At 51.9% G+C, this 55,377-nt stretch carries 57 protein-coding genes (1 of these 57 only partly in view); 27 read left to right on the top strand and 30 right to left on the bottom strand.

The genetic code is table 11. The features are described from left to right. The 9 genes from fliJ to rlmD form a co-directional block, all read right to left on the bottom strand. Positions 1-360, bottom strand: the 5' portion of a protein-coding gene (gene fliJ, locus ACK5LI_RS14765) for a flagellar export protein FliJ (protein WP_416950736.1). 84 nt of this gene lie to the left of the window's left edge; the window shows 360 of its 444 coding nt (coding positions 1-360); it begins with the start codon at positions 358-360; its stop codon lies beyond the left edge, outside the window. A gap of 97 nt (positions 361-457) precedes the next feature. Beyond that, positions 458-1,237: an adenosylcobinamide-GDP ribazoletransferase gene (locus ACK5LI_RS14760; RefSeq protein ID WP_416950733.1), complete on the bottom strand. Its 780-nt coding sequence runs from the start codon at positions 1,235-1,237 to the stop codon at positions 458-460. A 2-nt stretch (positions 1,238-1,239) separates the two neighbouring features. Then, positions 1,240-2,460, bottom strand: coding sequence for an SAM hydrolase/SAM-dependent halogenase family protein (locus ACK5LI_RS14755; RefSeq protein ID WP_416950731.1), 1,221 nt, complete (start codon positions 2,458-2,460; stop codon positions 1,240-1,242). Between the two features lie 219 nt (positions 2,461-2,679). Beyond that, complete coding sequence (locus ACK5LI_RS14750) at positions 2,680-3,321, bottom strand: redox-sensing transcriptional repressor Rex (protein ID WP_416950729.1); 642 nt, start codon at positions 3,319-3,321, stop codon at positions 2,680-2,682. A 111-nt stretch (positions 3,322-3,432) separates the two neighbouring features. After that, on the bottom strand, positions 3,433-3,741 hold the full coding sequence (locus tag ACK5LI_RS14745; RefSeq protein WP_416950727.1) for an ATP synthase F0 subunit C: 309 nt from the start codon (positions 3,739-3,741) through the stop codon (positions 3,433-3,435). 59 nt (positions 3,742-3,800) lie between these two features. Further along, a complete protein-coding gene (gene atpB / locus ACK5LI_RS14740; protein ID WP_416950725.1) occupies positions 3,801-4,502 on the bottom strand; it encodes a F0F1 ATP synthase subunit A in 702 nt (233 codons plus the stop codon). 4 nt (positions 4,503-4,506) lie between these two features. Next, a complete protein-coding gene (locus tag ACK5LI_RS14735; protein ID WP_416950723.1) occupies positions 4,507-4,941 on the bottom strand; it encodes an ATP synthase subunit I in 435 nt (144 codons plus the stop codon). Next, complete coding sequence (locus ACK5LI_RS14730; RefSeq protein WP_416950721.1) at positions 4,913-5,188, bottom strand: AtpZ/AtpI family protein; 276 nt, start codon at positions 5,186-5,188, stop codon at positions 4,913-4,915. Before ACK5LI_RS14730 ends, ACK5LI_RS14735 begins: the two co-directional genes overlap by 29 nt. Positions 5,189-5,466: 278 nt before the next feature. Then, positions 5,467-6,837, bottom strand: a complete 1,371-nt coding sequence (rlmD, locus tag ACK5LI_RS14725) for a 23S rRNA (uracil(1939)-C(5))-methyltransferase RlmD (RefSeq protein ID WP_416950719.1) — start codon at positions 6,835-6,837, stop codon at positions 5,467-5,469. 178 nt (positions 6,838-7,015) lie between these two features. Between rlmD and ACK5LI_RS14720 the strand changes: the two genes are divergently transcribed. Next, positions 7,016-7,159, top strand: a complete 144-nt coding sequence (locus ACK5LI_RS14720) for a hypothetical protein (protein ID WP_416950717.1) — start codon at positions 7,016-7,018, stop codon at positions 7,157-7,159. 599 nt (positions 7,160-7,758) lie between these two features. On the opposite strand, the gene rfbA is transcribed toward ACK5LI_RS14720, so the two are convergent. Continuing rightward, positions 7,759-8,634, bottom strand: a complete 876-nt coding sequence (gene rfbA / locus ACK5LI_RS14715; RefSeq protein WP_416950715.1) for a glucose-1-phosphate thymidylyltransferase RfbA — start codon at positions 8,632-8,634, stop codon at positions 7,759-7,761. Positions 8,635-9,106: 472 nt separating this feature from the next. On the opposite strand from rfbA, the gene rplU reads away from it, so the two are divergent. The 6 genes from rplU to ACK5LI_RS14685 all read left to right on the top strand — a co-directional run bounded on the left by rplU (position 9,107) and on the right by ACK5LI_RS14685 (position 14,480). Further along, positions 9,107-9,415, top strand: coding sequence for a 50S ribosomal protein L21 (rplU, locus tag ACK5LI_RS14710; RefSeq protein WP_416950713.1), 309 nt, complete (start codon positions 9,107-9,109; stop codon positions 9,413-9,415). A 21-nt stretch (positions 9,416-9,436) separates the two neighbouring features. Next, positions 9,437-9,706, top strand: coding sequence for a 50S ribosomal protein L27 (rpmA, locus tag ACK5LI_RS14705; protein ID WP_416950711.1), 270 nt, complete (start codon positions 9,437-9,439; stop codon positions 9,704-9,706). Positions 9,707-10,044: 338 nt separating this feature from the next. Then, positions 10,045-11,145 (top strand): GTPase ObgE, encoded by a 1,101-nt coding sequence (obgE, locus tag ACK5LI_RS14700; protein WP_416950709.1) that lies wholly within the window; start codon positions 10,045-10,047, stop codon positions 11,143-11,145. A gap of 37 nt (positions 11,146-11,182) precedes the next feature. After that, entirely contained in the window at positions 11,183-12,322 is a 1,140-nt protein-coding gene (gene proB, locus ACK5LI_RS14695; RefSeq protein ID WP_416950707.1) for a glutamate 5-kinase, read from the top strand. Between the two features lie 41 nt (positions 12,323-12,363). After that, a complete protein-coding gene (gene thiD / locus ACK5LI_RS14690) occupies positions 12,364-13,185 on the top strand; it encodes a bifunctional hydroxymethylpyrimidine kinase/phosphomethylpyrimidine kinase (RefSeq protein ID WP_416950705.1) in 822 nt (273 codons plus the stop codon). 152 nt (positions 13,186-13,337) lie between these two features. Beyond that, a complete protein-coding gene (locus ACK5LI_RS14685; RefSeq protein ID WP_416950703.1) occupies positions 13,338-14,480 on the top strand; it encodes a sensor histidine kinase in 1,143 nt (380 codons plus the stop codon). 302 nt (positions 14,481-14,782) lie between these two features. Here ACK5LI_RS14685 and ACK5LI_RS14680 read toward each other — a convergent pair whose 3' ends face one another. Further along, positions 14,783-15,175: a hypothetical protein gene (locus ACK5LI_RS14680; RefSeq protein ID WP_416950701.1), complete on the bottom strand. Its 393-nt coding sequence runs from the start codon at positions 15,173-15,175 to the stop codon at positions 14,783-14,785. A 14-nt stretch (positions 15,176-15,189) separates the two neighbouring features. Beyond that, the gene (locus ACK5LI_RS14675) at positions 15,190-15,477 is read right to left on the bottom strand and encodes a helix-turn-helix domain-containing protein (protein ID WP_416950699.1); all 288 of its coding nucleotides are present in this window, start codon (positions 15,475-15,477) and stop codon (positions 15,190-15,192) included. Positions 15,478-15,898: 421 nt separating this feature from the next. Between ACK5LI_RS14675 and ACK5LI_RS14670 the strand changes: the two genes are divergently transcribed. The 7 genes from ACK5LI_RS14670 (at position 15,899) to ACK5LI_RS14640 (ending at position 23,327) form a co-directional block, all read left to right on the top strand. Beyond that, entirely contained in the window at positions 15,899-16,207 is a 309-nt protein-coding gene (locus tag ACK5LI_RS14670; RefSeq protein ID WP_416950697.1) for an isoamylase early set domain-containing protein, read from the top strand. Positions 16,208-16,415: 208 nt separating this feature from the next. Next, positions 16,416-17,162, top strand: coding sequence for a hypothetical protein (locus ACK5LI_RS14665; RefSeq protein WP_416950695.1), 747 nt, complete (start codon positions 16,416-16,418; stop codon positions 17,160-17,162). Positions 17,163-17,213: 51 nt separating this feature from the next. Next, a complete protein-coding gene (locus ACK5LI_RS14660) occupies positions 17,214-17,999 on the top strand; it encodes a GGDEF domain-containing protein (protein WP_416950693.1) in 786 nt (261 codons plus the stop codon). Continuing rightward, positions 17,980-18,756, top strand: coding sequence for an Hpt domain-containing protein (locus tag ACK5LI_RS14655; protein WP_416950691.1), 777 nt, complete (start codon positions 17,980-17,982; stop codon positions 18,754-18,756). Before ACK5LI_RS14660 ends, ACK5LI_RS14655 begins: the two co-directional genes overlap by 20 nt. A 658-nt stretch (positions 18,757-19,414) precedes the next feature. Continuing rightward, a complete protein-coding gene (locus ACK5LI_RS14650) occupies positions 19,415-22,309 on the top strand; it encodes an insulinase family protein (protein ID WP_416950689.1) in 2,895 nt (964 codons plus the stop codon). A 68-nt stretch (positions 22,310-22,377) separates the two neighbouring features. Beyond that, complete coding sequence (locus ACK5LI_RS14645) at positions 22,378-22,818, top strand: Fur family transcriptional regulator (RefSeq protein WP_416950687.1); 441 nt, start codon at positions 22,378-22,380, stop codon at positions 22,816-22,818. A 158-nt stretch (positions 22,819-22,976) separates the two neighbouring features. After that, positions 22,977-23,327, top strand: a complete 351-nt coding sequence (locus tag ACK5LI_RS14640; RefSeq protein WP_416950685.1) for an Hpt domain-containing protein — start codon at positions 22,977-22,979, stop codon at positions 23,325-23,327. A gap of 273 nt (positions 23,328-23,600) precedes the next feature. Here the strand turns inward: ACK5LI_RS14640 and ACK5LI_RS14635 are convergent, their stop codons facing one another. After that, the gene (locus tag ACK5LI_RS14635) at positions 23,601-24,248 is read right to left on the bottom strand and encodes a response regulator (protein WP_416950683.1); all 648 of its coding nucleotides are present in this window, start codon (positions 24,246-24,248) and stop codon (positions 23,601-23,603) included. Between the two features lie 159 nt (positions 24,249-24,407). Here ACK5LI_RS14635 and ACK5LI_RS14630 point away from each other — a divergent pair, with 159 nt between their 5' ends. From ACK5LI_RS14630 to feoB, 4 genes are all read left to right on the top strand, one after another. After that, positions 24,408-24,680, top strand: coding sequence for a FeoA family protein (locus ACK5LI_RS14630; protein WP_416950681.1), 273 nt, complete (start codon positions 24,408-24,410; stop codon positions 24,678-24,680). Between the two features lie 11 nt (positions 24,681-24,691). Then, positions 24,692-24,889 (top strand): hypothetical protein, encoded by a 198-nt coding sequence (locus ACK5LI_RS14625; protein WP_416950679.1) that lies wholly within the window; start codon positions 24,692-24,694, stop codon positions 24,887-24,889. A gap of 128 nt (positions 24,890-25,017) precedes the next feature. Continuing rightward, on the top strand, positions 25,018-25,254 hold the full coding sequence (locus ACK5LI_RS14620) for a FeoA family protein (RefSeq protein ID WP_416950677.1): 237 nt from the start codon (positions 25,018-25,020) through the stop codon (positions 25,252-25,254). Between the two features lie 153 nt (positions 25,255-25,407). Continuing rightward, positions 25,408-27,585 (top strand): ferrous iron transport protein B, encoded by a 2,178-nt coding sequence (gene feoB / locus ACK5LI_RS14615; protein ID WP_416950675.1) that lies wholly within the window; start codon positions 25,408-25,410, stop codon positions 27,583-27,585. Between the two features lie 201 nt (positions 27,586-27,786). Here the strand turns inward: feoB and ACK5LI_RS14610 are convergent, their stop codons facing one another. Then, positions 27,787-28,437 carry a flavodoxin family protein gene (locus tag ACK5LI_RS14610; RefSeq protein WP_416950673.1) on the bottom strand — a complete coding sequence of 217 codons (651 nt, stop codon included), beginning with the start codon at positions 28,435-28,437 and terminating at the stop codon, positions 27,787-27,789. 148 nt (positions 28,438-28,585) lie between these two features. Between ACK5LI_RS14610 and ACK5LI_RS14605 the strand changes: the two genes are divergently transcribed. Beyond that, a complete protein-coding gene (locus tag ACK5LI_RS14605) occupies positions 28,586-28,972 on the top strand; it encodes a winged helix-turn-helix transcriptional regulator (RefSeq protein WP_416950671.1) in 387 nt (128 codons plus the stop codon). 107 nt (positions 28,973-29,079) lie between these two features. On the opposite strand, the gene ACK5LI_RS14600 is transcribed toward ACK5LI_RS14605, so the two are convergent. Next, positions 29,080-29,502 carry an FKBP-type peptidyl-prolyl cis-trans isomerase gene (locus ACK5LI_RS14600; RefSeq protein ID WP_416950668.1) on the bottom strand — a complete coding sequence of 141 codons (423 nt, stop codon included), beginning with the start codon at positions 29,500-29,502 and terminating at the stop codon, positions 29,080-29,082. Positions 29,503-29,653: 151 nt separating this feature from the next. Next, complete coding sequence (locus ACK5LI_RS14595; protein ID WP_416950666.1) at positions 29,654-30,856, bottom strand: M20 metallopeptidase family protein; 1,203 nt, start codon at positions 30,854-30,856, stop codon at positions 29,654-29,656. A gap of 332 nt (positions 30,857-31,188) precedes the next feature. On the opposite strand from ACK5LI_RS14595, the gene ACK5LI_RS14590 reads away from it, so the two are divergent. Then, on the top strand, positions 31,189-31,926 hold the full coding sequence (locus ACK5LI_RS14590) for a TrmB family transcriptional regulator (protein WP_416950664.1): 738 nt from the start codon (positions 31,189-31,191) through the stop codon (positions 31,924-31,926). 21 nt (positions 31,927-31,947) lie between these two features. Next, entirely contained in the window at positions 31,948-33,246 is a 1,299-nt protein-coding gene (gene lysA / locus ACK5LI_RS14585; RefSeq protein ID WP_416950662.1) for a diaminopimelate decarboxylase, read from the top strand. 45 nt (positions 33,247-33,291) lie between these two features. Here the strand turns inward: lysA and bioD are convergent, their stop codons facing one another. The 9 genes from bioD to bioB all read right to left on the bottom strand — a co-directional run bounded on the left by bioD (position 33,292) and on the right by bioB (position 41,673). Continuing rightward, positions 33,292-34,005: a dethiobiotin synthase gene (gene bioD, locus ACK5LI_RS14580; protein WP_416950660.1), complete on the bottom strand. Its 714-nt coding sequence runs from the start codon at positions 34,003-34,005 to the stop codon at positions 33,292-33,294. After that, positions 34,002-35,162, bottom strand: a complete 1,161-nt coding sequence (locus tag ACK5LI_RS14575) for an aminotransferase class I/II-fold pyridoxal phosphate-dependent enzyme (RefSeq protein WP_416950658.1) — start codon at positions 35,160-35,162, stop codon at positions 34,002-34,004. Before ACK5LI_RS14575 ends, bioD begins: the two co-directional genes overlap by 4 nt. Beyond that, positions 35,144-35,899: a hypothetical protein gene (locus ACK5LI_RS14570; protein ID WP_416950656.1), complete on the bottom strand. Its 756-nt coding sequence runs from the start codon at positions 35,897-35,899 to the stop codon at positions 35,144-35,146. The genes ACK5LI_RS14575 and ACK5LI_RS14570 overlap by 19 nt, the downstream gene beginning before the upstream one ends. A gap of 177 nt (positions 35,900-36,076) precedes the next feature. After that, positions 36,077-37,495, bottom strand: a complete 1,419-nt coding sequence (locus ACK5LI_RS14565; protein ID WP_416950654.1) for a beta-ketoacyl-[acyl-carrier-protein] synthase family protein — start codon at positions 37,493-37,495, stop codon at positions 36,077-36,079. Next, positions 37,485-37,898 (bottom strand): acyl carrier protein, encoded by a 414-nt coding sequence (locus ACK5LI_RS14560; protein ID WP_416950652.1) that lies wholly within the window; start codon positions 37,896-37,898, stop codon positions 37,485-37,487. Before ACK5LI_RS14560 ends, ACK5LI_RS14565 begins: the two co-directional genes overlap by 11 nt. An 82-nt stretch (positions 37,899-37,980) precedes the next feature. Continuing rightward, positions 37,981-38,769, bottom strand: a complete 789-nt coding sequence (locus ACK5LI_RS14555; protein ID WP_416950650.1) for an SDR family NAD(P)-dependent oxidoreductase — start codon at positions 38,767-38,769, stop codon at positions 37,981-37,983. Beyond that, positions 38,760-39,119, bottom strand: coding sequence for a hypothetical protein (locus tag ACK5LI_RS14550; RefSeq protein ID WP_416950648.1), 360 nt, complete (start codon positions 39,117-39,119; stop codon positions 38,760-38,762). The genes ACK5LI_RS14555 and ACK5LI_RS14550 overlap by 10 nt, the downstream gene beginning before the upstream one ends. A gap of 215 nt (positions 39,120-39,334) precedes the next feature. After that, entirely contained in the window at positions 39,335-40,702 is a 1,368-nt protein-coding gene (gene bioA, locus ACK5LI_RS14545) for an adenosylmethionine--8-amino-7-oxononanoate transaminase (protein ID WP_416950646.1), read from the bottom strand. Further along, positions 40,702-41,673, bottom strand: coding sequence for a biotin synthase BioB (bioB, locus tag ACK5LI_RS14540; RefSeq protein WP_416950644.1), 972 nt, complete (start codon positions 41,671-41,673; stop codon positions 40,702-40,704). The genes bioA and bioB overlap by 1 nt, the downstream gene beginning before the upstream one ends. An 87-nt stretch (positions 41,674-41,760) precedes the next feature. Between bioB and ACK5LI_RS14535 the strand changes: the two genes are divergently transcribed. Beyond that, positions 41,761-43,062 (top strand): biotin--[acetyl-CoA-carboxylase] ligase, encoded by a 1,302-nt coding sequence (locus tag ACK5LI_RS14535; RefSeq protein ID WP_416950642.1) that lies wholly within the window; start codon positions 41,761-41,763, stop codon positions 43,060-43,062. 256 nt (positions 43,063-43,318) lie between these two features. On the opposite strand, the gene ACK5LI_RS14530 is transcribed toward ACK5LI_RS14535, so the two are convergent. Both ACK5LI_RS14530 and ACK5LI_RS14525 read right to left on the bottom strand, forming a co-directional pair. Then, entirely contained in the window at positions 43,319-45,766 is a 2,448-nt protein-coding gene (locus ACK5LI_RS14530) for a methyl-accepting chemotaxis protein (RefSeq protein ID WP_416950640.1), read from the bottom strand. Between the two features lie 366 nt (positions 45,767-46,132). Further along, the gene (locus ACK5LI_RS14525; protein WP_416950638.1) at positions 46,133-46,501 is read right to left on the bottom strand and encodes a hypothetical protein; all 369 of its coding nucleotides are present in this window, start codon (positions 46,499-46,501) and stop codon (positions 46,133-46,135) included. Positions 46,502-46,603: 102 nt separating this feature from the next. Between ACK5LI_RS14525 and ACK5LI_RS14520 the strand changes: the two genes are divergently transcribed. Then, the gene (locus ACK5LI_RS14520) at positions 46,604-47,020 is read left to right on the top strand and encodes a hypothetical protein (RefSeq protein ID WP_416950636.1); all 417 of its coding nucleotides are present in this window, start codon (positions 46,604-46,606) and stop codon (positions 47,018-47,020) included. Positions 47,021-47,190: 170 nt separating this feature from the next. Here the strand turns inward: ACK5LI_RS14520 and ACK5LI_RS14515 are convergent, their stop codons facing one another. From ACK5LI_RS14515 to ACK5LI_RS14505, 3 genes are all read right to left on the bottom strand, one after another. Then, positions 47,191-48,033 (bottom strand): class I SAM-dependent methyltransferase, encoded by an 843-nt coding sequence (locus ACK5LI_RS14515; protein ID WP_416950634.1) that lies wholly within the window; start codon positions 48,031-48,033, stop codon positions 47,191-47,193. 798 nt (positions 48,034-48,831) lie between these two features. Beyond that, on the bottom strand, positions 48,832-50,238 hold the full coding sequence (locus ACK5LI_RS14510) for an ArnT family glycosyltransferase (protein WP_416950632.1): 1,407 nt from the start codon (positions 50,236-50,238) through the stop codon (positions 48,832-48,834). Positions 50,239-50,518: 280 nt separating this feature from the next. Beyond that, the gene (locus ACK5LI_RS14505; protein WP_416950630.1) at positions 50,519-50,851 is read right to left on the bottom strand and encodes a hypothetical protein; all 333 of its coding nucleotides are present in this window, start codon (positions 50,849-50,851) and stop codon (positions 50,519-50,521) included. A 315-nt stretch (positions 50,852-51,166) separates the two neighbouring features. On the opposite strand from ACK5LI_RS14505, the gene ACK5LI_RS14500 reads away from it, so the two are divergent. The 4 genes from ACK5LI_RS14500 to ACK5LI_RS14485 form a co-directional block, all read left to right on the top strand. Beyond that, positions 51,167-52,546 carry an MATE family efflux transporter gene (locus tag ACK5LI_RS14500; RefSeq protein ID WP_416950867.1) on the top strand — a complete coding sequence of 460 codons (1,380 nt, stop codon included), beginning with the start codon at positions 51,167-51,169 and terminating at the stop codon, positions 52,544-52,546. Further along, complete coding sequence (locus ACK5LI_RS14495; RefSeq protein ID WP_416950628.1) at positions 52,527-53,408, top strand: DUF2156 domain-containing protein; 882 nt, start codon at positions 52,527-52,529, stop codon at positions 53,406-53,408. Before ACK5LI_RS14500 ends, ACK5LI_RS14495 begins: the two co-directional genes overlap by 20 nt. A gap of 271 nt (positions 53,409-53,679) precedes the next feature. Further along, on the top strand, positions 53,680-55,074 hold the full coding sequence (gene gltX / locus ACK5LI_RS14490; protein WP_416950627.1) for a glutamate--tRNA ligase: 1,395 nt from the start codon (positions 53,680-53,682) through the stop codon (positions 55,072-55,074). Positions 55,075-55,272: 198 nt separating this feature from the next. Further along, the coding region (locus ACK5LI_RS14485) for a transposase (RefSeq protein WP_416948049.1) at positions 55,273-55,377 on the top strand (105 nt) is incomplete at its 3' end.

Below are 55,377 nucleotides of genomic sequence, written 5' to 3'. Positions count from 1 at the left end.
CTGTGCCTGTTTTTCTTTCAACTTATCCAGCAGTTTTCTGTCCTGAGCCCGTTGGATGAGTTGTTGCCTTGCGCGGGTCAGTTCCTGCGCGTAGGTGAGCAGTCGCTGTTCGGCATTTTGTATATCTTGCTTGAGCGCCTGGATATAATTATGTGCCAGCCAGCGGTCTGCCTGTGTCATTGTCGGAGTAGCATACAGCTGCTGCAGTTGCATCTCAAGTCTGCGCCGCAACGCCTCAACCAGTTGCACCTGTTGTTTGTACTGCTGTTGCGCTTTGGCAAAGACCATTTTGGTTTGTTCTTCCAGCTGCGCTCTGTAGTCCAGAACCTGCTGCAATTTGAATTTAAACGGCCCTGCCATGTATTTCTCCTGACGGCAATGATGATTTTTTAGCCTGCCTTTGCGCGCATGTGTCGGCAAAGTGCCGGACCGTGCGCTGTAACGAGTAAAGCAAAGATCAGGCCAGTATTGCTCCAAGGAGTGCGGCAATTTCGCCCCAGATGATAATTGCCCCCATAAAGTCGCCATTAAGGCCGTTTTGCCTACGCGCAAGGCGTACAAGAGCTATGATGGCGGGGATAAGTACCACAAACGAAAGTATCAGAATTCTGACACCTGCAAGCCATATCCCCGTGCCGATGCAGATAGTCATGCTGACAGCAAGAGCGGCAGGGGTGGCGCCTTCCAGAAATTGTTTGCCAAGTGACGAACAGGATGCCTTGGTGCCGAAAAATGAAAGAAGCACGCAGGCTGTTCTGCCAAGTGCCGGAGCCCAGACGAGCACAGCAACGGCCTGATGTACGGGCATGCTGGAGAGGACGGCAGCAGCACATACAATTTGGCCGCCCATTCCCATCACAAGACCTATCACACCAAAGGCCCCGATGTGGCTGTCCTTCATGATCTGCCAGAAGCGTTCACCTTGTGCACAACTGCCCCATGCATCCCATAGGTCCGCCCAGCCGTCCCAGTGCAGAGCCCGAGTCAGCCAAACGCAAAGGCCAACATAAATCCAGCTTTGAACAAAGGGATGCCCCTCTGTAAGGCCCGCAACAAGAGGAAGGGTTGCCAGCAGCCCTATGACAAAGCCGTATAGGGGCATCTGGCGCATGGTTGCAGCAAGTGCTCCCGCCGCAATCATGCGGGCAGGGCATAGGCGGGTCATAAAAGCCATACCGTCAAGAAAGACGCTGGCTTCAGTTTTTAATAAACCTGTTATGCGAAAAAGTTTGCTCATGATCAGTTGTGATGAAAGGTGATGGTGATGGTATCACCAATGCTGAGCGATAATGCTGCCGCAGCGGAAGAACAGTTGCAGGCGATTTCAAGGTAGCCCTGACTAGAAGCGAGTAGTCCGAAGTGGCTGCTACTTGCTTGCGTAGCGGAAGCAGGAGATTGCTTTTTCTGGTTTTGAGATGTTGAAGCATCTGACGCTACGGCAGCTCCGTTGCAGGTAATATCTCTTGCCGCGCAAGAAGCTGGGATAGCAGGAATTTGCTCATAGGTGCTTACCAGTGCTACAGAGCAGGTTGAGCTTGCACATTGAAGGCTCGCGCCGTCACATAATGATAGAGTGGCCTGCCATTCGGCTGTCGGGGCATTGAGGATAATGTTGCCGAAGCGGTCTATATGGAGCACCTGCGCGCAAATCTTGCTGTTGTCGCCGGTGGCGTAGCTCCAGTCTGATTGACAAATGGACGCGGCAGTCGCTGGCGCTCCCAAAAGATCAGGAGAAGCTCCGGCCCATATCATTGCCGCAAGAGGGGCAAAAATATCTCTGCCATGAAATGTGGCGCTAGTTGTTAGAGCCTGCTGATTTTGGCTGGTTAACCCTGCGGTGCTCAACCCGTCAGACGGGCAGGCAAAGGGCAGCCTGTGCTGTAGGCAAGGTGCATCGACAGCTTGATCAGGTTTTCTGTGATCTGTTGGATAAGCGGGACCTGCGGAATCGATGGAATTCCGGGATGATGACGTGCCAGAAGGTCGGTGCGATAGGGTTAGAGGGATTTCATCCCCGCACTCAGGATTCGGAACAGTAGCGGTTGACGTAAAGAATTTTGCTGCCGGACAGAGATTTTTTGCGCGAACACAAGCAAAGGCTGTCTGAGTTGCAGCGGGACTGATGCGTCTGATGCTGGCCTTATCAAGGGGAAGAGCTCCCAGAAGGCCGTTGTCAGGGGCCAGAAACCGGTATCCGTTCAGCTCAGCATAAAGGATATTCCGCTCAGTCCCGACGCCGGGGTCGACAACTGCAACAAAGATGGTACCCGCAGGAAAGTAGCCGGCACTGGAGGCAAGAAAAAAGCCCGCCTGCCGGATGTTTTGCGGTGTAATTTCGTGCGTTATGTCCATGGCTTTGGCTTGTGGTGCCAATGTAGCGATAACAGCCTTCATCTGCGCTACATATGCATCCTGAGTGCCAAAGTCAGTGAGCAACGTTATGGGTGAAGATGCGGGCATCAGATTGTACCTGTAGAAAAATACAAAAAGGCCGCCCGTATCTGGTGCTGTTTTCAGCACAAAGACACACCGACCTGATTGAGCCGTTTACTGCCAGCAAAGTCGCCCGCCTGATACACTGTCCAGAGCCGCCGGTTCTTGGCACAAAACAAAAGCTTTGTACCGGCGCTACCCGCCATGTGTAATGGCTGTGTTATGACTTGTCTGCCAGTATTGGTGCTACTTGTTTTTATTGAAGGTGATATTGAACGACAAAGCGTAGAGATGGTGGAAGAAATCCACATACTCTACTGAAACATCGTCCGGCACGGTAATTCTGGCCGGAGCATAGTTTAAAATGCCTTTGATACCAGCTTCGATCAAGTGATTTGCAGCACGTTGAGCACGTTCAGGCGGAGTTGTGATAATGCCGATTTCTACGCCAAGATCACCGACTCTTTCTTTCAGGCGCTTGGTGCAGACCACTTCAAGTCCGGATATTTCTTCACCGATTTTAAATGGATCGCAGTCGAAGGCTCCTACAATGTGAAAGCCACGAAGCTTGAATTCCTTGTGGTTCAGAAGCGCACGGCCAAGGTTGCCAACGCCGATCAACACTGTTTTCCATTCTCTGTCCACGCCAAGGGCGCTTGTAATGGAAGCGATGAGGCTTTTGACGTAGTACCCGACACCGCGAACCCCAAATTCACCGAAATACGCTAGATCTTTCCGGATTTGAGATGCATTGACATTACATGCCTTTGCCAAAGGTTCAGACGAGATGACCTCGGTTCCTTCCCGCTGCAGGCTTTCCAGCACCTGTACGTATACAGCCAGACGCTGGATAGTCGCACGGGGTATGTGTTCGCTTTTTACGCTCATAATTGTGACGATACTACAAGTTGAGGTGAATGTGAAATAAATAACGATCAAAAACTACAAAAGGAGGCCGGGGAAAACCCGGCCTCCTCGAAATTACCTGAGGTATCCTGATTAGCGGAAAAGCAGCATCAGGTTAACAACCAGGGCGTAAATTGCCAGAGATTCAACAAAGGCAAGGCCCAGAATCAGGGTAACCATGATTTTACCACCGGCTTCGGGGTTGCGGGCGGTGCCTTCACAAGCAGCCTTCAGACCCATGCCCTGACCGATACCGCAACCTGCAGCGGCAATAGCCATGCCGATAGCAGCACCGAAGAGTACGAGGCCGTCGCCGGCAGCGGCGCCGTCAGCAGCGAATGCCAGGCTGGCAACAGACAGAATTGCCAGGGTGTTCAGGGCGATCATAAGAAACTTGCGCATGATAACTCCTTCCTACGTGTAAGTTAGGTTATGTTGTTGGTCTAAGACCATTTCCCCTATTAGTGGGCGTGTTCCAGCGAGCCTTTTAGGTAGATAGTGGCGAGCATAAAGAAGATGAACGCCTGCAGTACCTTGGCAAGAGAGAACAGGAAGTAAATCGGAATCGTACCAACCAGCGGTGCCAGCATAAAGAAGAGAACCAGCACGATTTCTTCACCGCGGATGTTACCGAACAGACGCAGAGTAAGCGAAAGCGGACGTGCGGTGTGGCTGATCAGTTCCAGCGGCAGCATAAGCGGAGACAACCACCACATGGGACCCATGAAGTGCTTGATGTAGCCCGCGCCCCATCGCTGAATACCGATGTAGTTGTAGTAAATGAAACAGACCAGTGCCAGAGCGGCGGTCGTGTTGATGTTCGCGGTCGGCGCGTCGAAACCGGGCACAAGGCCGCTCAGGTTCAAGCAGAGAATGAAAAGGAAGAAGACGATGAGCATGGGGTAAACTTTGCGCCCGTCTTCGCCCGTAATGCCCACTACAAAATCCTCAAGTCCGCCGATAATGACTTCAAAGACGTTTTGTAGTTTGCCGGGTACCATTTTGATCTTGCCGCGGACGATGTAGGCGACCGCGAACATGAGCGCCATGATTACCCATGTGTAAAAAACGTGTTTAAACTCGACGGTCTGTCCGCCGACGTTGATGTAACCTAGTCCAACCAGGTCACTGAGGAGTACCGGATGCGGCAACCCACCTGCCATTCTCTCATGCCTCCTTGACTTTATGCCCGGCCAGTTTGGAGAGACCCCATACCAGCATCGTAGCCACCATCGTTGAAAAACCTGCAATCAACGGGATAGGCGACACTTCGAGCCAAACAATCAGACCGGCGATTACTAAGCCGGTCACCCCGAGCCTGCCGTAAAATCTGAGCAGCATTCCCAGAACCATGTCCTTCGTGAAAGTACGTAGAACAAGGTGCTGAATGAACTGCGCCAGAGAGTAGAAGTTCCAGAGTGCTAAACCGGTGCTGATGGCAACCCAGTACAGCCATTGAAATTTCCACCCCAGCACTGCTGCTGCCAGTGCCACAAAAAGCGTGAGAAGAATCTGGTTTCGAGCAATCGTCCGGACTTCATGCGCTTTGAACCCTTTGGCCCAAAGGTGTGCATCAATCCTTTGTTTTAAACTTTTCAGCATCGCTCTTCGCCTGATTTCTTGTCAGTCTCCTCGTGTCCTGAAACACACTTCTGAAGCCGGCTATAATACCGAGAATCAAAAATGTTATAAGCAGCCAAGGTTTGGTCCCTAACCATTCATCAAGATAGTACCCTGCTACTCCCCCCACGAGAGTGTGCGTGACCATATGCAGTCCCATAGAGCCTGCGATGGACAGCGCATCAAAGTACGATCTGTCTTTGACCTTGAATAGATTCTTAAAGAGCATTGCGAATGCAGTCCTCCCACTCATCAAGGCCCACTTAGTGAGATGGAAGTTCGTGCATTCCTTCACAAGTGGAAACCGATTTATCACGGCTCATAGGCCAAGTCAACGAATTAGCTTGGTTGTGACGGCCCTTTTTTGAAATTTTTCACAAGCTCCCCTGCAAAGCCTTAGCTTGCCGTGTTTTTTGCATTTTTAGAACATCAAGCTCTACAAAAAGTGCTGAAGAGCAGGCGCAGTTTACGCAGAAAAGCCCGTTACGGCAATGCTGTCGTTACCGGCTACCGGCGGATCAGCAAGGCCACCGACTCTATATGGGCAGAGTGCGGAAACATGTCCACGGGCTGTACACACTGCAACTGGTACGTATCTTTTAATAAAGACAGATCGCGGGCTTGAGTGACCGGATCGCATGAAACATACACAATGCGGCGCGGATTTCTATCTGCAATGGCAGCGACAACATCGGGGTGCATGCCTGCCCGCGGGGGGTCGACAATGATGATGTCGGGATCATCCTTTTGTTTGGCAAGTAACTTGCGTACGTCTCCGGCTATAAACGAAATGTTATGAATATCCTGCAGGTTGGCGTTTTCGGTGGCAAACGCGATTCCATCCTGTGAGATTTCAATGCCGGTAACGTGATCAGCTCTTGAGGCCATCGGCAGCCCCATTGTGCCTACACCGCAGTATAAATCCCATATTATGCCTTCCGGTTGTGCAAAGTCTGCTGCCACTTTGGTCAGCACTTCTGTCGCGGCAGTGTTTGTCTGAAAAAAAGCATCGGGGGCAAGTTTGAAGAACCGCTCGCCAAGGCGTTCTGTCAGAAATCGTTCTCCGGAAATGTGCAGGGTCTTTTCTGCGTATGCTACCTGTGTCTTGCTGCTGCGTTCTGCATGGATATATGTGGTGATGCCTTCAATGGTGTCACGCAAGATTTCGCCGAGTTCCTTTCCGAGGGCGAGGCCTGTTTTATGTCTTGAGTTGTCCGGACCGGTGATAAGCTGAACCATGCACTGATCGGTATAAAGCGTTTCACGTACAACAAGGTAGCGGAAGAATCCTGTTCCGGTTGCCGGGTCCCATGCATTTTGCGGTGCTTCATTTGCCCATTGCCGGGCCGCATCTACAATGCGGACTGAGCGTTCGGACTGAAGGTGGCATTCGCAGATGTCAATGACGCTGTGCGAGCCTTTGGCGCGCAGACCTAGTTTGATGTTTCCTGTAAAATCCGCTTCAAAGGCGAATTCCATCTTGTTTCTGTAAAACGTCTGCCGCGGTGAAGCTAGCGGATCATTAACAGGAGGGTTTTCAAAGCGTCCGATCCGTGCAAGCGCATCATGTACAATCTGTTTTTTCCATTTCAGCTGGATGTCATAAGGCATGTGTTGCCAGCTGCAGCCGCCGCATTCCGTAAAATGCTTGCAGAACGGTTGGATTTCGTACGGGGCCTTGCGCAAAACCGAGAGCAGTTCTGCTTCCGCAAAATTCTTTTTGCGTTTCGTGATGCGAGCGGAGGCTCGTTGCTCCGGCAGCGCACCGTCGATGAATACTGCGAGATTTTCTATGCGCCCGAGTGCGCGGCCTCCTGCCGTAAGCGTGGTTATTTCCAGTTCGACAATGTCGCCTTTTTGCAATGTGTCTTTGTTCATGATGGGCGCTCTAAGAATCTGGTGTGGTTGCTCGACCTGGAAAGGTCAGCAATTTATAGTAAATAGAAAAGCATTGTGCCTGAAATCACAAATCTGACCTTGACTTTTCGGCTTGTTTTCCGGCAAGTATTCATCAGTCGTCTGATTTCGGCAATGCCGAGTAACAAGGAGCTGTGACATGGTTACCGAGCTGTTCAACAACATGATGCATTCCACGCCGCAGGGCTTTGTGGGTGTAAGTCTGATCTTCATCTACTTTGCAATCATCCTGTACACTGCGTTTTACCGCATCCGTAAAGGCGAACACCTCGATCATCACTAGGAGTAACCGTATCGGCTTTTGTTGGGGCGGTATACGCGTTTTTTCTGCGTAGGTCACCAGCAAAAGGGGTACTGCTTCGGGCATGATCTGCTTGCGCGGTGGCGCAACTGCATTGTGTGGGCTCTGTGGTTGCAGTGTCTTTAAAGAAGGCACAAACGTGCTGCTGTGTGAAGCAAGAGAACGAATTTTTATCAGGTTATCCTGAGTTCGTGGTGTTTGTATGCCGGTCTTCTGTATTTCAGAAGGCCGGTTTTTTTGTGGTCAAAAAAGAATGGAGGCGTTGTAGATACGCGGCAGGATTGGCCTGTGCGCGAGAATGTGTGCAAGTCGGTGTGCTATAGGTTTTTCAGAGAGCCACCTAAGGGAATGTGCTCATGCCGCATACCTTAAGTCGTTGTTGTGGATTAGTGCAGGGTGGTGTCACGGCTACATCGCAAGCCGGAATAAAGATGGACATGCTTTTTGAGTCAGCTTTGCTGTAACCCTTGCTGATGTAGGTGGTGCAAGGGGGCTGCGGAATTGTGCCTGCAAAGCGAACAAGCCGGTACGCTGTGAGTTTGCGTACCGGCTTGTTGTAAATTCAGGTTGTTGCAGGCAGATTACGGCGTTGTGTCGTCAGCAATTTCCATAAGATATTTGCCGTATTCATTTTTAAGCATCGGCTGTGCCAGTGACCGCAACTGGTCGGCGCTGATATAGCCCTTGCGGAAGGCGATTTCCTCGATGCAGGCAATTTTTAATCCCTGCCTGTCTTGTACGGCTCTTACAAATGACGAAGCCTGATGGAGGGATTCGAAGGTGCCTGTGTCGAGCCATGCAATGCCGCGACCGAAAAATTCAACCTGTAGTTTTCCTTCCTGCAGGTAGCGGTTGTTCAGGTCTGTTATTTCCAGTTCGCCTCGTGCAGAGGGTTTCAGGCTGGCAGCAATATCTGCAACCCTGCCGTCATAAAAATAAAGACCTGTCACGGCATAACGGGATTTGGGAACGGCTGGTTTTTCTTCAATGCTGATAACCCTAGCATTGTGGTCAAACTCAACCACGCCATATCGTTCCGGGTCGCGCACTTTGTAGCCAAATACAATTCCGCCTTCAGTAAGGTCGGCAGAACGCTCCAGCAGGTCGGCAAGGCCGGTACCATAAAAAAGGTTGTCGCCAAGAATCAGGCACACCGGCTTGCTGTCGATGAACTCCCGCGCAAGCACAAATGCCTGTGCAAGGCCATCAGGGCTTGGTTGCTCTATATAGGATAGTGTTAATCCCAGTGCGGCCCCATCTCCCAGAATATCCTGAAAGCGCGGACGGTCGGACGGCGTTGAAATTATGCATATTTCCCGTATTCCTGCCAGCATAAGCACAGAAAGCGGGTAGTAGATCATGGGTTTATCATAGACAGGCAGCAGCTGTTTACATGCGCCGCGTGTTATCGGATAAAGGCGTGTGCCGGAACCGCCGGCTAGAATGATGCCCTTCACTCTTTGTCCTCACGTGATTTGGAAGCTGTTTTTAAAGAAACAACATACGCAAAACATCGTTTGGAATAAAGTAGATATTTCTGAGAGGAGGAGAAGGAAAAGGGGTCCGGGGAGAACAAGCCTTGGGGGAGGGCCTTGGTGCGGTGCTTCTCCCCGGACACGAGATGAGACACACTCAGGTGTAGGAATATAGAGTCTTGCATCTTGTGTCAGTTATAAAATAACTTTTCCGAGTGATGTCTGATTGTTGCTTTGTGTATATTTTGTTAAAATAGATAGTTACTGGTGTTTTTTTGTAGTGCGTAAGCAGAAAGTTGTTTGCAGTGTCTGCAAAAAAAGTGGTTGCAAAAGCATTTCGTGATGAGTAGAAAGGGGGGTTGGTTGGCGGCGAGATCGGCTGTGGAATTTGTTGTTGACTCCCGCTGGAAAAGAGGATAACTCTGCCTCTCCCCATTTCATTGGAGGTTTTGAAATGTACGCGATTATCGAAACGGGTGGCAAGCAGTTCCGCGTCGAGGAAGGCAGCAAGATCTTCGTCGAGAAGTTGGCCGCCGATGCCGGTAGCGAAATTGCTATTGATAAAGTTCTTATGCTCGGCGGCGACAAGTTCGCTGTTGGCGCTCCTTACGTGGACAACGCTAAAGTGACTGCCGAAGTTATCGAGCATGGCCGTGGTGAAAAGGTCATCACCTTCCGTAAGTGGCGTCGTAACGACTCCCGCAAGAAGCAGGGCCATCGTCAGGATTACACCGCCCTGAAGATCAAAGCTATTACGGCCTAATTAAGTTAAGGAGTCCGAGTCATGGCACATAAAAAGGCAGGCGGCAGTTCCAAGAACGGTCGCGACTCAAACGCCCAACGGCGCGGCGTAAAGCGCTTTGGTGGTCAGGAAGTTCTGGCTGGCAACATCCTTGTTCGTCAGGTAGGCACCAAGATTCACCCCGGCAACAACGTGGGTCTGGGTAAAGACTTCACTCTGTTCGCAAAATGCGACGGCGTGGTGGCCTACGAAAAATTTACCCGTAAGAGACGGACCCTTACCCGCGTGCACATCGTGCCCACGGAGCAGTAAGCCCGAATCTTTCCCGACGAAATGTCTAAGGGCGAAAGTCGCAATGCGTCTTTCGCCCTGTTTTTCGTTGGTGCACTGGTGAACTTTTCATCGTATAAATAATTACACTACGCACGGGATTTTTTGTCCTTTGGCGATCATGCAAAAAACTAACGCCGCCTCAGCAGCGCGGAGATAACTCCGAATTTATACTGCAGGGCAGGCTGTCCGGCATACACAGGCAGATGATTATGCCATAAGTGTGACCGGATAATAGGAACGCAGCACCAGTGCTGCGGGCTTTTGCTACCGGATTCCGGTGGCTCATTTTTTAATACAATTTCTGGCAGGCAAGTACCATGCGTTTTGTAGACGAAGCAGTAATCAAAGCAGTTTCGGGCAATGGCGGACACGGCTGTGTATCGTTTCGCCGTGAAAAATTTATCCCTAGAGGCGGCCCGGACGGCGGTGACGGTGGAAACGGCGGTAATGTTGTTTTCAAAGGTACGACCCGCCTGCTCAGCTTGTACGACTTCCGTTTGAAACGGGTATATCAGGCCGAAAACGGACGCCCCGGTCAGGGCAGCCAGATGCACGGCAGAGGTGGTAAGGATCTTCTCGTCGAACTGCCCGTTGGCACGCTGGTTTTTGAGCGTGACGAAAACGGCTCTGAGGTTCTGATAGCCGACTTGTCTGACCCTGAAAAAGAGATCATCGTCGTTAACGGTGGCCGTGGCGGTAAGGGGAACGAGCATTTCAAGTCCTCTACCAATCAGGCACCTAAATTTGCTCAGCCCGGCGAACCCGGTGAAGAAAAGTCCCTGCGCCTTGAACTGAAGATTCTTGCGGATGCAGGTCTGCTGGGTCTGCCTAACGCCGGCAAGTCGACGTTTATCTCTCAGGTATCTGCTGCCAAGCCGAAGATCGCCGCGTATCCCTTTACCACGCTGGTGCCCAACCTTGGTGTTATGATGGATGAGTACGATCCGGACAGACGCATGGTAATAGCGGACATCCCCGGCCTGATTGAAGGCGCCCATGAAGGGCAGGGGCTTGGCCACCGGTTCCTCAAACACGTAGAGCGTACCCGTTTTCTGGTGCACATACTCAGCATTGAAGACGTGGATCTGGAAAATCCGTGGGCAGGCTTTGACCTGATTAACGACGAACTGCAGCGCTTTGACGAGACTCTGGGCAGCCGCGAGCAGATTCAGGTAATTAACAAGATTGACCTTCGCGCTCCTGAAGAAGTTGACGAACTACGCGCCAAGGCAGAAGCTGAAGGTCGCAAGGTGTTTTTTATCTCTGCGCTTGAAGGCGAAGGCCTTGAGGCTGTTGTTACTGAAATGTGGCGTATGCTTGAATCCCTTGGTACCAATGCCCCGCTTGATTCTTCGAAGCACGTAGAGCCGGAGCCGGAAGAAGAATTCGAGATGGAAGTTGTCTGGGTTCGCGAATAATCATTTTCTCTCTATTTAGCGGAGGCGTCTGAAAGCCATGGATTGGCAGGCAGAGCGCGGGCATATACTTGATAATGCCCGTAGAGTTGTTGTTAAAGTCGGTAGCGCAGTGCTTACATCAGGTCTCGGGCTTGATATCAGCGTTGTTAAAAACCTCGTGGCGCAGATAGCGCAGTTGCATGAACGTGGTACTGATGTGGTGCTGGTTTCTTCCGGTGCTGTTTCTGCCGGTCGTGCTGTGCTCAGGCGCTGTTGCGAAATCAAGGGCATGCCGCACAAGCAGGCTGCTTCTGCCGTCGGGCAGAGCCGCCTTATGCATTATTACGATGACGAGTTCGGCAAGCACGGTATTATTTCTGCCCAGATTCTGCTTACCAAGGACGATCTGCGAAGCAGGCACCGTTTTTTGAACGCCAGAAACACGTTTGGCGCATTGATGGACTGGCATGCTGTTCCTATTGTAAATGAAAACGATACAGTAGCCGTACGCGAGCTTGAATTCGGGGATAATGACAGCCTTGCCAGTCTGCTGCTGAACGTGGTGGACGCAGACCTGTTTATCAATCTGACATCCGCAGGCGGGGTGTATGCTGACAACCCCGATACGAATCCGGACGCCAAAATCCTTGAGTGTATCGAGGATGTGCACAGTCTGAATCTGGACACTATGTGCGGCGGCAAAACATCGGTCGGTTCTGGCGGTATGTATTCCAAGCTTCTTGCCGCCCGCAGGGCTGCGCAACTGGGTGTGCCTACGTTGATTCTGCCCGGCAGAAAGCCCGATGCCATGGTGAGAGCATTTGCCGGAGAAGAACCCGGAACATGGGTCCGGCCTGAGAAGAAGACCGTGTCGAGCCGTAAGTTCTGGCTGGCGTACCATGCTGACCCTTCCGGCGCTGTTGTTGTGGATGACGGCGCGGTAAAAGCGCTGGAAGCGGGTAAAAGCCTGCTGCCTGCAGGAATTGTCGGCGTTGATGGCGGATTCGGACGTGGCGCTCTGGTTCGTGTGACATCTACAAGCGGGGCTGTTATTGCCTTGGGGCTTACCAATTACCCCGCAGCAGATATGCGTCGTATCATGGGCCATCGAACGGCTGAACTGGAAGCCATTCTTGGTGACAACCAGTATCCGGAGGCGATTCATCGGGACAATCTGTTGATGGACGCTGTTGTCTGATTTTTCTGCACGCGATCTGCATAACTTTGAAGCGAGGACCCATGACTGAGAATCCCTGTGTGCTTACCATAGCCGGTTCAGACTCCGGCGGCGGTGCCGGAATTCAGGCTGACCTGAAGACCATGACCGTGCTGGGTAGTTTCGGCATGAGCGTTATTACCGCTCTTACCGCACAGAATGGCCTTGGCGTAACTGGTATCCATGCTCCCGATGCAGCGTTTGTAGCGCAGCAACTGCGGACAGTGCTTGACGGGTTTCCAGTAAAGGCTGCCAAAACGGGGATGCTTTTCTCTGCTGGAATTATTGAAGCCGTCGCCGATGTGCTTGAAGAAATTCCGCTCGAAGAACGTTTCCCGCTGGTTGTTGATCCTGTGTGCGTAAGTCAGAGCGGGCATCAGCTGTTGCAGGAAGATGCCGTAGATGCGCTGAAAAAGCGGATGCTTCCTCTTGCCTCTCTGCTTACTCCCAACAGACCGGAAGCAGAGCTTCTGGCCGGCATGAGCATTACTACTGAAGAAGAAGTGGCAGAAGCCATTGAACGCCTGCTTGCTATGGGCGCGTGCGCGGTATTGCTGAAAGGCGGACATTTTGATGGTGACGATACTTTGATAGACTGGCTGGGACTGCCGGGAAGGGCTCCCGTTGCTCTGTCACAGAAAAAAGTAGACACCCCGAATAATCATGGTACCGGCTGTACTCTTTCTGCTGCCATTGCCACTATGCTTGCCAAGGGATATGCCCTTCAAGATTCAATAGTAAAAGCTCAAGGTTACCTGAATTTTTGCCTGCGCAAAGGGTATGCTCCCGGTCAGGGATTCGGTCCGCCGAACCATGCTGCACCTATTGCAGGGCTTCTGTTGTAGAGCAGATGCTGCCCTCTTTATTGCTGTGTTCGCAATTGCTATAAATCCCAACGGCCCGTAGTTGCGGGCCTTATTTTGTTCTTTCGTACAACACTTGGAAAGAACTGTTATTTGTTGTAGTCGTTACTGCATATTCTTTAAAGGAGGAGTGCATGAGCGCGGCGACACACTTTGCCCCTGCCGAGCGGGCTTCGCGGGACGAACTGACACGGCAGCGGTCTTTATTCTCTGACCAGATACTTGTCACATTGCTTGATTCTGTGACGGACATTGTTGCTGTCCTGAACGGAAACCGGCAGATTGTTTTTGCAAACCGCAATCTGCTGCAATTACTGGACGATGATGATGCCGAGTGCATTGTCGGCCTGCGCCCCGGTGAGCTGCTTTTGTGCGAACATTCTTTGTGCGCCGAGAATGGTTGCGGAACATCGGCTGCCTGTCGCAGCTGTGAGGCTGTTAATGCAATTCTGTGCGGGCTTGGCGGTTCACGTAAAGAAGCAGAGTGCCGTATTACCAAGCGTCAGGAAGACGTCTTAGTCGCTCTTGATCTTAAGGTTTGTGCATCTCCTCTCGACCTTCAGGGTGAACGCTTCGTGTTGTTTGCCATCCATGACATCAGCAGCGAAAAGCGCCGTCGTGCGCTCGAACGGATTTTTTTTCACGATATTCTTAATACTGCCGGCGGGCTGCAGAATCTGGCACAGATGATTCTGGAGGAAGTGCCATTGGACCTGAAAGGCGAAACGCTGATGATGCATCGTTTTTCAAAGGATCTTGTGGACGAGATAATGGCGCAACGCTTATTGCTGGCAGCAGAATCTGATGAGCTGAGCGTCCGCCCTGCCATGTGCATACTTGATGATATGGTGCGTGATGTCGCGGACTGCGTTGCTCAGCTTGAAATTGCCCAGAAGATAGAAATGGACGTTCTGCCTTCACCTGACGACGTGCTGTTGTTTACTGATCCGGCTCTGTTGCGCAGGGTGTTGCTCAATATGCTTAAAAACGCGGTTGAAGCATCCCCGCAAGGAGGGCGTGTTCAGGTGCGCTGCTATGAGAAAGACGGAGGAGTGGAATTTGCCACTCATAACACAGCAGTAATACCTGATGCGTATAAGTGGCTTATTTTTCAGCGGTCATTTACTACAAAAGGAGCAGGCCGCGGCCTGGGAACATACAGCATGAAACTGCTGACCAATAATTACCTGAAGGGGCAGGTTCGTTTCAGAAGCGGAGAGGGCGAAGGGACAACATTCTACCTCTGGTTGCCGTTCACGTTGGAGTCTGTTCATTAACGTATTTGCTACGCCCTTTTGTTTTTCCGGCGCCGTGCATCTTTATGCAGGGCGCTTTTTTGTCGGCCTGCGGTAGAAAGCTGTGCTACGGGGCAGTGTGAAGGTGGCGTGAAAGATACACATAAGAGCAGCATTGCCTGCGTTGCAGAAAAGAGTGGACGCGTAGAGCAATATTAAGAGAGAATGGGCATGAGAAAAGCAAATGCCATTGTTTGATAGGCGATTGTAGGTGCTGCCTTGCAAACAGGTGTTTTTTCAGCCGCCGCAGTATGCTCCGGCGGCTGAGTCATTCAAAATCAGGGCTATGCATTTGCTGCTGTAAGCGATTCTTCCAGCGTGGCAATAAAATTGTCGCCTTGCTCACGCCCTGTGACGCCGCACAGGCCGCGCACAGCGAGCATAAGAAGCTCAATGGGAACAGTCACGTCAAATAATCCGTTGCTGATGCGGCATTGATCGCCTTCGGGTTTCAGCATGTAGACGCGACGTTCTTTCTGGGTGCCGTTACTGGTGACGATGGTGTAAACCTGATGATTCTGGTCTGTCACGTACAGACGTTGACGAGTCATTGAGCCCGTCTCTTCATCAAAGTATGAGCTTTCGGAAAACAGGCGTCCCTTAAAGCTCATGTCCTCACCGACGTCATTTTTCAGGATGATCTGTTCCATAACACCGTTGCCTTGGGTTGTGCTCATGCCGCTGCCTCCTGCTACGAAGTGGGCAGTGTAAGCTGCTCCGGCCCTTTGGGCTTTTTAGGCTTTTCCTTCTGCACTTCCGGCTGCGGAACCGATTCCGCAGTCGGGTGGGAGTCTTGCTCAAAAAGAGAGCCTCCGCCTTTTGATGTCCAGAAGGCTTCTAGGTCGGCTCTGGATATACGGTATCCGCGCCCCAGCTGTGCCGCTTGCAGGCTGCCGTCTTTTATGGCGCGCCTGATGGTTTCCTTGTGGCAGCTCAGTAGTTCTGCGGCTTCGCTTACTGTGAAGGTTGTCTTCTTCATTGTCAGAGTTACCGGACTCAGTCTAAGCGCAGCAGCGCAGTGCGGGAAAAGGCGGATACCTGTTATTCATAGGAGCGTTACCACCGTAAGTTAACTGGTGTCAACACAGGGCAACATAAGCGGGTTACAATCAGGCCCTGCTGACTTATGCAAAGTATGGCTTAGCACAATACAACCACCGTTAGTTACACCATGTTTAGGCGGCAATGCGCGACTGCTGGCTATCATGATTTTTTTCATGCTGACAGAGCCCAGTACCGATCGCTTATCAAGGTTTGAGCCGGTTTTGTTCCATCCTGACGCACATGCGTATTTTCCATAGGCAAGAGCAGTCGGACGGTGTTGGTAAAAAAATAATTATTCCACCGGAGGCTGCATGGTACAAAAGTACACACCACTCTCACGAAATCCGGAGGTCCTAATGTCTCTGAACAAACAATTCTTAAAGTCCAAACCTGTATGTAAGGTGAAGTTTCGTCTGGACAAAAGCACAGCCCCGGGTATCGAGTCTGTCTACCTGGTGGGTGATTTTAATGACTGGAATGAAAACTCAACGCCCATGAAGCGCCTGAAAGACGGTTCTTTTTCAGCGGAATTGACTTTGGAGACCGGCCGCCAATACCATTTCCGTTACTTGGCGGACGGCTCTGCGTGGCTTAATGATGATGGAGCAGATGCGTACAGCTGGTGCGAGTTTGCGCAGGCAGATAATTCGGTGGTCGAAGTTTAGGCTTTTGCCTGTGGCGGAATTGCGTCAGCCGCATGTTGTTGACAATGAAAAGGTGCTCTGGGGCACCTTTTTGCATTGTAGATAGCTGAAACTGCTTGAAAGAGTGTCTGCCAGCAGCTATTCTGACCGTATACGCCCTTTTTTTTGTTTTTAAAGAAAAATGATAAGTTGTTGTCTTATAGCGATAAAAGCCTGAGGTGCGGGCACGATGCACGAACATCCCGATATAGATATTTTGCAGATGCCTTTAGAGGGCGTGGCAGCCTATTGGCTTGCCTTAAAAAAGCTGGTGGGGACCAAGCGAAACTTTAAAGCTTTGCACGATGAGGCGCAGCACACATCGGAACCATTTGTCCGGCATCTTCTTGAAATCTGTTTCGGCTCCATGGGCGAATCCCGCATCCGCATTCTTGCTGCAGCCCGTGAGGAGACGGTTCTTTCAGAAGTCGAACGACGCTATGATCTGATGCGTATCGCCCTGCTGGATATTGCACAGTCGGAAAACCCCCGCAAAACTATGGCAAAGATGGCTGCCCGCTTTCCCCGTTGTCCCCTGACAGAGCAACGGGCTTTGACGCTGGCACATGAACTCATAAAACTGATCCCCGAACGCGGGGCAGTAAAAGACCATTATTTTGATGTCAGCCACAGACAACAGGATGACAAGTTGATGGTTACTCTGCTGTTTTATGTGCTGCTTGCCCGCCAGCAAGGTAAAGATGCTTGCCAGCCTTACCTTCCTATTATTTCTTCTCACTACTTTGTTGACGGACTCGCGCTTGTTATTGACGGCATGGATGCGCCTTTTGTGCGCAAGTGGCTGCGTGAACATAAAAATGTCTTACTGCGGGATGTGCAGGATAAGATGCGTATGTCCACAGAGCTATGTCTGGGAATACGCGACAGACTTGATTACGATGATGTTTTCCGCATAGCCCGATCATGGATGCGATGAACTAGGTTAACTGGTTATGATTCAGCAGCAGTGTTTACTGTAGGAGACTCTATGACGCCGATCAGCCGCTTTGCTTTGTTTGTGTATTCCGCACGCAGGTTGTTGCAAGGGGCTGCACTTGGCTTCGGTGCTCCTCTCGGCTGGTTCGGTCTTTCGTGGCTTCTGGGCATCACACCGAACGACCCCGACTATCAGCGTTGGCTTTTCGGCTACATGTTGCTCGGTTCTGTCTTTGTCTTTTCTCTTTTCGGTTTCATTATCGGCCGCCACGAGCAGCGTTTTGCCGGTCTCTGTCTGATCGATTCGCTTACCTCGCTTTATAATAAACGCCATTTCCAGCTTCGCCTGTCGCAGGAATTCGCACGCCGCAAGCGTGAGAAGACGACTCTCTGCCTTATCATGCTCGATCTTGATCACTTTAAAGTAGTGAACGACACTCTGGGGCATCAGGCCGGAGACGTCGTGCTGATGGTCGTTGCCGCCACATTGCGGGCGTGTGTGCGTTCCGGTGATGTGCTTGCCCGTGTTGGGGGAGAAGAGTTTGCTGTCCTGGTACCGCGTGAAGGTTTGAACGGTTCAGTAGCCTTGGCGGAGCGTATCCGTGCTTCTGTTGAAGCGCAGGTGATACCTGTCGGGGGTGGTCGGGAAACACAGATCCGGGTTTCTCTGGGAGTAGCATGTTGTGACGGACTTCAGGGAGGTGGAAGCCCCGAGGCATTAGTCGAACAGGCTGACAAGGCGCTGTATAAAGCGAAAGCCAACGGGCGGAACAGAGTGGAGATTGCAGACGGATCCGCATGTCTGCAGGAGGATACTGGTGCCGCAGAAAGAACATAGCGTGCTGGTACTGGGAGAAGGTGCCGCGGTGCAGACCGTTTGCAGAATTTTTTCTGAATCCGGTGCTGCCGTGAAGTTTGTTTCAGATCTGAAAACTGCAGTACCAGCATTGCTGGATTGCGCCCCTCAACTGATTATTCTGGACTTTGTTTCCGCCACGGATGCTGCTCTACATTTTTATTCGGCATTGCGGTCGGTTTCTGTCCGCGGGGTGGATTCCCGTATCCCCGTTGTTGCTTTGTTGCCTGAAGTCAATTCAGACATACAAGATGAGATTGCTCAGGCTGCGCCTCAGGGGTTTGATGTTGTTCTGGAAACGCCGTTGAATGACCAGAGCGCCATCGTGCTACGCCGGTTTTACAAAAAGTTGTCGGGTGAACATATCCCCGACGTAGATTATGATGGCAGGCAGGCTGCAGACTGCCAGATATACCCAGAGAAGCATCTCGCCGACGAGTATGGCCTTGATGCCGACGATGTTGCTGTTTTGTATGAGCGGTTTGTCCGTTCAATGCCGGAAGAGCTGGAGCAACTTGCGGCGGCCGTACGAAGCGGAGAACTGAATCTGGTAGCCCGCCTTGCCCATAGTATAGCAGGGTCGTTTCTGGATATGATCGCGCACGGACCGGCGCAGACTGCGCGGAGCATCGAGCACCATGCGCGGGCAGGAGATACGGCTTTGCTGGACAGCTTGCTGAGTGAGTTGAACCGCCAATGTCTCTATGTGACACGAGAAATCAGGCGCAGACAGCGCTGATGGTATCTTGTCGGGCTGATGCTCTTCTTTTTCACTCTGCCTGATGCTGCTGATGAAAACTATGGGTGCCTGTAGAAGCTGGTGGGCCGCGTGGATTTTGTAGTCCCGCGGCTTCATTTATGGTGGCGGGAGGTTTCGGGCTGCCGGCGATTACGCGTGTCAGCAATTACGCCTGCGACTACGCGTTTTCAGTCTGGCGGTCTTGGTTCCGGTTGCCTTGGCTTCCGCTGCCTTTGTTTTTGTGCGGTAACATTTTTTTATGTTCAGGGTTGGTGCGTGGTTGGTGCGTGGTTGTTGTGGGTGATGTTGCGGGTGGTTATGAGTGCCTGTCCCCATATTCGCAATTGCAGGAAGCGTTTTTGACGTATTGACAATATGTTGCAGAGTTGGTTTTCATTATCAACGCTTTCGTTTATACTTGCCGCAATGGGCCGCCTGGCGAACGAACTGTCTGTCTGCAACTGACGCTACGTTTGTTTTTGTGCATGCCGGTTGCCTTTTAAAGGCAGGTGCCTATATAGGCATATTGTACACTCATTTATATGCCAGAGAGTATTTTGCTCCGCCCTGTTTGATCTGATTGTTTTTTTGCGGAGCGTATTATCTGAAAGCTTGCAGCCTTTATGGCGCAACAATATATCCGTATTCGGAGGTTCCCTTGCAACAGCACGGTTTTACATTGATTGAAGAGCGGCAGATACCGGAACTATCCAGCAGGGCACGGTTATGGAAGCACAACGCAACAGGTGCGCAACTGCTTTCCATGTGCAATGCGGATGAGAACAAAGTGTTCGGGGTCAGCTTCCGTACTCCGCCGTACGATTCCACAGGTGTTGCCCATATTCTGGAACACTCTGTATTGTGCGGTTCTGCAAAATATCCTGTCAAAGAGCCTTTTGTGGAACTGCTGAAAGGCTCTCTTCAGACTTTTCTTAATGCGTTCACCTATCCGGATAAGACTTGCTATCCGGTGGCAAGCACGAATCTGGCAGATTTTTACAATCTGATTGACGTTTATATTGATGCGGCCTTTTTCCCGCGTATCACGCCGGAGATTTTTCAGCAGGAAGGTTGGCATTACGAGACGGAAGAAGACGGCTCACTGACGTATAAGGGCGTTGTTTTTAACGAGATGAAGGGCGTGTACTCTTCTCCGGAAAGCATCCTTGCCGAGCGTTCGCAGCAGTCCATTTTCCCTGACATCACTTACGGTCTGGATTCCGGCGGTAATCCGGAACATATTCCGGACCTGACGTATGAAGCGTTTAAGGCGTTTCATGAAACTTACTACCATCCTGCCAATGGCCGTTTTTATTTCTGGGGTGATGATCCGGAAGAAAAGCGTCTTGAGATTCTGGCAGAGCTGCTTGAAAAGTTCGGGCCGCTTGCAGTGCAGTCCGAAGTTCCTTTGCAGCCGTTTTTTGATGCGCCTCGCAGAGAGGAGGTGGGATATGCGGCTGGCGAAGGCGATAATCGCGGCATGATGACAATAAACTGGCTGATGCCTGAAACGTCAGATGCTGAGCTGAACTTTGCCATGCAGATGCTGGACCATATTCTGGTGGGGCTGCCTGCATCGCCGCTACGTAAAGCGCTTATCGAGTCCGGCCTTGGTGAAGATCTTGCCGGAGGCGGTCTGGAAAACGAGTTGCGCCAGCTCTTTTTTTCCACAGGCCTGAAAGGTATCAACCCCGCTGATGAAACCAAGGTTGAAGAACTTGTCTTTTCGGTGCTGAGCGACCTTGTTGATAACGGTATCTCCAAGGACAGTATTGAAGCTGCCTTGAACAGCATCGAGTTTGACCTGCGTGAGAATAACACTGGACGCTTCCCTGTGGGGCTTGCAGTCATGACGCGGGCTCTTACCACATGGCTGTACGATGCGGACCCGTTTTCGCAGCTGGCATTTGAAAAGCCCCTCGGCTCCATCAAGGCGCGTCTGGCAAGCGGTGAAAAACTGTTTGAAGACCTTATCCGCAAGTGGCTGCTTGACAACCCGCACCGCTCCACCGTGGTACTGGTACCCGACGCCAGCGAACAGAAAGCCCGTGCGGAAAAAGAAAAGGCCCGTCTTGCCGGAGTGCGCGAAGGGCTGGATGACGCCGGCTTTGCGCAGGTCAAAGCCCATGCGGAGGAACTGCGCCGCCTGCAGGAAGAACCTGATTCGGCAGAGGCTCTGGCTACCATCCCCCGCCTGACGCTGGAAGACTTGCCGAAACAGAATACACCTATCCCCGCAGAACAGGGCGAAGTGGAAGGTATGTCGCTGCTGACGCACGATATTGATGCCAAGGGAATCATCTATGTCGATGCCGGTTTCAGCCTGAACAGCGTATCAGGCAGCATGATGCCTCTTGTCCCGCTGCTGGGGCGTGCCATGGTTGAAATGGGCACCTCGAAGTATGACTTTGTTGAATTAGGCATGCGCATTGCCCGCAAAACAGGCGGCATTGATGCGGACAGCGTAGTACTTACACGTATTGCCGAGCGCACCCCTGATGTCCGGCTGTTTATTCAGGGAAAGGCAACCACGGATAAAGCAGAAGCGTTGTTCGAGTTGATGCGTGATGTTTTGCTTGATTGTGTGCTGGACCAGAAAGAACGCTTCAAGTCTATCCTGCTGGAAGAAAAAGCCCGTATGGAACACCGTCTTGTTCCTTCCGGACATCTGGTGGTCATGTCGCGTCTGCGCTCTCATTTCGGGGCTTCCGGCTGGTTGTCGGAGCAGATGGACGGACTGGCTGCACTTGAATACATGCGGGAACTTATTGAACGGGTGGACAACGACTGGCAGTCTGTTCTGGCAGACCTGACTACCTTGCGTGAAGCTGTTGTGGGCCGCGCCGGTGGCATTCTTAACCTGACTGGCGGTGAGGACACTTTGGCCGCTGTGATGCCGCATGCACAGGCTTTTGCGGCAGCGTTGCCGCAAGGGCAGGATGTGACAGCGGCATGGTATACTGATGCGGCTCCGCAGCATGAGGCGATGGTTGTACCTTCCCAGGTCAATTATGTGGGCAAGGCGGCCAATCTGTACGACCTCGGCTACAGCTATCATGGTTCTGCCAATGTTATTTTCAAGCACCTGCGCATGGCGTGGTTGTGGGACAAAGTGCGGGTGCAGGGCGGCGCATATGGCGCTTTCTGCGCATTCGACCGCGCCAGTGGTGTTCTTGCACAGGTTTCGTATCGTGACCCCAACCTTGAATCTACGCTGGATGTTTACGACAGGAGTGCAGACTATCTGCGTCACCTGAAACTGACACGCGAAGAACTCGTTACTTCAATTGTGGGTGCCATAGGCGAGATGGACGCGCACATGCTGCCGCATGCCAAAGGCATGTCTTCTCTGGCACGTTTGCTCACAGGTGACACCGAAGAGCGACGCCAGCAGATGCGGGATGATATTCTGTCTACCCGTCCAGAACACTTTACGCAGTTTGCGGATATTCTGGCCGAAGTTGCCAGAACCGGCACCATATGTGTGCTGGGCGGCGAAAGTGTGGAAGAAGTTGCCGGGCGCAACGGCTGGGTTGTGAATAGGGTTATGTAATCCGCAAGGTTGCGCATTGTTACTGTTGTAGCTAGGGTGATGCTCATACAGAGATTCTGGAGTCATTTATGAAAGATCCGTTGCAGGTGTTTTCGGACTATGTTGCCGCCAATGGTTTAAAAATGACCCCTCAGCGAATGCTGATTGTGGATGTTTTTTTACGCGAAGAAGGGCACCTTACAACTGAAGAGTTGTACGAAAAGGTGAAGAAAGAAGACCCTTCTGTAGGGCAGGCGACTGTATACCGGACGATGAAGCTGCTCAGTGAATCGGGCATTGCCAAAGAAGTTCGTTTTGGTGACGGTGTTGCCCGCTACGAGCAGAAGTACGGCAGCAAGCATCACGACCATTTAATCTGCGAATGTTGCGGAAAGAATATCGAAGTGCTTGATGAACAGATTGAGCTGTTGCAGGAAGAGCTGGCTGCGAGGCACGGCTTTGTGCTGACCAGCCACAGGATGTACCTGTACGGCGAATGCAACGAATGCCGTGACGCCAAAAAAAAGTAACTGACCGCGCCTTGTGCGCACCCGGATGATAACGGGCGGGCTGGTTTGACCGGCCCGCTTTTTTATGCATGTTTCGCAAGGCGCATCCTTTGTTTTGCTGGAGCGTGAAGCAGCGACAGGATTTAAGCCTGTATCTGTTGCCTGCGTGCAGGCCTCCAATGCTGCGGGAAAATACTAAAGCTGATGTGAGACCCGAGGCTATGAGTCTGGACGCGAAGATTTCTCCTGAATTAAGGCACCTGATTCCGTCTCTGCTTACGGCTGTTGATGAGCTGTACAACCAGCTTGTTGGGGATTTGGAAAGCGGTAGGCATGAAACTGCAATAGATATTGCCCACGGACTGAAAGGGGTAGGCATGCAGTATGGCTGGCTTGATATTGCTCAGGCCGCTTTTGAATTGGAACAGGCATTGCTGGCACAAAATACGGTACAGGCATTTCAGGCTCTTGCTTCTATCGGGGCGCAGCTGGATGTTGCGAGGCAAAGTGCATACACGCGTTTTTATTGAGGCTAGCCTGAGGACCCGCGTGAGGTTTTTTGTTTTTCATGCACGCTGCGGTGTCACTATCGGATACCTGTGGGAGGTGAACGGGTGCTGCAAGGGAAGCTGGGGCAGGATAGTCAGTGGCCGTGATATCGGTGTGATGGCAGGGGCGGGGACATTATCATCCCATGCCGGACTCTATAATGAAAGCGGCTGCAAAGTTGCCTTCGCAGCCGGAACGTACTTGTCGGGCGTTGAAACTGTATTGAGGCACAACAGCATCGTTGACACTGAAGGCTAATTGTCAAGCAGGCCGTATTCCACTGATAATGTTGCCAGCTCGGCATTACTGTGTACGCCGAGTTTGTTTTTCAGATTCGCTTTGTGCTTTTCAACCGTTTTGTGGCTTATGCACAGGGCGGAAGCAATATCAATGTTACTTTTTCCTTCTGCCACCAGCTTGAGCACTTGCTGTTCTCTTGCGGACAGCAGATCAAGCGGTGTGCTGCCCTCTTTGTGTCCGAACTTCAGAAAGCCGTCTATCAGCGTTTCTGATATGTCGGGGCTGATGTAGCGTTTGCCGTTGCTTACCGAGTCAAGAGCCTGCAGCAAAGCCTCACTGTTGCTGTTTTTCAGTATGTATCCGTCTGCTCCGGCTTGAAGCGTGCGGAATACCAGTGTGTCTTTTTTGTGTGCGGTAAGTGCTATGATTTTGGTTTGCGGCGTACAGGCTTTTATTTCGCGTATGGCTTCTGTGCCGTCCATTTTGGGCAGACTTAGATCCATCAGTACAATATCTGGGGTGAGCGTGGCGACCACACGCAACGCTTCAACACCATCCGCAGCTTCGCCGATAATAACATAGTTCGTGAATCCGTTGAACAGGGCGCGTAGCCCTTCGCGGACAATTTCCATGTCTTCTACAAGTACTACAGTTTTTGCCATGTGGTTTCCTAACATCAGAAAGATAGGCGAACGTATGGCAAATACGATTAGTTTGTAAAGGCATGTCCGGATACAAGGTGAGATGTTTCAAAAATTGAAAAGGAACTTGACAATCATTCTCATGCAGGGGTAGAAAAACTCATCTAGGGGGAAATACCTATGCCTTGTCAGTGTAAGCTTAATCAGGTGCCGGTAGGAAAGAAAGTCCGTGTAAGCGGTTTCGGAGATTGTGCCAGAGCGCGAGGCCGATTGTGCGCGCTGGGGCTTACTCCGGGAACAGAAGTGGAAGTTTGTTCCTTTAACGGTGGCCCTTGCAATATCAAGGTGCGCGATTGCTGCGTAGTCTTGGGGCAGGGGATGGCTGATCAGGTGTTGTGCGAACCCTTGGCTGATGCTGCTGAAGCTGATTGCAGCGTAGCAAGGCATTATTAAGGAGAGAATTTATGAGCTGGGACACCTTGGGTGTAATTGCCATAGTAGCGGTAGCTGCTGTGTACCTTGTGTACCGTTATGCGCGCAAAAAGCCTTCCGGCTGCGGCTGCGGTTGCAGTGGCGGATGTGGTGGTAGCGGACAGATAAAAGACCTGAAAGGGCAGCGCTCCGGTGAGCATGTATGTTGCGGCGGGGCTAACCACAAATAGCGGTTTCAGACCGGGTTAGTAATGACGTGTGGCTTTGCTGCGCTTTTTTTACGACACCGTGCTGAGAAAGATTTTCAATTTCACGCTGGTTAGTCCGGCGGCAGAGTAACTTTCAAAGGGGAATATTAATGAGTCAGCCGATTCCTTTGCGCCAGCTCAAAGTAGGGCAGAAAGCCCGTATTGTTTCTGTCAGTGCCGGAGGCGAACTGGGCCGCCGTATTCGTGACATGGGGCTGGTAGCTGGTGCAGAGCTGGAAGTAATGGGCAAAGCTCCCTTGCAGGACCCTGTGGCACTGCGCCTTAAAGGCTTTACACTTTCGCTTCGTAACAACGAAGCAGACTATATTTCAGTAGAGGCACAGTAGGGCTGCCCTCGCAGGCTTTACGCAGATCTGGTTTAATTTTTTTATTGCCTTCCGTGGATGCGCCGCGGCCGGACAGACAGAACCCGGCTGCCCAAGGGGTGTTTTTTGCGCCTGCGGTCTGGCTGAAAAGTATGGGGAAACAGGAATTCACACATGAAGATGACCACCATCGCCCTTGCCGGTAACCCGAACTCCGGTAAGACCACAGCGTTCAACGCACTGACCGGAGCGCGCCAGCATGTAGGTAACTATCCGGGAATTACAGTAGATAAAAAAGAAGGCCGCGTGCGTCTGGATGGACGTGAGGTTCATATTATCGACCTGCCCGGAACATACTCTCTTACCGCTTATACTCAGGAAGAACTGGTTGCCCGAAACTACGTGGTGGACGAACGTCCTGACGTTGTACTGGATGTTGTAAATGCAGGAGCGCTTGAGCGTAACCTGTATCTTGCCGTGCAGTTTCTTGAAATGGGTGTTCCGGTTGCCCTTGGCCTGAATATGATGGACGAGGCACGTAAGCAGGGAATCGAAATCAACACCGCAAAGCTTTCTGCCATTATGGGCATTCCTGTGACTGAAACAGTAGCCCGTACCGGTGAAGGTGTCACCGAGATGCTGGAAAAGGCAGTTAAGCACGCCGATGCCACCAAGGACAAGCCTTGGCAGCCTCTTGTAATTTCTTACGGTGCGGACATCGACCCTGTTCTTTCGGTTATGAGCCAGCGCATTGAAAGTGAAGGTTTTCTGAATAAGTATCCTGCCCGTTGGGTTGCCATCAAGTACATTGAAGGCGACGAAGAAATGATGCGCATCGGCCGCGAAGAAGGTCCGCTGGCACTTGAACTGGAAGATCAGGTGAAAGAGCTTGCAGACCATCTGAAGCGTACCCTGAATACTTACCCCGAAGCTGTAATTGCAGATTATCGTTACGGATTTATTGCTTCTGCTCTTCGTGACGGCGTTATAAAGCGCCGAGATGAGATGGCGGAGCGTATGCAGCTTTCTGACAAGCTGGACAAGGTGCTTACGCATCAGTTGTTCGGACCTGCCATTATGCTGGGTCTTTTGTACCTTATTTATCACGTCACCTTTGCCATCGGTGAAATTCCCATGGGCTGGGTGGAAGAATTTTTCGGCTGGATGAATGAAGCTGCTTCTGCCGCACTGCCTGACGGGCTGCTCAAGTCCCTTATAGTCTCGGGTATTATTGACGGTGTGGGCGGTGTTATGGGCTTTGTGCCGCTTATCATGTTCATGTTCTTCCAGATCGCGTTTCTGGAAGATTCAGGCTACATGGCCCGTATCGCCTACATGCTGGACAGAGTGTTCCGTATGTTCGGCCTGCACGGCTGCTCGGTAATGCCCTTTATCGTCTCCGGCGGTATCGCAGGCGGCTGCGCTGTTCCCGGCGTTATGGCTTCGCGTACGCTTCGCAGCCGTCGTGAAAAGCTGGCTACGCTGATTACCGCGCCTTTCATGGCTTGCGGTGCAAAAGTACCTGTGTTCATCCTGTTCGTGGGTATTTTCTTTGCAGAAAATGAAGCTGCGGTCATGTTCTCGCTCACTCTGGGCGGCTGGGTTGCCGCTCTGCTTGTGGCCCGTCTGCTGCGGTCCACCTTTATCAAAGGTGAGTCCACTCCCTTTGTAATGGAATTGCCCCCTTACCGTATTCCCACACTGCGTGGCCTTCTCATCCACACTTGGGAACGTACGTGGCAGTACATTAAAAAGGCCGGTACCGTTATTCTGGCTATTTCCATTCTGCTTTGGGTTGCCATGACCTTCCCCGAGCTGCCTGAATCTGAAGTGGCAAAGCATGAAGCACAGCGTCAGCAGATTTCCGCGCAGATCGAAACCGCGACTGCTGAAGGCCGCGACGTGGCACCGCTTGAAGACGCTCTGGCCGCTGTTGATGCGGATGAAGCCATGAATGCGTTGCGCAACTCTGCAGCAGGCCGTGTGGGCACTGCCATTGAGTCCGTGACTTCCGTAGCCGGTTTTGACTGGCGTACCAACATCGCTCTGGTTGGCGGTATTGCAGCGAAGGAAGTCATCGTGTCCACTCTGGGTACTTCTTACTCTCTGGGTGAAGTTGACCCCGAAGAAAGCGGCAGCCTTGCCGACCGCATCGCCAACGATCCCACATGGACGCCTTCACGCGCAATGGCTCTGATGCTCTTCGTGCTGCTGTATGCTCCCTGCTTTGTCACCGTGGTTGCCATCAAGCAGGAAGCAGGCTCGTGGAAGTGGGCTGTGTTCAGTGTGGTATTCAACACCGTTCTGGCTTTCGGTGTGGCTACGGCAGTATACCAGCTGGGATCGCTCTAACTACTGATTAAACAGATACTATGATCATAAGCCGGAAGGGGGGTCCCTTCCGGCTTTTTGGTGTGATGTGTAAATGAACACTGTTGGAGAAGGGATGCCGCTTTCTGAGCTGTAAGTTGGAGCAGGTCATACTGTAAAAATGAAAGGCCTGCATCTGTCAGAGATATATCGCTAAGCTGCCGACACGCATTATTGCCAGAATCATTTTCCCATTGACGCCCCAATGGAAAATGCGTTCTCGCAATCAAGAGGAAACTGTGTTGCTCTATATGCTGCTTTTTCTTCTTCAGAGAAGCTTTCAATTTTGTATTTTGAGTAATCTTTTACCTGATACGTGTTGAACGCATACATTATTTGAGGCTTGGTAAATATTCTTTCAATAAAAGACTGCATGGGCCCCAAGCTGCTTTGCAAATTCATATCAATCATCTGCTGTTCCGTAACGTTCATTGTGTAAATGAATGCTGTCGGCATTTTTTTAGGGGCAAGGGAGCTATAGTTGGCGTCGTAGGCAATATTAGGGAAGAGAAGGCGCTCAAAAAAGGAGTAAAGCTTGCCGGTTATACCGTGGAAGTAGATAGGGCTGCCAAAGATGATTCCGTCTGCCTGCGACAGTTTTTCCAGAACAGGACTAAGCGTGTCTTTGAGGGCGCATTTTGCATAACTATCCTGTAAGTTACGTTTACATTGCATGCAGCTGATACAGCCTTTGTGGTCGTAGTCGTATATATGGATGAGTTCTGTTTCCACCTGCCCGTTAGCTGCCGCCCGTGCCCCTGCCAGTGCAGATTCCAACAGAGTAGCCGTGTTCATGTTTTTTCTGGGGCTTCCATTAATAGCGTAAACTTTCATGTGCTTTTCCTTATGAATTTAGTGGTGGTACCCCACCAGTGTGTTGACTTTTGCTTTTAGCATCCATAGAGATAAAATGTAATATACGCATATTTTTCTTCCTTTGATGTTTTTGAATAATTTTTTATTTTAGATGGTTGGATATTGAATGAAAAAGAAAGTCGCATACAAATTGACCTTGCCGGCTGCAAAGTCCCTTTACGGAGGAGAGGTAACATGCCCGATTCTCTATGCGCTGGATCTTATCGGCGGAAAATGGAAGCTGCCCATAATCTGGCATCTGGCTGATCGGCAGGTGGTTCGTTACAACGAGCTTAAGCGGAGTGTGACGGGAATAACGAATATGATGCTTACGAAATCTTTAAAGGAACTTGAGCAGAGCGGTCTTGTTCTGCGGGTTCAGCATCAGGAAGTGCCGCCGCGAGTCGAGTATTCTTTGACAGAAAGAGGTCGCAAGCTTCTTCCTGCAATGAACAAACTGTACGAATGGGGAAAGGAACAGGTGGAGTTTTCCGGACACCGCAAAGCGGAGTAGTGCTTTTTGTATGCTTTGTGTTGCGGGGGTTGCTTTGCAGGGCATATATAAAAACGCCGCAGGCATGACACCTGCGGCGTTAAAAAGCACGTGTGTGCTTATGTAGACTACAGTACTTCTACTACTTCAATTTCGAAGGTCAGCGCTTCGCCTGCCAGCGGGTGGTTGGCGTCCAGCACTACCTGTTCTTCGGTAACGTCGGTAATGGTTACGTCCATCATGCCTTCTTCGGTCTGAAGCTGCAGCATCATACCCACTTCAGGGGTGATGTGCGAGGGAACCTGTTCACGTGCGACTGCCAGAATGAGGTCGTCGTTAGGTTCGCCATAAGCATCGTCAGGCTGAATGGTGGTTTTAGTGGAATCGCCGGCGGCAAGACCCATCAACGCTGCTTCAAAACCGGGGATGAGCATACCTTCGCCCATCTTGAATTCCAGCGGCTCGCGCTCGCGGGAAGTGTCGAACACCGTGCCGTCATCAAGAGTTCCTGTGTAGTGGACACGTACGGTGTCGCCGTTTTTGATAGCCATAGATAGCTCCTTAAAGGGTTTAGGCATAAATAAATAGCATTGAGCATGGCTTGTTCAGCATTGAAAGTCAAAGCGTTTTTAAACGAGCGAGTTACCGCAAAGCAGCCGCAGAAGTTATTTTGTCAGTATGCTTTCAAACTTGTGGCGGATGCTATTTTGTGTGCTGCAAAAGAACCACCGCGGCACGGCACATTATTTCGACCCCATGCTGCAAGATGTGGTCATGCACCTGAAAGTGCGGATTGTGGCTCGGGGCACACCCATCAAAGCCGCTACCGATAAAGTAGAAACAACCGGGGGCGCGTTCAAGAAAATACGCCATATCTTCGCCGCCCATGCTCTGGTCATGCAGGATTGCGTCTTCACCCAGAACCGCAGTTGCGGCCTGTCTGACTATGTCGGCGACTTCTGCGTCATTTACTACGGCAGGGTATCCGGAGCGGAAAAGTATATCGGCTGTGGCACCCATGGATGCGCAAACACCTTCCACCACCTGCCGGATAAGCGGCTGCCATTGTGCGCGGATGTCTGCATCAAACGTACGCAGCGTACCGCAAAGGTATGCTTCACCCGGGATGACGTTGAACGCGCTGCCTGCCTTGAATTCTCCCACCGTAAGCAGAGCCGGCTTCAGCGGGTCAACTTTGCGGCTGATGATACGCTGCATGGCGGCTATTACCTGCGTACCTATTTCCAGCGCATCCACGCAATGATGCGGCTTTGCTGCATGGCCGCCTTTGCCTTTGATGGTAATATCAAAGCGGTCCATAGCTGCCATCATGGGACCTGTGGTTACGGATACTTTACCTTCGGGCTGCTCAGGCCAGACATGAGCGCCCAGGCAATAATCAACATGCGGATTGTCCATTACTCCGGCATCAATCATCGGTTTAGCACCGCCGGGGTATTCTTCCGCCGGCTGGAAAACCAGTTTGATCTTGCCCTGCAGGCCGTATGCGGCAGCGTCTTGCGCCATAGTATTCAATACGTCTGCCACGCCCAGCAGCATGGCCATGTGGCAATCATGCCCGCAGGCATGCATGACGCCATCATTCTGTGACTTGTAGGGTAGGTCTGCCTGCTCAGTGACGGGAAGTGCGTCCATATCCGCCCGCAGCAAAACCGTAGGACCTTCGATGCCGGTATCGATGAGGCCGCAGATGCCGTGACCGGCAATGCCTGAGGTGTGGTCGATGCCAAGTACATCCAGCCGTGAAGAAATATACGCGGCAGTCTGTTCTTCTGCTTCGCTTACTTCCGGAAAACGATGCAAGTGGTGACGGTATTCCACAACAGAGTTGTGACCTTGTTTTGCAAGTTGGCTGATTGTTTCTGCAGCTGAAGTGTATGTCATGGTAGCTTCCGTACGATGGTGTTTTGTTTCATTAAAAAGGAACTAAGGCATATTGATATCATAGGATGATCAAAGCCGTTTTATAGTATGGCGTCGATACGTTAGAGAAAAATAGCAGCAAGGTAAACATCCCTCGCAATCCGCCATCAGTGTATCCGTTGCCGGGCGCGGCAAGCACGGGTAGACTGGTCAGTCCCGTATGGGGACATGGAATAAATGCGTTTTTTGTTGAAAATGGTTTTCATTTTTGTGACTGATTGTATTGACAACAGGGCAAATAAATTATAGTAGTACTAATTAGTACTACGCTAGCGCGTGACAGGAAAAATTTTATGGACAGCGATATCATCAAGGCATTGAAACGGTTCGGTTTTACCCAGCAGGAATCCATTATGTACGTCACGTTGTGCCGTAACGGAGCGCTTACAGGGTATGAGGCTGCAAAGCTTGCCGGTATTTCCCGTTCAAATGCATACGCCGCGCTTTCGAGTCTGGTTGAAAAAGGCGGTGCGGTGGCATCCAGCGATGATACCAGCAAATACGTGCCGACGCCCCGCAAGGAACTGCTTGTTTCCATCCGCAGGCACTGTGACGAAACGCTTGAATATCTGGACCAGCACCTGCCGGAAGAACAACCGGTAGAAACGCCTTATCTGACCGTAAGCGGCTACCAGAACACCATGGATAAAATCCGCAACATGCTGCAATTGGCGCAACTGCGAGTCTACATATCCATGCATGCGGACAATGCCGCAAGCTTTCGTCAGGATATGATTGACTGTGTGCAGCGCGGGCTCAAGGTGGTTATCCTGTCCAATACTGATCCGGACGTTCCGGGTGCCATTTTTATGCAGAACTCCGCCGGGTCGGGTCATATCAAACTTATTGCAGACACCCGCGAAGTCATCACCGGCATAGTGGAGCAGGCCAAACGTACCGGCCAGTGTCTTTACTCTGCCAATGAACACCTTGTGTATCTGATGCGCGAGGCGCTGCTTAATGAAATTGAACTTATCAAGATACGCTCTGGTGTCGGTGGCACAGAGCCGATGGAAAGCGTTGCCGAGTAGCGCGCTCCAAGGGAGATAACAATGTCGAACGTTCGTTCCGCTGTGACTGATGAGCAGGAATTTTACGGGCTTTCCACGCCTATGGAACTGGTCGAAACCTACGGCAGCCCGCTGTATGTCTACAACGAAAACATACTGCGCAAGCGTTGCCGCGAGCTGAAAGCGCTGTCCTCACACCCCGGGTTCCGCGTGAACTATTCAGCAAAGGCCAATGCCAACCTGTCGCTTCTGCGTATCATCCGGTCTGAAGGTCTGGTGGTGGATGCCATGTCCCCGGGCGAAATCGCCATGCACCTTGCAGCGGGATTCACTCCCGACGAGATTACCTATGTCTGCAACAACGTATCAGCAGAAGAGTTGCGTAATGCTGTAGAGCACGGCCTGCTTGTCAGCGTGGACTCTCTTGCCCAGCTGGAACTGCTCGGACAGGTGAATCCCGGCGGCAAGGTGATGATTCGCATCAACCCCGGTATAGGGGCCGGACACCACGCAAAAGTTGTTACCGGCGGTAAGGACACCAAATTCGGAATCGGCCCCGATGATGGTGACAAGGTGCGCGAGATACTTGCGCGTTACGACCTTACCCTTGCCGGTCTGAACCAGCACATCGGCTCGCTGTTTATGGAACCTGACAGCTACATTGAAGCCATGAAGTTCCTACTGCGTGAAGCAGAACAGTGGGATGATATCGAAGTTATCGACTTCGGCGGCGGCTTCGGCATTCCGTACAGAAAGTACGAAGGACAGGCCCGTCTGGATATGCAGGCCATGGGCGAACAGCTTCATGCCTGCATTAGCGAATGGGCGGAACGTACCGGCTATCAGGGGCGTTTTATGATTGAACCCGGCCGGTACGTGGTTGCGGAATGCGGCGTAGTGCTGGGTACCGTGCATTCGGTAAAGAATAACGGCCCCCGTCGTTTTGCAGGTACAGACCTTGGCTTTAACGTGTTGCAACGTCCCGTAATGTATGATGCCCACCATGATGTGGAAATCTACCGCGAAGACGGCACACCGGTTGCGGAAACAATGCTTCAGACTGTGGTGGGCAATATCTGCGAATCCGGCGACATCATGGCAAGAGAACGCGACCTGCCCGAGATTCAGGAAGGTGACATCGTCGGTATGCTTGACTCGGGCGCATACGGCTTTGCCATGTGCTCCAGCTATAACCAGCGCCAGCGTCCCGCAGAGGTGCTTATCGATAGCGACGGAAAGGACAAGCTGATCCGCCGCCGCGAAACGATTGAAGACCTGCTTTCGTTTTATCCGGAGTTTGCCGCAACGGCGGAAGAAAGCAAGAAAGCTGCAAATATGTAATAGCGCTTGTGGCCCGCCCGTTCCCCTGCGGGCGGCAATAGTACGCTACAGCGAATCAAGCAGCCGCCCGACAGCTTTCATGGCTTCAGGCGGCGGAGAACTAAAATCAGAAATATGCGGTATGACACCGCATACAGATATTCCGGAAAAAGTGGACACGGCGTCCATGTTTTCCTGAACCAAGGCTGCGGGAGTGGGTTTATCCCTTGCTTCAACAAACAAGATCCCTGCCGGTTTCATGTCCCGCAGCCGAAGCGCCTCGAGCGAGAGGAGTGTGTGGTTGATGGTACCAAGCCCCGTACGGGCAACCAGCACCGGACGAATGCCAGCTTTTTCGATAAGATCGAGAAAGGTCGTCTGAGTATTGACGGGTACCAGCAGGCCACCTGCACCTTCCGCTACGAGGGGCGCCTTTTCCCTGCACAGATATGCCAGTCTGTGCAAGATGGTTTCCGTCTCTATGCCGTGCCCTTCATCCCGCGCGGCATAGAGCGGGGCCTTGGGAGCCTTGTAGCACAGGCCGGTGGACTGAGCCGCCGGTACACCATGCAGAGGCGGATAAAATTTATGGATGAAGCGGGCATCGCTGTCCGCATCATCGGGAGAACTGCAACCGGTCTGTACCGGCTTAAAGTAACGGGCCATGTGCCCGCGCCCGTATAATGCTTTAAGCAGCAGCAGGCTGACCACAGTTTTTCCCACGCCGGTGTCGGTGCCTGTAACAAACAGGTGGCATGGCAACGGAGAACGATGATTCATGACATACCTCGCAGGATCGTCGTAAGGGCGCGCACGCATACCTCAGCGTCGCGGGCCGTATGCAGAGCCGTTATTCCGAAGCGAATGACGGCTCTTCGTTTTGGTACAGTGGGGTGACGGGCCGCCAATGCAAAAATGCCCCGGTTTTTCAGGGCGGCAGCAGCGGCGGTTGCTTTCTCTTCGTCCCCTATTTCCACAGCCAGAATATGCGCGCTGCCGTGTACGGGCAGCCCGTACAGGCGCAGTTCTTCACGCATCAGCTTGCCGGTGGCGGCAACCCGCTCGCGCTGTTCATCCATGGCCGCCAGCTGTTCCGGCAACATGGCAACGCAGGCCGCGTGCGCATCAGGTAACGCCGTTGAGTAAATCAGCGGCGATGCCAAATTGCACAGATACTCTGTCCAGCCCTTCGGCAGCAGAATGAACGCCCCGAACAATCCAAGAGCTTTGCCCAGTGTTCCTACCGCAACGTCTGCATGTCCTGCGGCAAGCCCGCGACCGCCTTTGCCCAGCACGCCGAAGGCATGAGCCTCATCTGCTGCAAGAGTAAAGTTGTATTCTGCCTTCAGGGCGGATAATGCCGCAAAGTCGGGGCTGTCGCCGTCCATGCTGTAAAGAGATTCCACCAGCACCAGTGCATCGCGGCCTGCCAAATCTGACGCTGGCATAGCATCCAGCCTGCGGCGCAGGTGGGCAATGTTGTTGTGATTGAAGCCGCAAGGGGAGGCGGGCGTTCCCCTTAGCCCGGCAGCACTGCTGGCATGAATGCGTTTGTCGTAGAAAACGGTAGTCTGATCTGTTGACAGCCCCCACAGGACGGCAAGGTTCGCCTGATAGCCACTGGGCAGAAGCAGGCACTCCGCATAGCCGAAATATTCTGCCAACGCTTCTTCTGCCTGCTGAATGGCGCGGGAGTGCCCACCGGCTAAAGGTGATGCCGAAGCAGAAGGCGGGTGCAATGCAAAGCAGGCAGCTACTTTTTTTTGCCACTCTGCATCAGTGGCTAGTCCCAGATAATCGTTGGAAGCAAGGTTCAACATGCGGATGCCGTCCAGTTCAATCCACTTGCCGTCGCGTTTTTCCGGCACGGGTCTGGAACGGTACAACCCTGCATTGCGTATTGCTTTGATGCGTGCGTCTAGCGATGCTGCAACCATGAAAAGAGCCTCCGGTAGCGACTGGAAAGAATTTCTGCAGAAAATCGTGCATCATACGGAGTGGTACCTGTGCGTAAAGTTCCGGTAACTGTCTGATCCGGCAGCTTAAGCTGTACAGCGTACTCAAACGCACGGTTTGCATCTGTGCCGGTCTGTGCTGTCAGGCTGGCCTGCATGGGGTAGCAGTGCGGACTTGTGCAACATTGAGTTTTCTTTACGTCAGGGTTGGATAGTCCGTTGGTGTCTGAGGCTGTTTGGTGCGGCTGAAGACTCTGGCCGCTGACATGACCTCCGCTGACATTGACGAGGGGCTTGTCGTGCGCCGTCAGGGCCGGCAGCGCTGCCGGTTGTGATTCAAAAAAGTGTGCTGGTCCATGCAGCAGCAGAGGCATGGTGGGCTCCTTCTGCTGCGGGAGCGGGAACGCCGTTTCAGGCTCAGGCGCATATGCCTTGCGGGTGTCCGGAACTGGGGTTGGAAATAACGGAAGCTCACGTACACTAAGCAGAAATGCATGACAGGAGAAATTGCAAAGCCAGCGAGTATGCAGGGCGGCAAGCTGGGCAAGGGCCTCCGTTACATACCAGCATGCCGGAGCCTCTGCTGGCAGTGCAAGTGTGCCGTATATGGTGTTGCGGTGAACTTTTTCCAGCGAGTGCGGTATCACAAATATATTACTGCGTCCGGTAACTGTGTCTGGCGTAAGGCCGCTATGTATAGTGATGGTATGGCTTGTCATGGCGTTAGTCAGATGGTGGGCGTTGCTTACTATTGATGCGGGTTTGCGCTGATTGACGTTGTGCAGATTTGCATAGTTCGAAAAAAATATTTGAACTCTATGGGATACAGTGTTTTGTATGCCGGTTGAAACACGCAATACGTTTCATCCGGAACAGTGCCAGATGCTTTGCCTTACTCATGAGCTACTTCCGGCAAATGGTCGCACAACTAATGCCGCGTTCTGACCGCCGAAACCAAAACTCTCCAGCAATACGTGACTGTTGCTGCGTGTGCCTTGGGTAGTTATTTCCTGCGCCCTGTTATGTGCGTTATGCTGACCATTACCGCTGGAACAAGAGAGGAAGGAAGGTGATTCCACAGCATTTAGTCCGAGATTGTGCTCGGTTGCGCTCTCATGTTTTTTGGAAGCGTCGAGGGGCCATTGTGCGCAACTGAATGATTGCTGACCGGTCAGAAAGCTAAGTTCATCTATAAGCGGTAGGCGCAGATTGCGGATGGCAGGCAAAAATCCCTGACCTGTACAGGCAAGCAGCACTGCCAGCTCCACTGCACCACAGGCGGAAGCGCAATGTCCTGTCCATGACTTCAGCGCCAGAATCGGCGACGAGGTGTTGCCTGCAAACAGCCGGTCTAGCATGGCCGCTTCGGCTTCATCATTGCGGGGGGTTCCGGTGCCGTGGGCGCATACTGCGGCAAGCTCATGAGGCATTATCCCCGCTTCATTCAATGCGCTTCGAACTGCCAACTCGGCGTATGCACCCTCAGGGTGTGGGGCGGTCATGGCATGACCGTCCATGGAACATCCATACCCGCAAACTTCTGCCAGCGGGCGTACTCCTCTGGCTAGTGCATGTTCCAACGACTCCAGTACGAACATGGCTCCGCCTTCTCCGGCAACAAAGCCTTGTCGCGAAGTATCAAAGGGGCGGCAGGCCTGGTCGGGCGGCAGGGAACCGTCATTTTTCGTTTTACTGCACGGAGCCAGAGCTCCGGCCTTGGCATATGCCAGCAGCCCGCCATGTGACAGGCGCGAATCGCCGCCGCCAGCCAGCGCCATAGGCATGACTCCGTACCGGATGCGTCTGAATGCTTCGCCGATTGCTTGCAATGAAGCGGCACAGGCTGTGCCCAAGGTCATGTTTTCGCCGTGAGCCCCCTGCATCTGACTGATGGCAGACGCAGCAGTGTTGGGCAGATACCGCAGCATCCAGAGTGCGGATAATCCGGCCTGATCAAGGTTTCCACCTTGGATGTCCGCAAAGTCACTGCCTATGTCCAGATTAGGGCCGCTGCCTGCAAACACACCGCAATTGTACGGTATACTGTTTTGCAGTCCGGCTGATCGGACGGCCTGCTTTGTCGCGGCAACGGCCATTGCTGCTCCGCGATTCAGGTAGCGGCGATGGCGCCAGCCCTTTAGGGCTGTGTCTGCGCAAAAATCTGCAGGGCACTGAGCCACACCTGCAAGGTGCGCTGAACATTCAAAGGCGGTCTGCCCGTTTTTCAGCGCATCGCAGATGGCATCCGGCGTGTTCCCCAATGGCGTGATCGCCCCGTAGCCCGTTATGACTACGCGGTGCAGCTTAGCAGTCATGGCATCCGGCTTCGGCTGATTTCTGTGCATGCCGCACGTACTCGACAATGTCCTGCACCCGCAACACAGGACCATCTGTTACGGTTTGCAGTATTTCGTCAATGCGTTCAGGAGCAAGGTGCGGATAACGGGTAGCAAGGTAGCCCTGAACAGGGGCATTGTGCTGTTTTGCCTCTTCTATATGTACACGCAGGGATTTTAGAAAAACCGTCTCGTCCCGCACAGGAATACCGAATGCCGCGTTCAGTCCCACGCCGTATTCAAGCAGGTCGATGGATTCTGTTTCCAGATCGCGTATGACGTACGTATCGGAAAAAATTTCATCGGGTGAAATGTCCAGAACTTCAGCGATGATACGGCAGACAGTTTCAGTGATTGCGGTTTCTGGCAGGGGCTGTGTCATTGTTCTCTCGTCTTAATCAGTGGGGTGGATTTGAATTACAAAGGATGGGCCTTTGGCCCGCCGCTTCAGTTTATTATCTGTGTTATTTGCAGGCGGTCAGGCCGCCATCCATGGTGATGGTGGTCGCGTTTATGGCGCAGGCGTTGTCTGAAAGCAGAAACAGCAGTGTGGAAACCGCTTCAGTAATGGTCACGGCGCGCCCTAGGGGGATTCGGGCCGTGATTTGCTCTTGCCGTCCGTTGTCGTTTTTATGCAGGTAGCCCGCCCCGCGCCCCGCATCTGCATACCCGAGCCGGAGGGCGCAGGTGGTTACCCCACGGGGGGCCAGCTCTACACCGATGCTTCTGTACAGAGCTTCGCTTGCCTGTTTTGCCGCGCTGTACATTCCTTGCCCTGCGTTGGGCAGTACGGCTGCCGTGGATGATACAAACACCATGCGTCCGTAGCGTGCGCGAAGCATGGCACGGCTTGCTGCACGTAACATCCTGCCCCGCCATGCAATGTTGGCGGCTATATAACTGCTGATCATCTCCGGCTCTGCTGCGGCGATAAGCGTTTCATAGTCTGTCTGGGCAAGATCAAGCAGATAGCTGAGGCTCAGGGAAGAGCCGTACGCTTTTTCCAGAGCATCTGTGGCTGCTTCCGGCAAGGTGTCGGCTGCGTCTGCATTTTTTAAGTCGGCGATGATGACCGGCGGGCAAGTTTGTTCCTGTACTACAAACGTCTGCCGTATCCGGCACATGCTTTGCTCACTGCTGGCAGTAAGGCATACCGGCACGCCTTTCTTGATAAGCATGCCGGCTGTTGCCAGCCCTATGTCGCTGCTGCCGCCCAGTATGAGTGCGGCTCCGTTGTTGAAAGCTAGCTGCATATGAGCGTTCCTGTAACGGCGCGGGTACCGTCGGCAGTGAGTATGCATTGGTAGCTGGCACTGCCGCATACGTTGCGCAGCTGCATGGCGTACCGATGGTTCGCAGGTGCAACAAAACGGCGAAAGCGGAAGCCCTTTGCCGTCAGATTCTGTGTAATGCCGTGCTGCCGTGCCGCCATGACGAAAGCTTGAATCAGCATGGAGCCGGGTACGCATGCCGAACCGGGAAAGTGCTCTGCATACACGGGATCATCGTGCGGAAAACAAAATGTTCCTTCGATGAGTTCTGGCAAACGGGGGGCAGCCTGCGGCTGCTGCGTGTCTACTGGGGCGTCAGATGATCTATGCATACTCATAATCCAGCGGTAACTTTTCGGGCGGCAAGGGAGGCAGAGCTTATTACGTAATGTCAGGCCGTAATTGCGAGGGGGCTTGAAAACATGACTTCTGATGATTCCATGCTAGTTAAGCTTTTTCGCTGTCAACATCACTGTTCGACACGGTGTGTAGCCTGGCAACATGCAACAACCTTGATGCTACGCTTTTTCGGGCCGTGCCCTAACTGCTAGCCCGTCACCTCTTCAATTGCTTCAGATACAACGCTAACCAATAACCGGCATTCCTCAGGCGTGATGCTGAGAGGCGGCATAAGCACCATCACATCACCCAGCGGTCTCACGATAACTCCGCGTCTGCGCGCTGCCATAACCACTTTGTGGCTGGTACGTTCCGCAAACGGGTAAGGTGTTTTTGTGGCCTTATCTGCCACCAGCTCGATGCCGGTCATAATGCCGCGGCGGCGTATCTGCCCCACGTGCGGGTGAGCGGCCAGCGGTTCAAGCAACTGTGAATAAAGACGGATAGTATCCTGCAGCCGTTCAAGAGTTTTTTCTGTTCTAAACAGCTCAAGGCTGGCGATTCCTGCAGCACAGGCAAGGGGATTGCCCGTATACGTATGCCCGTGGAAGAACGTGCGGCATTCTGCATGACTACCCAGAAATGCGCTGTACACTTCGTCAGTTGCCAGAGTTGCGGCAAGAGGCAGATAGCCGCCGGAAATTCCTTTTGCCAGACACAGCAGGTCAGGGCGTACTGCTTCCTGCTCGCAGGCGAACATGGTACCTGTTTTGCCAAATCCCACAGCTACTTCATCGGCAATCAACAACATACCGTATTTGTCACACAACTTGCGTGCATGGCTCAGATACCCTTCAGGATGAGTTATCTGACCTGCGGCACCCTGAACCAGAGGCTCAATGACCAGCGCAGCCAACTCGTGGCTGTGACGTGCTGCGGTTTCTTCAAGGTGGGTAAAACACTCTTTTTTGCAGGTTGCTGAATCCTGTCCGAAAGGGCAGCGGTAGCAATGCGGTGCTTCAGCCTTTATGGTTTCAAACAGCAGCGGGCCGTAAACTGCGTGGAAAATATCAATACCGCCCAAGGCGACAGCCCCTACGGTGTCGCCGTGATAAGCTCCGCGGATGCAAAGGAATTTGCGGCGTCCGTCACCGGCTGGGCCTCGTTGACACTGGTACTGGTAGGCGATTTTAAGGGCTACTTCCACGGCTGTTGAGCCGCTGTCGGAGTAGAATACGCGGTTAAGCCCTTCCGGTGCTATTTCTGCCAGCATTGCTGCCAGTTCCACTGCAGGCTGGTTGGATAAACCGAGCATCGTGGAGTGTGCGACTTTGTCCAGCTGTGCTCTGACGGCAGCATCAATATGCGGATGTCTGTGCCCGTGCACGTTGGTCCATAATGAGGATACACCGTCCAGATATTTGTTGCCGTCGGAGTCTATAAGCCAGTTACCTTCGGCTGCACTGATGATGAGCGGGTTGTCTTCGTGCCATGTGGCCATCTGGGTAAACGGATGCCAGACATGCGTAGCGTCAAGAGCACGCAGACGGACAGTTTCTGCAGAACGTACGGTCATTATTTTACTCCCATGGCGCGCAGCATGGCGTAATCGTCGGCAAGGCTGCGGCCTGATGTAGTCAGATAATTGCCCACCATAAGGCCGTTGGCTCCGCTCATGAATGTCCATGAACGGTAGTCGCCAAGGGTGGATTCGCGCCCGCCGGCCACCAGAATATCCAGCGAGGGGTGCATGAACCGGAAAACGGCAATGCAGCGAAGTGCTTCAAAGGGGGCTGGCGGAAGCTTGTGCTCCAGCGGGGTGCCGGCAATGGGGGTAAGAAAGTTAAGCGGTATGGAGTCCGCGCCGGTTTCTGCAATGCTCTGAGATAGCTCGATGCGCTGCTCTGCCGATTCTCCAAGTCCAAGAATACCTCCGCAACACACAGCAATGCCTGCCTGCCGTGCCAGTTTGACGGTTTGTATGTCTTCGTCGTAGTCATGGGTGGTGCAGACGGCATGAAAGAAACTACGTGCGGTTTCCAGATTATGGTGATAGCGCTCAAGCCCTGCCTGCTGCAGAGTCACTGCGGTCTGGTAGTTCAGCAGTCCCAGCGATGCACAGGGTGAAAGACCGGTTTCGGAACGGATGCGTGCTACGGCTTCGCATACTGTGTCTATGTCGTGGCTGTTCAGGCGCGTACCGCTGGTAACAATGCCGAAGCGGTCTGCACCTGCATCGGCAAGGCGTTTTGCCTGTTCGATCAGCTGCGGTACGCTGAGCATCTCATGTATAGGGGCGTTTGTCTGATGGTGTGCTGACTGCGCGCAGAAGGCGCAGTTTTCTGCACAGCGACCGGAACGCGCGTTGACAATGCCGCAGGTGAATGCCGGTTTTCCATGCACTGCGCGTATGCGCTGAGCACAGGAAAGCAATGAGAGCGTATCGTCAGCAGGCAGAGTGAGCAGTGCCGTTGCTTCTTCGGCAGTGGCTGCGGCAGAAGCGTCGGCTACAATGCGGTTGCACAGAGCGAAATAATCAATAGTCATGCAACATCCTTTAGTGAGTGGCAGCTCGGTAAACGGATGACGGCGGTGCCGCTTCGGTAAAGGACAACTATCGCGTCAAACAGACTATTGTCAACTTTTATCAAGAATATAGGTTTACAATTGGTTTCCGGTGAACATGGCCAGGGCGGAACAGTTCGCTCCAACATACTAGAAGCATTGCAAAACAGTGGCGGTGAATGGGTTTCCGGAGAAGAACTGAGCCGGAAGCTTGGTATGTCGCGTGCTGCGGTTTCCAAGCACATGCGCTTTATCAGAGAGGCCGGCTATCCTGTAGAGTCCATGACGCGCCGCGGCTATCGGCTGAGCGGTGACGCCGACAGCCTTCAGCCCGATGCTGTAACGCATGGGCTGGAAACGGTGTTGCTGGGTAAGGGGGAGATTGTACATCTGCAAAGCACTCCTTCTACCAACATGGAAGCCCGTGTGCTTGCAGAGCGCGGCGCACCGGAGGGGACTGTAGTGCTTGCGGACGAACAGACTGCAGGACGCGGCAGACAGGGCAGACCGTGGCTTTCGCCTGCCGGAGGCGGTGTTTATATGTCCGTGGTGTTGCGTCCCAAGTGTGACCCGCAGGCTGTACCGGTGCTTACCCTGATGGCTGCCGTAGCGGTAACTCAGGCCGTACGACGTCTTGCCGGTGTACCGGCTGTGGCCAAGTGGCCCAATGATATACTGGTCTACGGATGCAAGATGAGCGGTGTGCTTATTGAAGCGGGACTGGTTGCGGATGTGCTTGATTATGCCGTTGCAGGCATAGGCATCAATGTGAACACTGATACGTCCATCTTGCCGCCGGAAATTTCCGGGATTGCAATTTCCTTGAATCAGGCTGCTCAGATGGCAGAGGCCGGAACAGTCGGGCCTGCGGACAGTTCCGGTACCTCTTGTTCGGGTAGCAGTGATTGCATGGGCGGCACATGTCAGCGGTCGGCCTTGCACACGCCGGATTCATCGGTTAAATCAGGCGGCGTAAAAAACTCTGGCGGCAAGAACGGTTGCCAGCTGGCGCAGGACAACGTTCTGGCGCGTAAACAGGCTGTCCCGACCGATGGTATTGCACAGGCAACATCAAACGTCCCCCTTAGCTTCGCAGCTCCTGTCAGAAAATATCCTCGCGCGCAGGTTGCCCGCTGCATTTTAGAAGAACTGGAAGCTATGTATGAAATGTTCCGCTCCGGTGGTGGTCCGGCAGTGGTTGCCCGCTGGAAAGAACTTTCCGGCATTACGGGCAGGCATATTCGGTTAGGCAGGGGCGAAGCTGTGTTATCCGGTCGTGTTGTCGACGTGGATGATGACGGCTGGCTGCTGCTGGAAGATGAGGCCGGAACAGTTCATCGGCTGCCTGCCGGTGATATTCTGGATAGCTGATTGTGACCTATCTGGCCGACGTCGGCTTTCCAAACGTCTTTCCAGGCATCTTTTCAAGTGCTGTAGCGACTGGTTACAGCTAGAGGGGCTCGATTACCTCTCTTTTTTTGCCATAGCGAATGATTGTGTTCTGTCCCTCACCAGCCTGAAGGCTATCAGCTTTTTCGGTAGAACATTCCTCTTTCGGGCTATGTAACAGAAATAGAAAAGGCCGGAATCATCTTCCGGCCTGTATTGTTGTGCTGTAAGCAGGGAATTAGTCGTTGCCGCGACGTAACCCTGCAATCAGTTCGCTGAGCTTGTTTGACATAAGAGCCAGCTCTTCCACAGCCTGAGCAGCTTGGATCACGCCTTGACTTGTTTCCTGAATGCTTACGTTCACTTCTTCAATCGAACGGTTGATTTCTTCAGATGCTGCAGACTGTTCTTCTGCCGCGGTAGCAATGCTGACTACCTGAGAAGCACTGCTTTGCACCAGTTCGACAATGCCTTTAAGTGATTTGCCGGACTTGTCTGCCAGATCTGTAGAGTGCTGAACGGCCTGCGAAGCTTTTTCCATGCTCTCTATATTTAACTTTGCGGCTTCCTGAATAGCGCCGATGTTGGTGCCCACTTCGTGCGTTGCAGACATGGTTTTTTCTGCGAGCTTACGCACTTCGTCTGCTACCACTGCAAAGCCGCGGCCTGCATCGCCTGCCCTCGCGGCTTCGATGGCTGCGTTAAGAGCCAGCAGGTTGGTCTGGTCTGCAATGTCTGAAATCACATTCATAACCTGTCCGATGGATTCCGCCTGCTGACCAAGGTTGACCATGTTGGACTTGAGCTGGTCGGTAAGGCTGTGCACTTCCGTAATGGCTTTTACCGTTCCGGATACAATCTGGGCACCTTCTTCTGCTTGTTTCTTTGCTTCATCTGCGCTGTTCGATGCGTGTGATGCGCTTTGGGCAACTTCAATAACAGAAGCGTTCATCTGCTCCATTGCAGACGCTGTGGTGGAAATGCGCTCGCTTTGCACCTGAGCGCCGCGGCTGGCCTGTTCCACCTGTGCTGCCAGTTGTTCTCCTGCGGAAGCCAACTGGCCGGAAAGATAGTCTGCCTCTTCGGCAACCCGCAGCATTGTCTGCTGCGCCATACGTGCTGATGTCTGGTCTACTATGACGCCAAGTACGCCTACGCACTGGCCTTCGCGGGTTACCGGCACGCCTATGGTGTCTACAAGGTAGGTGCCGCCGCCCGCATGCAATACATCTGTATCTTGTACTGTGGCATCTTGTGCCATCGCTTTGGCAAATGAGCTGGCAGATGATTTTCCGGTTTCGGGCTTCATCAATGCATCAAACGCCTTGCCCTGAATTGCAGGAAGCTCAGAACCTATCCATTCTCGTCCGGCAGAGTTTACAAAGCGGAAGTTCATACTTTTATCAAGAGTCATCACCGGCATAGGTACAGCTTCAATGAAACCGGTAAGTACGTCGGACAGGCGGTTAACTCCGTTGATAAGATCGGCAAAGCTGCCTTCATAGCGCTTGCTGTCGCCCCTGCGGGTAAGATGACCCTCTCCGATGCTGCTTACAACGCTGTCGAATTCACCTTTCATGGCTTTAAGGGCGTCAACCACCTGTTCAATGCCGGAGCAGATAAGTCCGACTTCATCTTTCTGGTTAACATCAAGCTGTTGTTCCAGATCGCCACGGGCAACAAAGGCTGTATATGCACTTGCCTTGCGAAGCGGCACTGTGATGGTGCGGGCAATCAGCCATGCCAGAATAAAGCCGAGGAAAAGCACGATGCCGGAGCTGGTCATCATGGTTTGCTCTGTTTTCAGCAGGTGTTCCTGAATCTGAGGGCCAAGGGCATCCTGATCGGACATCAGTGACAACTTACAGGTTTCGATATCATCAGCTATCGATCTGCCAAGGATTTTTAACGAAGAGGCAAGTTCATTTTCTTTTACCGACATAGCGGCAATACGGACGTTGTCACCTCTAAGCTCTGTCAGGGTGCTTTTAAGCTGCATCAGCTTTTCCCGTTCTTGCGGAGTAAAGCTGAAAAGAGCCATGTCCGTATGATATATGATTAACTTATCAAGGGCTGCTACTACGTTGTCTGCAGCTTGTTGTGAGTTAGATTTGTAAAACAGAATGTTATTAAGGAGATTGATTTCCAGAACCCGCTCTCGCAGTGTTTGTATTGAGTAGGCGCTTTCATAATCCTGCCTGCTTAAGGCTGTTGCTTCAAGGCTATCAAGGGTAGCAGAGAGGCTGATAAAGTCCTGCTCCATTTCAGCGACTGCGTTTGCACGAGCCTGCTTTTGCTCCACAAGCTCTTTCATCTGTTTTTGAAATGTATCGATCTTTGTATCTGCCTCCTGCACAAGCTTTGCCCGTTCAGGTTTGGTTAATACCTTTTCTGTTTCATGAATGAATTGCTGAACCTGATCAATACGAGAGGTGTATATAGTGAGCGAGTCTTGAGAGCCGTCAGCCATGTAGGTTCTGACTCCGATGTTGGCGATAAGAAAGTTTGCCTGCAATCTGCCAAGTAAATTGGAATGAATGGCTAGTCCTCGGTAATTTAATACATCTTTTGCGCTGGTGGATGATGATGAAATTCCGATCCCGCTGATTACGGCCATAAGTAAAAGCACTAACCCAAAGCCGAGACCTATTTTAATTCCGACTTTCAGATTGTTAAAAAAATTCATGCTGCCCCACCCCAAGTGCTTCATTTTACAGGTGTTAGTTTGTTTTTCAGTTGTTAGCTAAAGATGCCTGTCGTTGTAAGGCGGATGGAATATATAATTAAAAAAGTGTCTGGCAATGTGGGTACTCCTTTTTACTCGCTTTGTCTTGTGTGGCAAGACTCCTGTTTGAGAGTGTATGCTTCTTTTTTATGCACGTAATTTATTTTTTTACCATCCCTTTGTAAGAATTTGAGGTTTGAGTTTTTTTAAAGTGCTAAGCGCAACGTTGGCAGCTCAGAGAGTTCTATCGGAACTGGATTGAAAAAGTAATCATACTCTTCTGCCAAATTGCCGTGTAACATCATTAAATGCTTGCTTATTGGTTGGCTAAGCGATGGTGAATATGTGCGTATTTTTATTGTACTGCTTTTGGTGACTATGCTTCCAGCGTTTAGCAACGCCGGAAGTCTTACGGTCGGGGTACATTTTAATAATAAAAATAGCGGCTTGGATTGGGATTTGAGGAAGGGCTGACGGATACTCTGTCAGCGGATTTGTGCCCGCAGCTTGATGCACCCAAGCTGGAGAAAATCCAAAGGATATCCATGGATCTTGTTGTATTGTGTAATGCGATATTCTCCAGTGGAGCTGCAGACTCCCTGCGCCTTGTACCTTTTCCGAATACTGTTCGCGGGCGGGAAATGCTTCGTAAAGGCGAAGTGGCTGTTTTGGGAAATTCTTTTGTTGATATTGCATTGGATAAAAATCCTGAGCTGCTGCGGACGGTGCCTGTATCCGGCAGGGTGAGTTTGAGGTTGGCCTGTTTACAACAGAAAATCGTACGGACATCCTAACGTCATGCAGCAGAACAGACTTTACAAAGTTAGCAGGTGTCGTGGTGCAGAGCTGGCTTGGCGATATCCGCACCATGGAAGCGCTTGGGCCAAAAAGATTATGCTGGTAGCCACGCGGGACCTGATTGCAAAAGTCATTGAAGAGGGGAGAGCAGATTTTACTTTTTCCTATCTGGGCGAGCAACTGGTGACCAGAATCGGTGGCAGGCTGATACGTATTCCTGGCGTAAAGGCGAGCTTTGTCGGAGAAAGAATGTTTGCAGTTTCCCCGCATTACAAATCGCTGGTAGATGTTCTGAACGGATATATTACCGACATGCGCCAGAAACCGGTAGATCAAATCCGGCAGGCTTTTGTTTATGCAGGCTTCATAGTGCCGGAATATGCGACGTGGACAGATGTGATTCCGTCTGAACCTTAATTCAGACGATAAAGGCGGGTGCGGCATATAGTCTAATGGGCATTGTCCGATCCTGTGAGGCAAGGGGGCAAGGCGCGCTGTCATAAACTTTAGCTACGTTAATTTACTAAGTAAAAAGGCCCGGGTGTATCGGGCCTTTGTTTTTTCGTTTGGTAAGGGTGCGGATTGTGCTAGGCAGGACGGCGGGCTGAAAAAAGTTGAAGTGCCGGATTGCCAGAGGGCCAATGCGGGTGCAGTGTGATTTGAGTAAAACCAGCGTTCTTCAGCAATGAGATGATCGTTGCCTCCGGCCATGCGCGGGTAGTGCTTTTATATGTAGTCACCTCACCGGAATTTGTATCAATGATGTGAAACAGCTGAAGCGCCGTCATTTCTGTTTCGTACCAGAAACTCTGTGATAAGCAGATGTGGGGCGCGGGCATAAAAAGTCCTTGTTCTGCACTGTACCAGCTGCATGCAGGGACAGAAGCCCGGACGGATTCTTCTGTCTGAATCTCTACATAGAATGTCCCGCCGGATTGCAGGGCCTCGTGTGCCTTGGCAAAAATTGTCCGGCATTCATTTTCTGAAAAGACATTAATCTCTCCATACAGCTGAATAATGTGTGAATAGTGATTGCCGTAGTCGGTGTGGACAATGTCGCCAAGCTTGAATTCGGCATTCGAGACGACTGCAAACCGTTCCTGCGCGTAGCGTATGGTTGCAGGGCCGAAGTCTATGCCGGTATAGGATGCCCCGCTGGCGGTAAGGGGCGTTGCGTACAGTCCGGGACCGCAGCCGAGGTCAAGAATGGATGACTCTGCGCCAATGCCGCCATGTTGCGTAAGCCAGTCTGTCTGGCCTTGAATAGTACCGATGCTGCGTGACGCAAGTTCATGGTCCTGAGAAAGGTGCTCCTGCAGCATGCGTTCGCTGAAGGCCGGATCGTTCCAAGGAATTTTGTAGCCTTCGTTCCACAGTTCAGAGGCTTCAGGGGGTACGGAAGAAATAAGGGGAAATTCAGAAAGGTGCATGTTTGCTCCTCGTTCTTTTTTACAAAACAAAAGACCACACTACGAAGGTAGCGCGTGGTATATAGTCAGAAAAAAAGAGGCGCATGAGGCAGCTCTTGTGCTGCCGGCGCAAGAGGAACTAGTACATGGGCGGCACGGTAACAACTTGATGCGGGAAGTCAATACACCTAGGTTGCAGGAAAGCAGGAAGTTTTTATCATGATACTCATAGTGCAACATCAACCGGCTGCAATTCTACAACACCTGAAAAGATATGTAACTTACACCACTCTTTTCGCCCGTCCTGATTTTTGTCCGTTTTCTCCTTGCACAATGTGGAACGGTTTTCTCGATTCTCCAGACCTAACGAAGACGACCATCAAAACCATTGCTGCCGTGTGCTTTGTCAACAATCGGCTTGGGGCTAGTTGGTGTATCTGGAGTCGGGCGCTTATTCGATCAGGAACTTTTCATGCGGCGAAGTGCTGGTCATGTGCATGGGCGGGAGGCCTGAGTGTTCGTCGCTGCAAATCTTACTTTTGTCCACTGCTCCACTCTTTTTTTGTAACAGTGAATGCCTGCGTCGGTAAAACTACCCTCTCGCCAGATCAGCGGCTAGGGTAGTCAGAATGCGTTTGGGCTATCCTGTCTTTGCACCAGTGTTGGAATCTGCGGGCGCAAATTTGGTTTGGCGGACGCCCTAAACCTTCACAGGATGTGTCGAGGGACATTTTTTTAGATGCATAGATGCAATATCGTTAGCAGTGGTGAGCTGTTAATACTTAGCAGATGTTACTGTTTACGGGAGGCAACATTAAATTATGAATTATTGAATGCGTTTTCAAAACCCTCTGGTTGCGGCTGTTTGCTAGGAAAGATGATCGCATTGCAATTACGGCTATTTGAGATGCATTCATTTTTTAAAGTGATGCGTGTGTGCATTGTGAAGCCATAGTAGGCTGCTAAAGGTGCTTGCATCCCTTCTATCCCTATAACATCAGGAGAAATCTGTTTGGCAGCAGAAAAGGCTTCTTTTTCATTGCGAGAGTAGTCAGGGACAACGTCAAAACGTGGGATGAAAAAGGCTATTTGGGCACTGGTAAGAAAAATGACAATGTAGGATATAACCCTTGGCGAGAGGTTACAACGTGCAATACTAAGGGGGAAAGCCAACGCAAGGAATGGATAGAGTGAAATAAGGTATGGTTCGCGTTTGCTTGCAAGGAAATGCAGTGTGATAAATACAATGGTGTAGGTGAGGAGAAATATGCAAGGAGTGTTGAGCCGCTTGCTTTTTAGGAAATCCCTCAAGCACCATGGAAGGCTTATAAAAAAGAGTACTCCTGTAACAGGGGCCTTCATGAACAGTCTATCTACATAGTATGATATTTTTGTGGCATGGCCTTCTATTCCTTCGCCAAACCTTTTAATAACATTGTAATCAATGTAATAGTCAAAGAACTTGTCGCCCCACATCAACATTTGATGTCCCAGCCATGCAAAATAAATAGCGAGTGCGATTGCTGCCGCACGTATAGTAGAAGCAATCCATGTATTCCTATTGTGTTCACGCATGGTCAAGGCAATGGGGAGTAGCGCCAGCAATACTCCCGGCTGCTTAACAAGGCAGCCGAAGCCGAGCAACACCCCGATATAGAAGGGTTTCATTTTTGTTCTCAACGTATTGTGGCCCGCAACATAAATTGCGGAAAACATGCTCATCGCTACTCCAGATTCCAAAAGACCCATTCGTACGTGATCCATCCAGTGTGCATTGAACAAGAGTAAAGTTACGGAAAACAACCGTAAAGAATAGCATTTTGTGTGGTTGCATACAATCTTGAAGATGAATATTTGGGTCAGGATAGCCATGACAATGGATACAAGGCGGACAGAAAGGTTGTTGATTCCAATGGCATCTATGACAAATGAGGTGAGAAGGTAATAAAGAGGCGGCTTATTGAAATCTGGCTGGCCGAGCATTGTCGTCGTTGGGAACAAGTTATTTGTGGCCATTTCGTATGACCGAATTGCCGTCAATGCTTCATCCCATGCCTTGAGCGAACCATCACCAGCATGCATGAAATAGAGGAGGCAAGCAGCAATGACTACACTGGCAGTGATGAACGGTTTGTACGGCAGAGGCAGGAAATGTACTGTAGCGAGTGTTTTTTGCATAGTGTGATAATGAGGCAGGCTGGCCCTGCAATAGATTAGAATCCCCACTGTTATCACTTGATGCAAAAAATAGACTGTGCAGTGTTATAGTGAGGCCGTTTTTAGAAAAAAACACGAATTTTGGTAACGATATAATAGTAAAAAGGGAATACAGTAAATTGTTGCAATGTCAGGTGCAATATTTGGGGCAGCGCGAATTTTATATACCAACAACAAACTAAATATTATATCATAGAACTGCGTTAATATATTGGAAATATCGCTTTGACTCTCGCTAGTCAAGCAGAATGGGGGACTTCTTGTTTTTTTGTAAGGATACTGCTGTCTTTCAGCGTGCGACTTTTTTCTGATCTGGAACCATGCTGCGGCGCACTGCTACTGCCGAGGTATCGCCTGTTACAGTGTCGTCGCTGGCAGCGGGACCCATAATAATGGGGCCGGAATCCGAATTGCTATTCTTGTGCTCCTGATCCATCGTGTCCAGCCTGCGTTCTGCTTCGGCCAGAAATGCAGCAAGAGCCGCGTCAACGGCTTCGTCTACGTTCAACTTTCTTGCATGCTTACGCGCTTTTCGCTTTGCACGCTCAAGCCGCAGGGCAATGCGCGCATCAATATTGAATATGACGCGCTTGGTTTCTTTTTCGTCTTTAAAAATATGCATACGCGCCTCCTGAAATAAAAATGAACGTATTCTGTACATATTCTGTATAACGACAAGTTGTGTGATGCAAGCGGTAGTTACCTGCAGGTGCGTTGACCCGACCTGACAGGTGATGCATAGTACCCCGTTCATAGTGAAACCTGTATGCGATATATATCGTATTTTCAGCAGGTTCACACGTTTCCCTGCAAGGCAGGTTTGATGATGTTAAAAGATTCTAAAAACGCGAATACCGCCGCTGAGGCAAGTGATTCCTCACTGAAGCAGGCGGATTCCGGTTCAGATACTGCTATTTTCAGCCTTGCGTGGCCGCAGATGGTGATGATGTTTTTTCACTTCATCATCGGGTTTGTAGACGTATGGGTTGCCGGTAAAATTCATCAGGATGTACAGGCATCGCTGGGCATTATCACACAGTGCCTGTTTTTTCTGCTTGTGGTTGCCATAGCCGTGGCCAACGGTTCGGTGGCGGCTATTGGCCAGTCGGCCGGTGCCGGATTGTACAGAAGGGCGCGCCGGTATGTGGCGCTTGTTCTGGCACTTGGCATGGTAATGGGCGTGGTCGTGCTGGCTGGCGGCTTTTTGTTTAAAGAGCCGTTTCTGAACCTGCTGCAGGTGCCGGAGCGTATACGGCCGATTACGTCATACTTTTTCGACGTGTACCTGTATGTGCTGCCCATGTACTACATGCTTAATATTACCAATGCGGTGTTTCGGGCGCGCAAAATGGTGCTTGTGCCGCTTGGCTGTATGATGTTGGTCAGTCTGGTGAATACCGTGGCGGATTTCGGCCTTGGTCTTGGCTGGTGGGGTTTTCCGGAAATGGGCTACGCGGGTGTTGCGTGGGCGACATTTTTCTCGGTTTCTGCAGGGGCCTTGTTCAACGTTATCATGCTGCTGCGTAAGGGGCTGTTGCGGCGGGATTCGCTTGCGCCGTGGCGCTGGGCACGTTGTGCTGCTCCGTACCTTATAAAGGTGGCGCTTCCTGCGGGGGGCATGCAGGTGATGTGGCAGGCTGGCTATCTGGTCTTGTTTGCCATTACGGCCTCACTGCCTTTTGGCAGTATTGACGCGCTGGCCGGTATGACTGCGGGGATGCGCATCGAGTCGTTGCTGTTTTTACCGGCGTTTGCATTCAACATGACGGCCAGCATTCTTGTGGGGCATTTTCTGGGGGCAGGACAAAAGGCCGAGGCAAAGCGGGTCGGTCTGCGTATTCTGCTGATGGCCTGTGGCTCGCTTACTGTTGTTGCCATGTTCATGTGGCCTTTTGTGCCCGAAATTTGTGCCGTTCTGTCGCCGGCTCCTGCTGTGCAGGCGCAGGCGGCTGTGTATTTAAAGTATAATCTTGTTTCCATTCCCTTTACTGTTGCCAGTATGACTTTGGGCGGTATTATGACCGGTGCCGGAGCAACGCTGTATACCTTTATTGTGTACAGCTCTGCTACATGGCTGGTGCGTCTGCCCGTGGCATACGTTATGGGGCATCAGGTATGGGGTGATTCGGAAGGCGTTTTCATTGCCATGCTGATTTCACAGGTGTTCCAGTCCGGTACCATGTTCTGGTTGTTCATGTACCACGACTGGAGCCGGTTCAGTATGATCAAGCGTAACGGAAACAGAAATAATCCAGCGGGAGCGTCTGCAGGGTCGTCTCTTGAGGGGGTAAAAAGTAATGTGCGCAGTGGAATTTAAGCCCATCAGCATGGATGTGATGGCGGAGTACCTTGAGTTTTTTTCACGTACACCGTCCAGAGCTTCTGATTACAGTTTTTCCAATCTGTGGGGATGGGCGCAAGAATACGGCATTGAACTGGGCAGGACGCCAAATCTATTCTGGATACGGCAGACCAGACCGGACGTTCGCTATTGGGCGCCGGTAGGAGACTGGAGCGCTGTGGCAGACTGGTCAAAGTGCCCGATGATGACATCTGGCAGGCAGTTTATTCGTGTGCCGGAGCAGCTTTCAGAGCTGTGGCAGCAGGCGCTGGGCGACCGCATCGAGGTGCAGGAAGCACGCGACCAGTGGGATTATCTGTACCTTTCGGAAGACCTGGCTAAACTGTCCGGGAACACGTTTCATAAAAAGAAAAATCACGTAAATCAGTTTAAAAAGAAGTACGACTGGCAGTATCACCCCATGACTGCGGATTGCATAGAGGCCGTTCTGCAACTGCAGGAAGAGTGGTGCCTGTCGCGCGAGTGCGAAGAGTCAGAGTCGCTGCTGGCAGAAAATGAAGCTGTTATCCGCGTTCTTGAATACTGGGATACCATCCCGGACCTTATCGGCGGTGCGCTGTACGTGGACGGCTTAATGGTGGCGTACACTGTGGGAGAGCCTCTCTCCGACGACACCATGGTTGTACATTTTGAAAAAGCCCGTTCGGAATACCGCGGCGTGTATCAGGCCATTAATCAGATTTTTGTCGAGCGCGAAGGACAGGGCTTTACGTATATCAACCGTGAGCAGGATCTGGGTGACGAAGGTTTGCGTAAGGCCAAGCTGACGTATCATCCGGTGGACTGGCAACGCAAAAATACTGTCACTCTGCTGTAGTATTCTGCGGCTGCCGCAGTGGCCTGTTATGAGAGGATAATCCGGAGGCACAGCAAATCTGTGCCTTCGCTGTTGCTACCGGTGTGGTTTGACACGATACTGGTAAGCACGTACTTAAAGGCGCGGGCGCGATAGCCCGAAGCTGGTACTATTATTCAGGCGGACAAAGCGTTCGCCGTTTTTTCATATTTACTGACGAAGCAGTGAGATACGCTTGCTGACTTCGGTTAACAACGCTTTTGTCTGCAAAGGCGTATCGTAAGGATGCATCATGAGCAAGGTTGTAACGCGATTTGCTCCCAGCCCGACAGGACATCTGCATATCGGCGGTGCTCGTACCGCTATTTTCAGCTGGTTGCTGGCCCGTCACTTCGGCGGTGAATTTGTGCTGCGTATCGAGGATACGGACCTAGAGCGCTCCAGACAGGAATACACGGATTCCATTCTGGCCTCCATGTCGTGGCTTGGCCTCGACTGGGACGGCGAACCTGTGTACCAGAGCCAGCGCTTTGATCTGTACAACAAGTACATTGATCAGCTGCTTGAAGAGGGCAAAGCTTACTGGTGTGAATGTACTCCTGAAGAAGTGGAAGCCATGCGTGAAACAGCCCGCGCCAACGGCCTGAAGCCTAAATATAACGGCCGCTGTCGCGAACGTGGTCTGGAAGCCGGCGAAGGCCGGGTCGTGCGTCTGAAGGCTCCGCTGATCGGCAAAACCGTGTTCAAGGATCTGGTCAAAGGCACCATTGCTTTTGATAACAGCGAACTGGACGACATGATCATCCGCCGCGCTGACGGTTCTCCTACCTACAACCTTGCCGTTGTGGTGGACGATGCGACCATGGGCGTTACCCACGTGCTGCGCGGCGACGACCACGTGAACAACACCCCCAAGCAGGTCATGCTGTACGAAGCTCTGGGGCTGCCCGTACCGGAGTTCGGGCACGTGCCCATGATTCTGGGACCCGACCGTCAGAAGCTTTCCAAGCGCCACGGCGCAAAGGCTGTTATTGATTACAAGCAGACCGGCCTGTTGCCTCAGGCGCTGGTAAACTACCTTGTCCGCCTTGGTTGGTCGTACGGCGATCAGGAAATTTTCGGCCTGCAGGAGCTTATCGAAAAGTTCTCTACAGATAACCTGTCGCGTTCCGCTGCCGGTTTTGACCCTGAAAAACTGCTGTGGATCAATGCTCAGTACATCAAGAAAACCCCTGATGCAGAACTGGCAGAACTGGTGCGTCCTTTCCTTGCTGAGTCCGGCTTTGACGGCGTGGGCGCAGCCTTTCTGGCTGTTGCAGCAGGCATGTACAAAGAGCGCGCCCGCGATTTGATTGAACTGGCAGCCGCCATGCAGCCTGTGCTGTGCGCCGACGCCGACCTTCCCTTTGACGAGAAGGCCGTGGAAAAGGCTCTGGGCGAAGAAGGCCGCGGACACCTTGCCGCTCTGCGGGAAGCCTTTGCCGCCTGTGCAGAGTTTGACGGCCATGCCGCACATGAGGTTCTGCAGAAATATGTTGCCGACAAGGGTCTGAAGTTCAAGGCTGTAGGTCCGCCTCTGCGTGTGGCTCTGCTCGGCGCTATGGGCGGTCCGGACCTGTCCGCCGTGATGGGCTTGCTGGGTAAAGAGCGTACTCTTGCCCGTCTTGACCGCGCTGTGGCTCTGTAGCGTTTACAGCAACTATCACCAAAAGATAAAGCGTCCTGTTCTGTGAACAGGGCGCTTTTTTGTATGCAGAAAACCCCCCGCTAGGCGGGGGGTTCCGTAAAGCTTAAAGCTATAGAGATATTAGTAAAACTCCTTTTGATTTGCTAACTAATCCCTGCGGTCTGGCAACTGCAGGTGGCAAATCAAAAGGAGGCCACAATGGGTGACACTAAGAGTTTAGCCCACACAAAATGGAACTGCAAATACCACGTAGTGTTTGCGCCAAAGTATCGGCGGCAAGTTTTTTACGGAGAGAAGAAGCGC

Origin of the sequence: Oleidesulfovibrio sp. (assembly GCF_047973035.1) — a bacterium.
GTDB lineage: Bacteria > Desulfobacterota > Desulfovibrionia > Desulfovibrionales > Desulfovibrionaceae > Oleidesulfovibrio.
This window is presented reverse-complemented; position numbering and strand designations above follow the sequence as displayed.

Excerpts from the sequence above, each read along its gene's own strand:
- ACK5LI_RS14760 (WP_416950733.1), bottom strand. The coding sequence starts at position 1,237 with ATGAGCAAACTTTTTCGCATAACAGGTTTATTAAAAACTGAAGCCAGC.
- ACK5LI_RS14755 (WP_416950731.1), bottom strand. The coding sequence starts at position 2,460 with ATGCCCGCATCTTCACCCATAACGTTGCTCACTGACTTTGGCACTCAG.
- ACK5LI_RS14750 (WP_416950729.1), bottom strand. The coding sequence starts at position 3,321 with ATGAGCGTAAAAAGCGAACACATACCCCGTGCGACTATCCAGCGTCTG.
- ACK5LI_RS14745 (WP_416950727.1), bottom strand. The coding sequence starts at position 3,741 with ATGCGCAAGTTTCTTATGATCGCCCTGAACACCCTGGCAATTCTGTCT.
- atpB (WP_416950725.1), bottom strand. The coding sequence starts at position 4,502 with ATGGCAGGTGGGTTGCCGCATCCGGTACTCCTCAGTGACCTGGTTGGA.
- ACK5LI_RS14735 (WP_416950723.1), bottom strand. The coding sequence starts at position 4,941 with ATGCTGAAAAGTTTAAAACAAAGGATTGATGCACACCTTTGGGCCAAA.
- ACK5LI_RS14730 (WP_416950721.1), bottom strand. The coding sequence starts at position 5,188 with ATGCTCTTTAAGAATCTATTCAAGGTCAAAGACAGATCGTACTTTGAT.
- rlmD (WP_416950719.1), bottom strand. The coding sequence starts at position 6,837 with ATGAACAAAGACACATTGCAAAAAGGCGACATTGTCGAACTGGAAATA.
- ACK5LI_RS14720 (WP_416950717.1), top strand. The coding sequence starts at position 7,016 with ATGGTTACCGAGCTGTTCAACAACATGATGCATTCCACGCCGCAGGGC.
- rplU (WP_416950713.1), top strand. The coding sequence starts at position 9,107 with ATGTACGCGATTATCGAAACGGGTGGCAAGCAGTTCCGCGTCGAGGAA.
- rpmA (WP_416950711.1), top strand. The coding sequence starts at position 9,437 with ATGGCACATAAAAAGGCAGGCGGCAGTTCCAAGAACGGTCGCGACTCA.
- obgE (WP_416950709.1), top strand. The coding sequence starts at position 10,045 with ATGCGTTTTGTAGACGAAGCAGTAATCAAAGCAGTTTCGGGCAATGGC.
- proB (WP_416950707.1), top strand. The coding sequence starts at position 11,183 with ATGGATTGGCAGGCAGAGCGCGGGCATATACTTGATAATGCCCGTAGA.
- thiD (WP_416950705.1), top strand. The coding sequence starts at position 12,364 with ATGACTGAGAATCCCTGTGTGCTTACCATAGCCGGTTCAGACTCCGGC.
- ACK5LI_RS14685 (WP_416950703.1), top strand. The coding sequence starts at position 13,338 with ATGAGCGCGGCGACACACTTTGCCCCTGCCGAGCGGGCTTCGCGGGAC.
- ACK5LI_RS14680 (WP_416950701.1), bottom strand. The coding sequence starts at position 15,175 with ATGAGCACAACCCAAGGCAACGGTGTTATGGAACAGATCATCCTGAAA.
- ACK5LI_RS14675 (WP_416950699.1), bottom strand. The coding sequence starts at position 15,477 with ATGAAGAAGACAACCTTCACAGTAAGCGAAGCCGCAGAACTACTGAGC.
- ACK5LI_RS14670 (WP_416950697.1), top strand. The coding sequence starts at position 15,899 with ATGTCTCTGAACAAACAATTCTTAAAGTCCAAACCTGTATGTAAGGTG.
- ACK5LI_RS14665 (WP_416950695.1), top strand. The coding sequence starts at position 16,416 with ATGCACGAACATCCCGATATAGATATTTTGCAGATGCCTTTAGAGGGC.
- ACK5LI_RS14660 (WP_416950693.1), top strand. The coding sequence starts at position 17,214 with ATGACGCCGATCAGCCGCTTTGCTTTGTTTGTGTATTCCGCACGCAGG.
- ACK5LI_RS14645 (WP_416950687.1), top strand. The coding sequence starts at position 22,378 with ATGAAAGATCCGTTGCAGGTGTTTTCGGACTATGTTGCCGCCAATGGT.
- ACK5LI_RS14640 (WP_416950685.1), top strand. The coding sequence starts at position 22,977 with ATGCTGCGGGAAAATACTAAAGCTGATGTGAGACCCGAGGCTATGAGT.
- ACK5LI_RS14635 (WP_416950683.1), bottom strand. The coding sequence starts at position 24,248 with ATGGCAAAAACTGTAGTACTTGTAGAAGACATGGAAATTGTCCGCGAA.
- ACK5LI_RS14630 (WP_416950681.1), top strand. The coding sequence starts at position 24,408 with ATGCCTTGTCAGTGTAAGCTTAATCAGGTGCCGGTAGGAAAGAAAGTC.
- ACK5LI_RS14625 (WP_416950679.1), top strand. The coding sequence starts at position 24,692 with ATGAGCTGGGACACCTTGGGTGTAATTGCCATAGTAGCGGTAGCTGCT.
- ACK5LI_RS14620 (WP_416950677.1), top strand. The coding sequence starts at position 25,018 with ATGAGTCAGCCGATTCCTTTGCGCCAGCTCAAAGTAGGGCAGAAAGCC.
- feoB (WP_416950675.1), top strand. The coding sequence starts at position 25,408 with ATGAAGATGACCACCATCGCCCTTGCCGGTAACCCGAACTCCGGTAAG.
- ACK5LI_RS14610 (WP_416950673.1), bottom strand. The coding sequence starts at position 28,437 with ATGAAAGTTTACGCTATTAATGGAAGCCCCAGAAAAAACATGAACACG.
- ACK5LI_RS14605 (WP_416950671.1), top strand. The coding sequence starts at position 28,586 with ATGAAAAAGAAAGTCGCATACAAATTGACCTTGCCGGCTGCAAAGTCC.
- ACK5LI_RS14600 (WP_416950668.1), bottom strand. The coding sequence starts at position 29,502 with ATGGCTATCAAAAACGGCGACACCGTACGTGTCCACTACACAGGAACT.
- ACK5LI_RS14595 (WP_416950666.1), bottom strand. The coding sequence starts at position 30,856 with ATGACATACACTTCAGCTGCAGAAACAATCAGCCAACTTGCAAAACAA.
- ACK5LI_RS14590 (WP_416950664.1), top strand. The coding sequence starts at position 31,189 with ATGGACAGCGATATCATCAAGGCATTGAAACGGTTCGGTTTTACCCAG.
- lysA (WP_416950662.1), top strand. The coding sequence starts at position 31,948 with ATGTCGAACGTTCGTTCCGCTGTGACTGATGAGCAGGAATTTTACGGG.
- bioD (WP_416950660.1), bottom strand. The coding sequence starts at position 34,005 with ATGAATCATCGTTCTCCGTTGCCATGCCACCTGTTTGTTACAGGCACC.
- ACK5LI_RS14575 (WP_416950658.1), bottom strand. The coding sequence starts at position 35,162 with ATGGTTGCAGCATCGCTAGACGCACGCATCAAAGCAATACGCAATGCA.
- ACK5LI_RS14570 (WP_416950656.1), bottom strand. The coding sequence starts at position 35,899 with ATGACAAGCCATACCATCACTATACATAGCGGCCTTACGCCAGACACA.
- ACK5LI_RS14565 (WP_416950654.1), bottom strand. The coding sequence starts at position 37,495 with ATGACTGCTAAGCTGCACCGCGTAGTCATAACGGGCTACGGGGCGATC.
- ACK5LI_RS14560 (WP_416950652.1), bottom strand. The coding sequence starts at position 37,898 with ATGACACAGCCCCTGCCAGAAACCGCAATCACTGAAACTGTCTGCCGT.
- ACK5LI_RS14555 (WP_416950650.1), bottom strand. The coding sequence starts at position 38,769 with ATGCAGCTAGCTTTCAACAACGGAGCCGCACTCATACTGGGCGGCAGC.
- ACK5LI_RS14550 (WP_416950648.1), bottom strand. The coding sequence starts at position 39,119 with ATGCATAGATCATCTGACGCCCCAGTAGACACGCAGCAGCCGCAGGCT.
- bioA (WP_416950646.1), bottom strand. The coding sequence starts at position 40,702 with ATGACCGTACGTTCTGCAGAAACTGTCCGTCTGCGTGCTCTTGACGCT.
- bioB (WP_416950644.1), bottom strand. The coding sequence starts at position 41,673 with ATGACTATTGATTATTTCGCTCTGTGCAACCGCATTGTAGCCGACGCT.
- ACK5LI_RS14530 (WP_416950640.1), bottom strand. The coding sequence starts at position 45,766 with ATGAATTTTTTTAACAATCTGAAAGTCGGAATTAAAATAGGTCTCGGC.
- ACK5LI_RS14525 (WP_416950638.1), bottom strand. The coding sequence starts at position 46,501 with ATGCAATATCAACAAAAGAATTTCCCAAAACAGCCACTTCGCCTTTAC.
- ACK5LI_RS14520 (WP_416950636.1), top strand. The coding sequence starts at position 46,604 with ATGCAGCAGAACAGACTTTACAAAGTTAGCAGGTGTCGTGGTGCAGAG.
- ACK5LI_RS14515 (WP_416950634.1), bottom strand. The coding sequence starts at position 48,033 with ATGCACCTTTCTGAATTTCCCCTTATTTCTTCCGTACCCCCTGAAGCC.
- ACK5LI_RS14505 (WP_416950630.1), bottom strand. The coding sequence starts at position 50,851 with ATGCATATTTTTAAAGACGAAAAAGAAACCAAGCGCGTCATATTCAAT.
- ACK5LI_RS14500 (WP_416950867.1), top strand. The coding sequence starts at position 51,167 with ATGGTGATGATGTTTTTTCACTTCATCATCGGGTTTGTAGACGTATGG.
- ACK5LI_RS14495 (WP_416950628.1), top strand. The coding sequence starts at position 52,527 with ATGTGCGCAGTGGAATTTAAGCCCATCAGCATGGATGTGATGGCGGAG.
- gltX (WP_416950627.1), top strand. The coding sequence starts at position 53,680 with ATGAGCAAGGTTGTAACGCGATTTGCTCCCAGCCCGACAGGACATCTG.